41 protein-coding genes and 7 pseudogenes (2 of these 48 running past the window's edge) are annotated in these 57,671 nt (G+C 48.5%); 32 read left to right on the top strand and 16 right to left on the bottom strand.

Annotated features, from left to right (window positions below; genetic code table 11):
* Together sstT and pulA are read left to right on the top strand one after the other, a co-directional pair.
* Positions 1 to 334: the 3' portion of a serine/threonine transporter SstT gene (sstT, locus tag EA26_RS08175; protein WP_039426576.1), read on the top strand. It extends 887 nt beyond the left edge of the window; only the last 334 of its 1,221 coding nucleotides appear in the window; its start codon lies off the left edge, out of view; the stop codon is at positions 332 to 334.
* A gap of 504 nt (positions 335 to 838) precedes the next feature.
* Positions 839 to 4,459 carry a pullulanase-type alpha-1,6-glucosidase gene (gene pulA, locus EA26_RS08170; RefSeq protein ID WP_039426574.1) on the top strand — a complete coding sequence of 1,207 codons (3,621 nt, stop codon included), beginning with the start codon at positions 839 to 841 and terminating at the stop codon, positions 4,457 to 4,459.
* Between the two features lie 107 nt (positions 4,460 to 4,566).
* Here pulA and EA26_RS08165 read toward each other — a convergent pair whose 3' ends face one another.
* From EA26_RS08165 to EA26_RS08135, 7 genes are all read right to left on the bottom strand, one after another.
* On the bottom strand, positions 4,567 to 5,493 hold the full coding sequence (locus EA26_RS08165) for a polyprenyl-phosphate transporter (protein ID WP_039426572.1): 927 nt from the start codon (positions 5,491 to 5,493) through the stop codon (positions 4,567 to 4,569).
* 469 nt (positions 5,494 to 5,962) lie between these two features.
* Positions 5,963 to 6,775 carry a TrmB family transcriptional regulator gene (locus EA26_RS08160; protein ID WP_039426569.1) on the bottom strand — a complete coding sequence of 271 codons (813 nt, stop codon included), beginning with the start codon at positions 6,773 to 6,775 and terminating at the stop codon, positions 5,963 to 5,965.
* A gap of 53 nt (positions 6,776 to 6,828) precedes the next feature.
* Positions 6,829 to 7,719: an ROK family protein gene (locus tag EA26_RS08155; RefSeq protein ID WP_039426566.1), complete on the bottom strand. Its 891-nt coding sequence runs from the start codon at positions 7,717 to 7,719 to the stop codon at positions 6,829 to 6,831.
* Positions 7,716 to 9,509: a glycoside hydrolase family 13 protein gene (locus EA26_RS08150; RefSeq protein ID WP_039426564.1), complete on the bottom strand. Its 1,794-nt coding sequence runs from the start codon at positions 9,507 to 9,509 to the stop codon at positions 7,716 to 7,718. Before EA26_RS08150 ends, EA26_RS08155 begins: the two co-directional genes overlap by 4 nt.
* A gap of 15 nt (positions 9,510 to 9,524) precedes the next feature.
* A complete protein-coding gene (locus EA26_RS08145) occupies positions 9,525 to 10,358 on the bottom strand; it encodes a sugar ABC transporter permease (protein WP_039426562.1) in 834 nt (277 codons plus the stop codon).
* A gap of 2 nt (positions 10,359 to 10,360) precedes the next feature.
* The gene (locus EA26_RS08140) at positions 10,361 to 11,644 is read right to left on the bottom strand and encodes a carbohydrate ABC transporter permease (RefSeq protein ID WP_039426560.1); all 1,284 of its coding nucleotides are present in this window, start codon (positions 11,642 to 11,644) and stop codon (positions 10,361 to 10,363) included.
* A gap of 2 nt (positions 11,645 to 11,646) precedes the next feature.
* Entirely contained in the window at positions 11,647 to 12,876 is a 1,230-nt protein-coding gene (locus EA26_RS08135) for a sugar ABC transporter substrate-binding protein (protein WP_039428888.1), read from the bottom strand.
* A gap of 400 nt (positions 12,877 to 13,276) precedes the next feature.
* Here EA26_RS08135 and EA26_RS08130 point away from each other — a divergent pair, with 400 nt between their 5' ends.
* The 5 genes from EA26_RS08130 to EA26_RS08110 all read left to right on the top strand — a co-directional run bounded on the left by EA26_RS08130 (position 13,277) and on the right by EA26_RS08110 (position 19,173).
* Entirely contained in the window at positions 13,277 to 14,311 is a 1,035-nt protein-coding gene (locus tag EA26_RS08130) for a porin (RefSeq protein ID WP_039426557.1), read from the top strand.
* 18 nt (positions 14,312 to 14,329) lie between these two features.
* Positions 14,330 to 15,340 carry a UDP-3-O-(3-hydroxymyristoyl)glucosamine N-acyltransferase gene (locus EA26_RS08125; RefSeq protein ID WP_039426554.1) on the top strand — a complete coding sequence of 337 codons (1,011 nt, stop codon included), beginning with the start codon at positions 14,330 to 14,332 and terminating at the stop codon, positions 15,338 to 15,340.
* 83 nt (positions 15,341 to 15,423) lie between these two features.
* Complete coding sequence (locus tag EA26_RS08120) at positions 15,424 to 15,909, top strand: early set domain-containing protein (protein WP_039426551.1); 486 nt, start codon at positions 15,424 to 15,426, stop codon at positions 15,907 to 15,909.
* A gap of 125 nt (positions 15,910 to 16,034) precedes the next feature.
* Complete coding sequence (locus EA26_RS08115; RefSeq protein WP_039426549.1) at positions 16,035 to 17,165, top strand: ABC transporter ATP-binding protein; 1,131 nt, start codon at positions 16,035 to 16,037, stop codon at positions 17,163 to 17,165.
* Positions 17,166 to 17,202: 37 nt separating this feature from the next.
* Positions 17,203 to 19,173 (top strand): alpha-amylase family glycosyl hydrolase, encoded by a 1,971-nt coding sequence (locus tag EA26_RS08110; protein ID WP_039426546.1) that lies wholly within the window; start codon positions 17,203 to 17,205, stop codon positions 19,171 to 19,173.
* A gap of 172 nt (positions 19,174 to 19,345) precedes the next feature.
* Here EA26_RS08110 and malT read toward each other — a convergent pair.
* A pseudogene (gene malT, locus EA26_RS08105) lies at positions 19,346 to 22,054 on the bottom strand (HTH-type transcriptional regulator MalT).
* 552 nt (positions 22,055 to 22,606) lie between these two features.
* On the opposite strand from malT, the gene EA26_RS08100 reads away from it, so the two are divergent.
* The 4 genes from EA26_RS08100 (at position 22,607) to rimO (ending at position 31,415) form a co-directional block, all read left to right on the top strand.
* Positions 22,607 to 25,060 carry a glycogen/starch/alpha-glucan phosphorylase gene (locus EA26_RS08100; protein ID WP_039426542.1) on the top strand — a complete coding sequence of 818 codons (2,454 nt, stop codon included), beginning with the start codon at positions 22,607 to 22,609 and terminating at the stop codon, positions 25,058 to 25,060.
* A gap of 139 nt (positions 25,061 to 25,199) precedes the next feature.
* Positions 25,200 to 27,380 (top strand): 4-alpha-glucanotransferase, encoded by a 2,181-nt coding sequence (malQ, locus tag EA26_RS08095; protein ID WP_039426540.1) that lies wholly within the window; start codon positions 25,200 to 25,202, stop codon positions 27,378 to 27,380.
* Positions 27,381 to 27,614: 234 nt separating this feature from the next.
* Entirely contained in the window at positions 27,615 to 29,795 is a 2,181-nt protein-coding gene (glgB, locus tag EA26_RS08090) for a 1,4-alpha-glucan branching protein GlgB (protein ID WP_052079793.1), read from the top strand.
* A 207-nt stretch (positions 29,796 to 30,002) separates the two neighbouring features.
* Positions 30,003 to 31,415 (top strand): 30S ribosomal protein S12 methylthiotransferase RimO, encoded by a 1,413-nt coding sequence (gene rimO / locus EA26_RS08085; protein WP_039426538.1) that lies wholly within the window; start codon positions 30,003 to 30,005, stop codon positions 31,413 to 31,415.
* A gap of 63 nt (positions 31,416 to 31,478) precedes the next feature.
* Here the strand turns inward: rimO and EA26_RS08080 are convergent, their stop codons facing one another.
* Entirely contained in the window at positions 31,479 to 32,066 is a 588-nt protein-coding gene (locus EA26_RS08080) for a LysE family translocator (RefSeq protein ID WP_039426536.1), read from the bottom strand.
* Positions 32,067 to 32,202: 136 nt separating this feature from the next.
* On the opposite strand from EA26_RS08080, the gene EA26_RS08075 reads away from it, so the two are divergent.
* From EA26_RS08075 to EA26_RS20395, 7 genes and pseudogenes are all read left to right on the top strand, one after another.
* The gene (locus EA26_RS08075; RefSeq protein ID WP_039428883.1) at positions 32,203 to 32,643 is read left to right on the top strand and encodes an Lrp/AsnC family transcriptional regulator; all 441 of its coding nucleotides are present in this window, start codon (positions 32,203 to 32,205) and stop codon (positions 32,641 to 32,643) included.
* A gap of 121 nt (positions 32,644 to 32,764) precedes the next feature.
* Positions 32,765 to 34,516, top strand: a complete 1,752-nt coding sequence (locus tag EA26_RS08070) for an anion permease (protein WP_039426532.1) — start codon at positions 32,765 to 32,767, stop codon at positions 34,514 to 34,516.
* Positions 34,517 to 34,518: 2 nt separating this feature from the next.
* Positions 34,519 to 35,226, top strand: coding sequence for an OmpA family protein (locus tag EA26_RS08065; RefSeq protein ID WP_039426529.1), 708 nt, complete (start codon positions 34,519 to 34,521; stop codon positions 35,224 to 35,226).
* Positions 35,223 to 36,359 (top strand): HNH endonuclease, encoded by a 1,137-nt coding sequence (locus EA26_RS08060; RefSeq protein WP_039426526.1) that lies wholly within the window; start codon positions 35,223 to 35,225, stop codon positions 36,357 to 36,359. Before EA26_RS08065 ends, EA26_RS08060 begins: the two co-directional genes overlap by 4 nt.
* 181 nt (positions 36,360 to 36,540) lie before the next feature.
* Positions 36,541 to 36,899 (top strand): annotated as a pseudogene (locus EA26_RS08055) (transposase); the annotation flags it as partial.
* Between the two features lie 63 nt (positions 36,900 to 36,962).
* Positions 36,963 to 38,497 (top strand): IS3 family transposase gene (locus tag EA26_RS08045; RefSeq protein WP_404975831.1). Its coding sequence is split into 2 segments (ribosomal slippage): positions 36,963 to 37,416 and positions 37,416 to 38,497, totalling 1,536 coding nucleotides; the frame shifts between segments, so codons are not numbered across the junction.
* Positions 38,498 to 38,535: 38 nt separating this feature from the next.
* Positions 38,536 to 38,694: pseudogene (locus tag EA26_RS20395) on the top strand (IS3-like element ISVpa4 family transposase); the annotation flags it as partial.
* A gap of 36 nt (positions 38,695 to 38,730) precedes the next feature.
* On the opposite strand, the gene tnpC (EA26_RS08035) reads toward EA26_RS20395, so the two are convergent.
* Genes tnpC (EA26_RS08035) through tnpA (EA26_RS08025) form a run of 3 tightly spaced genes read right to left on the bottom strand, consistent with a single transcriptional unit; the run spans position 38,731 to position 40,993 of the window.
* Positions 38,731 to 40,263, bottom strand: coding sequence for an IS66 family transposase (gene tnpC / locus EA26_RS08035; protein ID WP_039426521.1), 1,533 nt, complete (start codon positions 40,261 to 40,263; stop codon positions 38,731 to 38,733).
* Positions 40,264 to 40,322: 59 nt separating this feature from the next.
* Entirely contained in the window at positions 40,323 to 40,676 is a 354-nt protein-coding gene (tnpB, locus tag EA26_RS08030; RefSeq protein ID WP_039423669.1) for an IS66 family insertion sequence element accessory protein TnpB, read from the bottom strand.
* Entirely contained in the window at positions 40,673 to 40,993 is a 321-nt protein-coding gene (gene tnpA / locus EA26_RS08025; RefSeq protein WP_039423672.1) for an IS66 family insertion sequence element accessory protein TnpA, read from the bottom strand. The genes tnpB (EA26_RS08030) and tnpA (EA26_RS08025) overlap by 4 nt, the downstream gene beginning before the upstream one ends.
* A gap of 476 nt (positions 40,994 to 41,469) precedes the next feature.
* On the opposite strand from tnpA (EA26_RS08025), the gene ltrA (EA26_RS08020) reads away from it, so the two are divergent.
* The 7 genes and pseudogenes from ltrA (EA26_RS08020) to EA26_RS07990 all read left to right on the top strand — a co-directional run bounded on the left by ltrA (EA26_RS08020) (position 41,470) and on the right by EA26_RS07990 (position 46,476).
* Entirely contained in the window at positions 41,470 to 42,957 is a 1,488-nt protein-coding gene (gene ltrA / locus EA26_RS08020) for a group II intron reverse transcriptase/maturase (protein WP_052079615.1), read from the top strand.
* 28 nt (positions 42,958 to 42,985) lie between these two features.
* Positions 42,986 to 43,228: pseudogene (locus EA26_RS08015) on the top strand (type II toxin-antitoxin system RelE/ParE family toxin); the annotation flags it as partial.
* Positions 43,215 to 43,529: a helix-turn-helix domain-containing protein gene (locus tag EA26_RS08010; RefSeq protein WP_000071011.1), complete on the top strand. Its 315-nt coding sequence runs from the start codon at positions 43,215 to 43,217 to the stop codon at positions 43,527 to 43,529. The pseudogene EA26_RS08015 and the gene EA26_RS08010, both read left to right, overlap by 14 nt.
* Before the next feature lie 664 nt (positions 43,530 to 44,193).
* Positions 44,194 to 44,475, top strand: a complete 282-nt coding sequence (locus EA26_RS08005; RefSeq protein WP_039426518.1) for a type II toxin-antitoxin system Phd/YefM family antitoxin — start codon at positions 44,194 to 44,196, stop codon at positions 44,473 to 44,475.
* Positions 44,472 to 44,759 carry a type II toxin-antitoxin system RelE/ParE family toxin gene (locus EA26_RS08000; protein WP_039426515.1) on the top strand — a complete coding sequence of 96 codons (288 nt, stop codon included), beginning with the start codon at positions 44,472 to 44,474 and terminating at the stop codon, positions 44,757 to 44,759. The genes EA26_RS08005 and EA26_RS08000 overlap by 4 nt, the downstream gene beginning before the upstream one ends.
* A gap of 109 nt (positions 44,760 to 44,868) precedes the next feature.
* On the top strand, positions 44,869 to 45,996 hold the full coding sequence (locus tag EA26_RS07995) for an ISAs1 family transposase (RefSeq protein ID WP_039426512.1): 1,128 nt from the start codon (positions 44,869 to 44,871) through the stop codon (positions 45,994 to 45,996).
* A gap of 165 nt (positions 45,997 to 46,161) precedes the next feature.
* Complete coding sequence (locus EA26_RS07990) at positions 46,162 to 46,476, top strand: DUF4144 domain-containing protein (protein WP_039426510.1); 315 nt, start codon at positions 46,162 to 46,164, stop codon at positions 46,474 to 46,476.
* Between the two features lie 276 nt (positions 46,477 to 46,752).
* On the opposite strand, the gene EA26_RS07985 is transcribed toward EA26_RS07990, so the two are convergent.
* A complete protein-coding gene (locus tag EA26_RS07985; protein ID WP_052079656.1) occupies positions 46,753 to 47,379 on the bottom strand; it encodes a transposase in 627 nt (208 codons plus the stop codon).
* A gap of 3 nt (positions 47,380 to 47,382) precedes the next feature.
* The gene (ltrA, locus tag EA26_RS07980) at positions 47,383 to 48,870 is read right to left on the bottom strand and encodes a group II intron reverse transcriptase/maturase (RefSeq protein ID WP_052079615.1); all 1,488 of its coding nucleotides are present in this window, start codon (positions 48,868 to 48,870) and stop codon (positions 47,383 to 47,385) included.
* 476 nt (positions 48,871 to 49,346) lie between these two features.
* Here ltrA (EA26_RS07980) and tnpA (EA26_RS07975) point away from each other — a divergent pair, with 476 nt between their 5' ends.
* Genes tnpA (EA26_RS07975) through EA26_RS07960 form a run of 4 tightly spaced genes read left to right on the top strand, consistent with a single transcriptional unit; the run spans position 49,347 to position 52,605 of the window.
* On the top strand, positions 49,347 to 49,667 hold the full coding sequence (gene tnpA, locus EA26_RS07975) for an IS66 family insertion sequence element accessory protein TnpA (RefSeq protein ID WP_039423672.1): 321 nt from the start codon (positions 49,347 to 49,349) through the stop codon (positions 49,665 to 49,667).
* Positions 49,664 to 50,017, top strand: a complete 354-nt coding sequence (tnpB, locus tag EA26_RS07970; protein ID WP_039423669.1) for an IS66 family insertion sequence element accessory protein TnpB — start codon at positions 49,664 to 49,666, stop codon at positions 50,015 to 50,017. Before tnpA (EA26_RS07975) ends, tnpB (EA26_RS07970) begins: the two co-directional genes overlap by 4 nt.
* A gap of 59 nt (positions 50,018 to 50,076) precedes the next feature.
* A complete protein-coding gene (gene tnpC, locus EA26_RS07965; RefSeq protein ID WP_039424673.1) occupies positions 50,077 to 51,609 on the top strand; it encodes an IS66 family transposase in 1,533 nt (510 codons plus the stop codon).
* Positions 51,610 to 51,621: 12 nt separating this feature from the next.
* On the top strand, positions 51,622 to 52,605 hold the full coding sequence (locus EA26_RS07960; protein WP_052079655.1) for a reverse transcriptase domain-containing protein: 984 nt from the start codon (positions 51,622 to 51,624) through the stop codon (positions 52,603 to 52,605).
* Between the two features lie 23 nt (positions 52,606 to 52,628).
* Here the strand turns inward: EA26_RS07960 and EA26_RS20380 are convergent.
* Positions 52,629 to 53,341, bottom strand: a pseudogene (locus tag EA26_RS20380) (IS3 family transposase); the annotation flags it as partial.
* Positions 53,342 to 53,419: 78 nt separating this feature from the next.
* On the opposite strand from EA26_RS20380, the pseudogene EA26_RS07950 reads away from it, so the two are divergent.
* The 3 genes and pseudogenes from EA26_RS07950 to EA26_RS20375 form a co-directional block, all read left to right on the top strand.
* Positions 53,420 to 54,100, top strand: a pseudogene (locus EA26_RS07950) (sodium:solute symporter family transporter); the annotation flags it as partial.
* 12 nt (positions 54,101 to 54,112) lie between these two features.
* A pseudogene (locus tag EA26_RS07945) lies at positions 54,113 to 55,483 on the top strand (L-serine ammonia-lyase).
* Between the two features lie 109 nt (positions 55,484 to 55,592).
* Positions 55,593 to 55,739, top strand: a complete 147-nt coding sequence (locus tag EA26_RS20375) for a tautomerase family protein (protein WP_081947047.1) — start codon at positions 55,593 to 55,595, stop codon at positions 55,737 to 55,739.
* 89 nt (positions 55,740 to 55,828) lie between these two features.
* On the opposite strand, the gene katG is transcribed toward EA26_RS20375, so the two are convergent.
* Positions 55,829 to 57,671, bottom strand: partial view of a catalase/peroxidase HPI gene (katG, locus tag EA26_RS07935; protein ID WP_039426507.1) — the 3' portion only. 332 nt of this gene lie beyond the right edge of the window; 1,843 of the gene's 2,175 nt are visible here — the last part of the coding sequence; its start codon lies beyond the right edge, outside the window; its stop codon occupies positions 55,829 to 55,831.

The following is a 57,671-nucleotide window of genomic DNA, read 5'->3' as shown; positions in this document are numbered from 1 at the left end:
CATGGCAGGTGCTGCTATTACCATCACAACACTGACTCTGGCTGCGGTACACACTATGGGTATTGAAGTGGATCTGATGACCGCAATTCTGCTCAGCGTTGTGGCGGCGGTGTCGGCTTGTGGCGCCTCTGGCGTGGCGGGTGGTTCGCTACTTTTAATCCCGCTAGCGTGTGGCCTGTTCGGGATTTCCAACGACATCGCGATGCAAGTGGTTGCGGTTGGCTTTATTATCGGTGTTATCCAAGATTCAGCGGAAACGGCGCTTAACAGCTCAACTGACGTGGTCTTTACGGCTGCAGTATGTGAATCAGAAGCACAAAAAGCACAGCGTTAATCTGCGCAATATGCTCTGAGTGGCATTTGATGCCACTTTGCTCAAACCTTTCATCCCCGGGCAATGCTCGGGGATTTTTTATCTTCGTCTTCCATTCTCGAGCAACTCCTCTTTTGCTCTCCGCTTTTCTCTTTATCTGGTTTGCTGTGTTTGACATTGGTGCTGAATGCGCTTTTTCCGTGAGCAACAGGAAAGGTTATTTTTATTCGAAAATTAACATCAATGAAATATGTGATTTAACCCGCACTGGGTGAGAGTGGCGAAATTTCATGCAGAATGGCATCCTCCGTACCTAGCTCACAAAAGCGCCTTTTCCTCCCCCTTTCTACGCCCTAAAAATGTGCAGCAATTCACGACCTCTCCTTCTACTTTCCGTGATCTCGATACCCGCATTGCATTAATTATTAACGACAAAAATCTTTACTGAGTCTTCTCACATTTTGCTGGCAACCGAAATTCTTAGCATAACTGGGCTTTTTATAATTACGCATATGGATATAGAACGTGAACATACAATCTTTTAATTTATCAATGGTGGCGAAAGCCATTTTACCTCTGTTAGCCACATCGCTCGTGGTTGGCTGTAATTCATCTAGCAGCGACAGTAGCACTCCGCAACAACCGGAACCCAGCAAAACGGCGCGTGTTTACTATAAAGCGAATAGCGCAGTGGCAGCGGCCGACGCCTCTGTTTACGATAAAGCGTCGCTGTATGTATGGAATGATGTTGACAGAGGTGGCAGCTGTGGTGGTTACGCCGAAACCGATCCCAATGCCAACGACTGGAACACGGGCATGGCGCCAAAAGGGGTGGACGATAAGCTCGGCGTTTACTGGGATCTCGACGTCCTTGACGAGGAAACTCAGTGTCTCTACTTTATTCCGCGTATTGATGGCAACAAAATGTTGGGCGACTTCGATGCCAAGCTCGATCTGACGCAAACAGACAAAAACAACGCGGTGTTTACCCAAGAAGGCGTCAAGGCGGTGTATCCTGAGCTGATCCCGACCTCGGACATTCCTGCAAACACGGCGCGCGTTTACATGAACACGCCAGATGGCGACCAAAGTGCGTTCCGCTTGCATGTGTGGAATGACGACACGTGTAAAAACTATGGCGCAACCAATACCGAGTGGCCTGGCATTGAGCCGACGGGCGTGAGTGAGGTGTATGGACCGTATTGGGACTTGCCTGTCACCGGCACCGACAGTTGTCTCAATATCATTCCAAACAACAAATCGAATGGCGATTACCAAACCGAGAACTTGAAGTTTGAGTTTGATAAAACCACGGCGATTGGCAATGTGGCGTTTGTATTCAAAGGCACCAATAAGGTCTACTACACCGCTTTGGCGCAAAAACCCGTTGCACAAGTGGAACTGGCGGACGCGAGCGCGATTTTTGCCGATGACAGCGTGATTCTGGTCAATGCCAAAGACGCTACCAGCGTCACGCTCTACTATTCACAAAGCGGCGAACTCGCGTTTGACAGCGCGACGAAAAAAGTCACTGGCGCCACCAAACAGGTGAGCTCGAGCAAAGTGGCAAGCGACGATTGGGCTAGCACTAAACCTCATTTGAAAAGTGATTTTATCGGCTTTGAGATGGACTTTAGCGGCGAAGGTCTCGCGCTGAAAGATCTATTGAAAGGTCAATTGATCTTAGTGGCAAGTGATGCGACCGGCGTGATCAAAGCGACCGAAGTGCAGCCGGCCAGCGCACTGGACGCATTGTACGCGGATAGCGCGACCAAGCTAAGTTATGGCGCGATCATCAACCAAGACAGCAGCACCACGTTCCGTTTGTGGGCTCCGACCGCGCAAAGCGTCAAACTGATCCCTTACAGCGCAGATAAACAGGCACAAAGCGCAATTGCAATGAGCTTTGACGCCAGTAGCGGTGCTTGGGTAGCAGAAAACACAGCGTTAAAACATGGTGATTTCTACCGCTACGAAGTGAAGGTTTACCACCCTGCAACCGACAAAGTGGAAACCTATCAAGTGACCGACCCGTATTCATTGAGCTTGTCGATGAACTCGGAATACAGCCAAGTGGTGGATCTGGAAAATGCCGAGCTGAAACCGTCGGGTTGGGATGCGCTTGCCGCGCCGCACGCGCAAGATAATCCAGCCAGCTTTGTCTTGTACGAAGCTCACATTCGTGATTTCTCAGCGCTAGACAGTTCAACCATTGAAGCGAACCGTGGCAAATACAAAGCCTTTACTCAAAGTGGCAGCGCGCCTGTTGAGCATTTGAAGAATCTGGCGAAATCAGGCGTTACTCATTTGCACCTGTTGCCTACCTTTGACATCGCGACCATCAACGAAGATCCAAGCAAAGTGGCGGATATCAACGCTAAGTTCGCCAAATTGTGTGAACTCGACACTAGCGTGAAAGATGACAAAGATTTTGGCAGCTACTGCGCCGGAGATGAAACCATTGCCGCAGTGTTTGAGACTCTGTCAAAGGCCGACGGCAAAGACAATGCGGTGGTTCAGCGCCTCAACAGCCATGTTCGTAATGTTGACTCCTTCAACTGGGGGTACGATCCATACCACTACACGGTGCCAGAAGGCTCTTACTCCTCTGACGCCGAGGGCATGACGCGCATCAAAGAGTTCCGTGAGATGGTGATGGCGGTGAAACAGGATGTCGGTATGAACGTCGTGATGGATGTAGTGTACAACCACACCAACGAATCGGGCGTCTCTTCCAAGTCGGTGTTGGATCGCATTGTGCCTTGGTACTACCAGCGCTTGAACGAATTCTCTGGCGCGGTGGAGCAATCCACCTGCTGCTCAAACACCGCTCCTGAGAACAAAATGTTCGGCAAATTGATCGACGATTCGATCGCCACTTGGGTGAAAGAGTACAAGATTGATGCCTTCCGTTGGGATTTGATGGGACATCACCCACTGGCGCAAATGCAGCAAACCCTCGCGGCGGCGCAAGCGGTCGATCCACACGTTTACTTCTACGGTGAAGGTTGGAACTTTGGTGAAGTAGTCAATGATCGCATGTTCAAGCAAGCGACGCAGCCGAACTTAGGCGGCACGGGCATCGGCTCTTTCTCTGACCGTCTGCGCGACGCCGTTCGCGGTGGTAGCCCCTTCGATGAAAAAGCAATTCTGCGTTTGAACCAAGGTTTTGGTAACGGCATTTACGTGCAAGTGAATGACAAAAATAGCCAAACCGCAGAATTGAAGAAAACTGCGCTGCACTTGGCGGATCTCACTCGCCTTGGTATGGCGGGCAACCTGAAAGATTTCCCATTTACCGACAGCACAGGCAAAGCGATTACAGGTGGTGAGCTGGACTACAACGGTCAACCGGCTGGTTACGCGCAAGATGCGTGGGAAATTCAAAACTACGTCTCTAAGCATGACAACCAAACATTGTGGGACAACAACCAGTACAAGATTGCGTACGACGTGACATCTGCTGAGCGTACTCGCATGCAGGCGGTCAGCCTGTCAACGGCGATGCTGGGCCAAGGCGTGCCATTTATCCACATGGGCAGTGAACTGCTTCGTTCTAAATCGATGCAGCGCGACTCATACGATTCGGGTGACTGGTACAACCGTGTTGATTTCACCAAACAAGACAACAACTGGAATGTTGGCTTGCCACGTGAAGATAAAGATGGCAGCAACTGGGGCATCATTAGCGATGTCATCACAGATTCGAGTGATCGCGCCATGCCAACCGCAACGGACATCGGCAACATGGACAAGTTCTTCAATGAACTGGCGGCACTGCGTGCATCATCTGGCTTGTTGACCTTAGGCAAAGGCAGCGAAATCATCAAACGAGTTAAGTTCCACAACACTGGCGCGGATCAAACCCCGGGTCTGATCGTGATGAGCGTGGATAACAGCGGTGAGCTGTACGACGCGAAAGTGGATGCAGCTCGTGATGGCTTAGTGGTGGTGGTGAACGCTTCACCAAGCGCGTTGAGCAGCTTCGCTCAATTTGATGCGACAGGTTACAGCCTGCATGCCATTCAAGCTGCCGCTGGCAATGATTCTTTGGCGAAAAACCAAGATCAAGTAGCGTCAGTGGCAGAGGGTAAACTCTCTGTACCTGCGTGGTCTGTGGCGGTGTTTGAGAAGCTGCGGAACTAACGCTTCACTCATTCTATCAGCCTAAAAACAAACCCCACCAAAATTGGTGGGGTTTGTCTATTCAAACAGGGCAACATTGGCGTCAGTGCCAAAGCGTGCGCTAAGTGTTAATGCGATTTTTGATTGGCTTCGGCAAACTTCTCCAGCCCCAGTACCAAGGCAAACGCCAGCAAGGCCATGACGATGGCCAAGCCTAACTGCGAAGGCTGCGAGGTCAGGCTTTCGAACTCAAACGGTGACAGATTGTGTTGCACCAGAGGCACTTGCTCACCTTTGGAGTTGAGGCGCCAACTGATGGTCTCTTTCCATGGCCAAATTTTCGGTAGTGTGCCGATCATCAATCCGGTGAGAAACATCAAGGTGAAATCGCGAAAGCGGCGTAACAGCCAAGAGAGCACATGAGAAAATGTCAGCAAACCCGCGACACATCCGGCGAGAAACAGGCCGAGAATATCAAGCTGGACGTTTTTGACCGCGCCGAGCACGGGCGCGTACATGCCGATCAGCAGTAAAATAAAGCTGCCAGAAATGCCCGGTAAGATCATCGCGCAGATGGCAATCGCGCCTGCTAACAGGACATTGAGCGACGTCGGTTCGAGATGCAGTGGTTTGAGCACTGTGATGCTGTAGGCGAAAACGATACCGAGTAGCAGCAGAGCAAACCGCGGTACATCTTTGCGCTCAACTTGTCTGAGAATGTGGTACACCGACACGAGGATCAGGCCAAAAAAGAATGACCAAATCGGGATCGGATGATTGGCCAGCATCCAAGTAATCAGCTTCGCCAGCGTGGCGATACTGGTAAGTACGCCGCCAAACAGCGCAATGAGGAAAAACCCGTTGATGTGCTTAAAAGCGGCTTTAAAGCCTTGGGCTTTCCATAAACGAAAAATGCTCGGGTTAATGCGGCGAATACTTTCAAGTAGGGTGTCGTAAATACCAGTGATAAAAGCGATGGTACCCCCAGAAACGCCCGGGACCACATCGGCGGCGCCCATGGCCAGCCCTTTGAGAAACGTGGATAAATAATTCATGGCTCATAAACCGTCAGAAAACAGAGTGGAGGAGTATAACCAGATTCAAGGTAAAAAAGTATGCAATCACTTTGAATCGCGCCGCCGTGATCTTCCTGTGCAGCGAAGCGGATGGATATTGGGTAATAAGTCATCACCTTGATAGGAATATGGCTATTTGCGTGTACTATTGCATTTTGCAATTGCAAAATGCAATAGAGATCCAATCAATGAGAAGAATATGAGATATTTAGCCAAAAAATAGAGCTTTTAATCTTGGCATGAATCATGCATAATCTCTTTCGACCCTTATTAAGCCGAGGGTCACCTAGCCAACTGACGTTGTTAGTGAATATCTATTGTTCACACCATACATAAGCCAATCGCACCTTTTTGCGCTTGGCTCTTTTTTTATCTGCGTTTTGGTTTGGACGCTTTTTGCGTGAACCGCCATTGACGGAACATCCGTTTCCCGCCGCACTTTTCTTGCCTAGGCTTTGCTTTGTGCTTGTAAGGTTAAGCGATCATCCACCACCATATTGTTTTCGAGCTCGTGCACGGTGGCAATACGACAACGCTTTTCCGGCGCTAGCTTTTCATACTCAGTGAGATAGATATCACTGTGGATATGTTCGGCCATCATTTTGACCATCAAACGGTTGTTGGAAAATAGCCCTTGCGTCTCCTCGCGATGTGAAAACATCATCGCTTGTTTCATGTCCACCACCAGCATAAAGCGGTGTGAAGGATAACGTTGTTCTAAGCTATCGGAGCGTGAATAGTGCTCGACTTTCGGATGCGGCAAGGTTAAGCGATTGAAAGAGAAAACAATGACGCGCACTCCGCGTTCAATCGCGTGGCAGATCTCATCGGCGAGTAAGTCGAGATGAAAATCGGTATTGAGATAGACTTCGATCTGCGCCAAGTTCAGCATTTCGCGCGCTTTTTGCAGCAGGTTTTCAAAACCAGAGACGTTATAGATAAACTCTTTCTCTTCCTGAAGCATCATGCGTGAGAGCTCTTTTTTCAGGATCTGAATGTTTTCTATGGTTTTTTTCTCAATCTGGCTAAAAATCAAATCGGGCGATTTGGCCTCGTACTCTTTGGTCTCGCCATCGGACATAAAGATGCAGCCATTTTTGTACAAGTTATCAATCGATGAATAGACAGATGAGCGAGAGAGCGAAATCTCTTTGGCAATTTTATAACCGCTGGCGCGGCCATTTTTGAGTAAATTGATATAAACCAAGGCATCGGTCTTAGTAAAGCCAAAGTCCATCAGTTTTGTTACCAGCTCGGTCACGGGGGTTCCTCGGTAATGATTCACGCGAATTTTCCTGTCAAGGTTACCACTCCTCATGCAGTGAATGTAGATGGTTGTGCACAATTTACGGTGCACATCGAGACGGCGCCCTCGGCAAAACGATACTCATCGTTGTGCAAACATAAAATTTCCGGCAGGGCGTCAAATTGGCAGTAGCGGCTTAAAGTGCTTTTAAGCGTTAAGGCGAGATCAGGGTGCAAGATCAAGCTGCCACTTAAGACCAGCAGCTTAGGTTGGAAGCGACACACCGCATCGGAGAGCGCTCTGGCGAGCTGATCGACCCAGATGCGATAAATGCGCGTTGACCAAGCGTGGTTGTCATCAACACCAAAGACGATGTCGCGCGCGGTGCGATGTTGCAAAGAGAGTTGATGATATTGGCGCTCAATCCCCTTACGTGACAAATATTGACGAATGCACTCATCACTGCCGCAGTTGCACAGCGGTGTCAGCCCGTCAATTAAGCTTTGATACCCTTTGAGCGGTTTGTGCGCCCAGCCTAAATCGAGCACGTTACGATACGGTTCGCGTCGGCAAAGTTGATCGGTAACGTACAGCTCGCAGCCGTCATCCAATACCGCGCTTAAAACGTTGCCTTGCGGCAGGTTTGGAATTTGCGCTAAGGCGATCACCGCTGGATTAAACAACTGGCAGGGCACCGAGAGGTGCGTTGTCAGCCAATCGGTCAAGACCTCTTTGGCATTGGAGAGTGCGCCTTGCCAGCAATCGGGCATGAGATTGATACCAACCAGTGTCAGTGGGCCAAACATGCGCTGCATGCTCAGCGCCACGCTGGTGATGACCTCAGCGGTTTGTTGCGCGCTGAGTGGCGTTTTGAGCTGATTGCGATAACGGGGTTGCCCATCGTTATCGATGAGCACCCCCCAGATCCATTCTGAATCGACAGAAAGACCCAGCTTCATAACACTTCCGCAGTGCTGAGATCACGCAGCTCAAAGCCAAACGCGGTTAAAGCAAGCTCAGCGCCGTTGATAAGACAGCGCGCTTCACTGTCGCTGTTGTTGAGCACCACTTGCAGTGCGCCTTTGCGAAAAGCCACCACGTGTGGATGCTCGACCTCGATCCACTCTAAGTAAGGCTGGTTGCACTCTGGGTAGGCTTGGCGAAGTCGAATCAGCTTTTGCATAAAGGCCTTGAATTCGAGATCTTGCTGCTGCTCATCCCAAATCATGCATTTTCGGTTTAGCTCAAGGCCCATGCCTTTTTGCCCGTCCATGCCCACTTCGCCGCCGTAGTAGATACACGGAGAGCCCACTTGGGTGAACATAAACAGATACGCCAGTTTCGCTTTGCGCTTGTCGTTGCCACACAGGCTCAAAAGGCGCGTGGTGTCGTGGCTTTCCAGCAGATTAAACATCGCCTCATTGACGTTACGCGGGTAAGCAAGGTAAGAGCGTGTAACCGCATTGATGAAGCTGGTTTTGTCGTCGTTGCCAAGGGCAAAGAAGTCGGTGATCGCCTGTGTCAGCGGATAGTTCATCAGCGAGTCGTATTGATCGCCGCGCAGCCACGGCATGCCTTCGTGCCAGATCTCGCCCAAAATGTAGCAATCGGGCTTGATGCCTTTGACCAAACGGCGGAAATCACGCCAGAACTCGTGATCGACCTCGTTGGCTACGTCCAAACGCCAGCCGTCGATATCAAACTCTTGTACCCAATGGCGCGCTACATCCAACAGGTAGGCGCGGCACTCTGGGTTTTCAGTGTTGAGTTTGGGCATCTCCGCCACATTACCGAACGTTTCGTAATTGAGGTTGCTAAAGTCCCACTCCGATTTGGGCTTGTCTGGATAAACCGGAAATTGCTTGATCCAGAACCAATCGGCGTAGCGAGACTCGGCACCTTTTTCCACCACATCCAACCACAGCGGGGATTGATGGCCGATGTGGTTGAATACCGCGTCTAACATTACCTTCATGCCACGGCGGTGCGCTTCTTGAACCAAAGCACGGAAGGCCTCGTTGCCGCCAAAATGCGGGTCGACGTTGTAGTAATCGACCGTGTCGTATTTGTGGTTGGCATTGGCGGTGAAAATCGGGCAGAAATAGAGACCATTGACCCCGAGCTCTTGCAAGTAATCGAGTTTTTCAATCACGCCCCACAGATCGCCGCCCATGAAGTTGTCGCTGGTGGGCGTGCTGCCCCACGGCTGCACATTGGCAGGCGAGATCTCCGCACGGCCGTTGTAAAAGCGCTCCGGGAAAATCTGATACCAGATGGTGCTGCGTACCCATTGTGGGGTTTTCAACACATCTTTGGGGTTGATGTAGGGAAAGCAGAAGAAATTGCTTAAGTTGCTCAGTTCAATTTCGGCTGTGCGCTCGTCTTGAATGTCCACACAACGTTTTTCGCCAAACAGCAGTTTCTCGCCCGCTTTGCCATGCAAAATAAAGCCGTAGCGGGTGCGTTTTTTCGGTGGTACGAATGGGGCGAACCAGTGATCATGATGTTCGCTTTGTCCTTCCAACTGCATCGGCACTTCAGTCCCGCCGGTCCAGCCGTGCGCGTCGCTGCCGCCTAAATTTCCACCGTCTAGGCCGCCTTCGGCCCAGGTGTAGGGGTCGCCGATCCACAGGGTCACGCGGTCAACTTCGCCTTTGGCACTGCGAAAGCGAATGTGCAAAGTGTCGTTGTCGTAGGCGTAACTGTCCGCACTTTTCGCCAAGTGAGTTAATGAGCTTCTAGTAATCATAAAGGTTCCTGATATTTATTCTTTTACTGCGCCACTGACTAAGCCAGTTGTGATGTGTTTTTGTGTGGCGACAAACAGCAAGGTGATCGGTACGGCGACCAGTAGCGAGCCTGCGGCAAACAGAGTGAAGTTTTCCGCTGAGTTGGAGGTGATCCAACTGAAGATGCCGATGGCTAACGTCATCTTCTCTTCGCTGCGTAAAATCAGCGTCGGCAGGATGAAATCCATCCAAGGGCCGGTAAAAGAGACCAAGGCAACAAACACTAAGATCGGTTTGGCGAGTGGCAAAATGATCTCAAGGAAGATGGTCATGTGTCCGGCGCCGTCGATTTTCGCTGCTTCATCCAGCGAGGTGGGAATGGCGTCAAAGTAGCCTTTCACCAGCCAAGTCATAAAGGGTAGAGAGCCCGTCACGTAGACAAACAGCAAGCCGATGTAGGTGTCAATCAAGCCCATCTTTGACAGCAGAATGTATATCGCCGTCATCGAGAGAAAGGCCGGAAACATCTGCAACACCAAAATGCTCATCAACACGTTACGTTTGCCCTGAAAGCGGTAACGCGAGAAAACAAACGCCGTCATGGTGACCACCACCAGTGAGATCAGCATGTTAGCCGTGGCGAGCAAAAAGGTGTTTTTGTACCACTCCAAATACGGGGTATCGGTAAACAGCGCTTTGTAATGGTCGAGGGTAAAAGCGAACTCGCCGAACGAGGAACTGAACAGGTTGTTGCCCGGTTTAAACGAAGCCAGCACTGTCCACAGTACCGGGCCAAGCACCAAGATGGCGTTGACGGCGAGGAACAAATAGACGATGGCGGTCGCCAGTTTAGTCAGTAGTTTATCCATGATTACATTCCTACATCGTCTTTAAAGGATTTCATGCGGCGGAATTGCCAGATAGCAATCACCGACAGGAACAAGAAGATCACAATCGAAATCACCGAAGCGATTTGGTACTGCTGGAAGTCGAGCGTCAGTTTGTAAATCCAAGTGATCAAAATGTCGGTATGGCCTGCAAAACGGTATTCCGGATTAATTGGCCCGCCTTCGGTGAGCAAGAAAATCGCACCGAAGTTGTTGAAATTATGGGCAAAGGTCATCACTAACGACGGTGCGACTTGATGCAACACCATCGGCAGGGTGATTTCGCGAAATTGCTGGAACTTGCTGGCACCGTCGACTTCACTCGCTTCATACAGATCGCGTGGAATATTGGTCAACGCGCCGGAAATCAGCAGCATAAAGTAGGGCGCGCCGACCCAAACACTCACCGCAATCACGGTCAGCTTGGCTAAATGTGGATCTGAGAGAAAAGCGACCGACTCAAAGCCCCAAGCATTGAGTGTGGCGTTGACCGGGCCAATACCGTTGAGTAGCAGGCGGAACATCAGCAGCGTCACGAACGCGGGAATGGCATAGGGCAAAATAAACACAAAACGCCATAGCTTTTTCGCTTTGATGTTGCGATTTTCCAGCGCCAGCGCGAGGATAAAACCAAAACCACAAGTGCAAATGGTCGCAGCAATTGCCCAGATGACCGTCCAAGTTGCGACACCGACGAAGGTGCTCGACCAAATTCTTAGCTCAAACAGAGTCAGAAAGTTTTTAAAACCGACCCAATCGACCAGATTTTTCGGCGGAATATGGTGCGGCGCTGAGTAGTTGGTGAACGAGACCAACACGGTGATCGCAATCGGCATGATGATGAAAGCGATGCTGGCGATAAACGCTGGTGACAACACGATAAAGGCGAATTTATCGTCGTAGATGGCTTTAAGTTGCTGGCGCACGCTCAAACGGCATGGCTGACACTCCTGCGCCTGACGAACGTTAACCACGTAGGCGGCAATCGCTAAGAAAAGAAACAGCAGGGCAATCACCCCTTCCACCAGCATAAAGATGGAGTTGTCCCCTTGAATCACTTTAAACCCTTGGCGAGTTTGCGCCACGTCGCCCAGAGATACTAAGCCTTTGAGTGCGGCCGCTAAATCCGGCAAGTAGAGCAGAAACAGGCATTGGATGGCGAGGAAAACCCCGCCAGTAACCCAATGTTTGTGCGCCAGTTGTGTTGAGCCCATGAGAATCCACGAGGCCGACACTTTCGGTGCTTTGATGGTTTGCGACAACAACATAACTACTCCTGAAACGCGATCTGCTCTTCAATGATCGCTTTGGCGTGATCAAGCACCTGTTTGGGCGTTTGATCGTTGACCCACATTGCGGTGATGGCACTGGCCATCGGTGACCACAGGTAGCCCATCTCCGGAATCGATGGCATTGCGTCAGAGTAGAAGCCTTGCGCGATGATTGCGTAGGTCGCTTCATCCGCATCGACAATGATTTTCTCCATCAGGCTCTGTACCGGCGGGATGGATTTGGTCATCTGATAGCGTTTCATCAGCATCTTCTCTGAAGAGAGGTAGTCGGCAAACAGCTGCGCTGCTTTCGGGTACTCACTGTACGAGGATACGACCGCCAGGCGTACGGTTGAAAAGGTACGCGGCTGTTTGCCTTCAAAGGTTGGGATGGGCACGACGCCATAGTTGACCCCACTGTTGTCATAGCCTTGAATTGCCCACGGTCCATCGATGATCGCGGCGACTTTGCCCTCACCAAACAGGCCACGACGCACCTGCGGGTTGCGCATGTCGACCGGGTTGGAGTTGTTCGCGGCTTTGAGCGTTTTCATCGCGCTCATGCCCTGCTGCGCCAGTGGCGAGTTGATGCCGAGATCTTTGGCATCGGTGCCGCCTTTGCCAAACTCATAGGCACCGTACAGCGTTAAGAACATGCGCGATTCGTAGTAGTTCTGAATATCCCACAGCAGCGCATATTTGTTCTCTTTAGCGTTGTTAAACCCTTTGCCAAAATCGATGATCTCTTCAAAGGTTTTTGGCGCAGTTGGCAGCAGATCTTTGTTGTAAAACAGCGCTAACGTGGCGTAGCTCACTGGGAAGCCATAGCTGGTGCCCGCGTATTTGGCCGCAGAGGTAGCGTTGGGTAAGAAGGTCGATTGAATGCGATCGGCAGAGACGAGGTTTTCCATCGCACCACCTGCGACCACTAAACGGCCGAGCAGATCGTGTTCGATTTCGGCGATGTCGGCTACGCGAGCGGAACCACCATCTTGAATCATGCGTGACGCAGCATCAATCGGGGCTAAACCACGAAATGAAAACTTCACCTTGTAACCAAAATCTTGGTTAAACGACTCTGCCGCGTACTTCATGTAGTCCAGCGTGGTGGTATCGGTCCAGATCAACAGATCTGAGCCGGGTTCCGGCTGAATTTCTTGAGCGTAAGTAACTGCGGGCAGACTAACGAACGTCGCGAGTAGCGCTGCTTTTATCCATGTCTTTTTCATCGTGATAGCTCTGTAGTAGTTCATAATATACTACTAGGTTAAATCCGCCTTCTTTTAAGTCAACTACTATCCATCGAACTTTGAGTTCAAGTGTGATGTTCATCAATAAATATTGGTGAAACCTAAGTCTGGCTTAGCTTCGTACCTCGCGTAGGCGATGAGTTTTTTCATGAGCAAAAAGTGCACACAAATTGGCTGCATTCTAGGCTGTCAAATTTAAAATTGTGACCAATGTCATTCAAATGAGGCGGTGAGAGTGATGAGAGTCTCATTTGAAGAAAAGGGGAGAGGAAAAACAAATCAACATGCAGAAGAATAGATAGGCGTTCACAGTGAACTACTAAATATTCAACTTAACTCTACCGACGATTTACAACCAAGTGGTTGATAAGGACCTATCGTGAAAAGAACGTTAATTTCCGTCTCCGTAGCGGCGGCGCTTGCTCTCTCTTTCCCTACTCTTGCTGCCAGTGAGCGTGGCATGGATTCTGATGCGGGTTTCCTTGACGAAGCGATGCAGTTTGGCGGCCATGTGGGCACCTCTATTGAATACGAAGATAAGGTGACCGATGGCTTCGATGGCAACAAGAAAAAGGAAAAAACCACCACCCATGAAGTGTTTGGCGTCTACTACAACAATGCCCGCTGGAACCTTAGCGCACTCTATGGCTTAAAACTGGAAAACCGTGAGCAGAGAAATCCCGGCTACCACGAAAATGAAGACGGCATTAAACATCTTTTCTCCCTCAATAAGGGCTTTGATCTCGGTAATGGCTGGGCTACTGGGGCCATCTATGAGCTGGAGTACACTCGTAGCAAAGTATTCTCTCCTTATGTGAGTGGCCTGCGTAAAGAGTTGGCCGAGCACAGCTTCCGCCCTTATTTGACCTATTTTAACAACGAGCACAACTGGGGCTTCTACTCAAACTTGGAGTATCTATACAGTTCAGAAGATAAGAGTGCTTGGGGCGAGCGCACCGAAGAAGGGTACAGCTTGCTGTTTAAACCTTATAAGCGCTTTGGTAACTGGGAGTTAGGCGTCGAGCTTTACTACCAAATCAAAGACAATGAAGATCGTTCATCAACTGGTTCTATCAATGAAATCAGTGATTTCAATGAAAAATACATCGAACCGATTGTGCAATATAGCTTCGACGATGCAGGGGTACTTTACGCACGTGTCCGAGTGGGTGAAAACGAAACTAACAATGCAGCCAACAGCGGTGGCGGCAACGCAAATGTGGATTACTTCAAAGACATTCGTAAAGCGACCTTAGGCTATGAACAGGCGGTGGGCGATAACTGGTTGCTAAAAGGCGAATATGAGTACGCGAATGAAGTAGAAGAAAAAAGTAAACTGGCTGGATGGGAAGCGAAGAACGAGAGTGAGCTCAAACAGCACACCGTTTATCTTCAAGCTTTATACCGTTTCTAACCGAGTTAAGGGGTCAACATGCTGAGTGTTTCAGAAATTGCGCAAAGTTTATCGGGTCGAGTTGAGGGGGATACCTCGCTGGTGGTGGACACCATACGTCCTGTCGTCAGTGACATCCGTGGCGGCCTCGCCGTGGTCTTTGCCCGCTCGGATCTTAAACAGCTTTCTGAAACCTCAGCCGATGTGCTGGTCGGCCCGGCGGTGATTTTACAAAGCCCAGCCAAAGCACACATAGTGATTGACCACTTGGATGTGGAGAAAATCAATTCGCTGCTGCGCTTTTATAAAGTGCATAAATATCAGCTGTTTGATCAAGGCAACACATCGACCATTGATGGGGTATATATCGGCAAACATTGCCAGATAGGGCAGGGATGCCATTTTATGCCCGGCGTACGCATTATGAATGGCGTGACCATTGGTAACAACGTGGCGATTCACGCCAATACGGTGATCAAAGAAGGCACGGTGATCGGCAATAACGTCACTATCGATTCCAACAACTCGATTGGTAACTACAGCTTTGAGTACATGTCTGGCAAAGATGGCAGTTATCAGCGCGTGGAAAGTATTGGCCGCGTCATCATTGAAGACGACGTGGAGATCGGCTGTAACAACACCATCGATCGCGGCACACTGGGCGACACTGTGATTGGCAAAGGCAGCAAAATCGACAATCAAGTGCAAATCGGCCACGACTGCCGCATTGGTAAGCACTGTTTGATCATCTCTCAATGCGGTTTCGCCGGGCACACCGTGCTGGGCGATCACGTGGTGGTGCATGGCCAAGTCGGCACCGCCGGACACATTCACATCGGCAGCCATTCGGTGATCAAAGCCAAATCGGGGGTAAGCCACTCTTGCCCGCCGGGCAGTGATCTGTTTGGTTATCCGGCCAAAGAGTCCAAAGCCTATTACCGCAATCTTGCGGTGCTGAACAAACTGACTCTGCACTATGAGCAGTTGAAGAAATCGCCACCTGAGCAAAAGCGCTGGTTTGCCCGTCTGTTTGACAAGAAATCGGCCTAACAAGCGAACACAACCGACAACGCGGAGCAGGCAGTTCGGGCTCCGCTGGATAGAAACGAGAACGAAATAATCAAGGATTTGTTATGAAACATACACTTCTGATTGCGGCGACCGCTACCGCGTTACTGGCAGGCTGTGCCAGCACCACTGAGCAGGCCCAGCCTGCCGCGACCAATGTCGACGCGCGCTTTTCTAACTGTACCTTGCCGACGTTAGAAGATGATCGCGGGCCAATTCGCCCATCGCTGTTTGTAGTGGGTACTTTCCCGGAAGGTCAGTGGATTCATTTGGACAACCACAAAATGGGCTACAAAGGCGATGGTATCTATCAAGTGGTGGTGGACGAAAAAGCGGGCAACGTGAGCTTGCAATTTGCCACCATGAGCTGGACACCGCAGTTCACCGCCGCAGGAATGGAGATGACGGTTGGCCAAGTGAAAGAGCTGAAACGCGGCGGCTTTGCCAAGAACACCGTAGTGAACTTGCCCAAAGATGGCAAATACGTCTGGACCATTCAGATCGCAGCGGACAAAAAACCGCTGCTGGCGATGGTCACTGAGTGTCAGTAACAAAGTAATCGAGTTGGCAGCCGAAGATACGTTCGGCTGCCCGATTTACCCAGACAGATTGCCTGCCAGTCTGCCTCGGTAAATTGAGGACCAATTTTATACCCTTTTGGTAAGTGGAGAGATTCATGGCGACGGTTAGCTTACGTAAAGTAGAAAAAAAATATGAGAACGGTTTTAAAGCTGTCCATGGCATAGATCTGGATATTCGCGAAGGCGAGTTTATGGTGTTTGTTGGGCCATCGGGCTGCGCAAAATCGACCACCTTGCGCATGATAGCGGGGCTGGAAAGCATCTCGGGCGGTGAGATCCGCATTGGCAACAAAGTGGTGAACGACTTGCCACCCAAAGATCGTGGCATCGCGATGGTGTTTCAAAACTACGCGCTCTACCCACACAAAACCGTGTTTGACAACATGGCCTTTGGTTTGAAAATGCAAAAGCGACCGAAAGATGAGATCAAGCGCCGCGTGGAAGAGGCTGCCGAAAAATTGGAGATTACCGATCTTTTGTATCGCAAACCGAAGGAGATGTCTGGTGGTCAGCGCCAGCGCGTAGCGGTTGGGCGTGCGATTGTGCGTAAGCCAGATGTCTTCCTGTTTGACGAGCCACTGTCCAACCTAGATGCCAAACTGCGCGTTTCGATGCGGGTGAAAATCGCCCAATTGCATCAATCACTCAAAGAAGAGGGTAATCCGGCGACCATGATCTACGTGACGCACGATCAGACCGAAGCGCTCACGCTTGGCGATCGCATCTGCGTGCTCAACCAAGGCAAGATCATGCAGGTGGATACCCCCGCCAACCTCTACAACTATCCGGCCAACAAATTTGTCGCAAGCTTTATCGGCTCACCCGCGATGAACCTGATTGATACAGTGATCCGCGAGGAAAATGGCCAGCTCTATGTTGAAATTGGTAATGGCCTTCGCATGTTCATTCCGGTGGAAAAGCAGAAAGCGCTCAGCGAATACGTGGATAAACCGGTTTGCTTTGGCATTCGCCCAGAACACATTCGTGTTGCCGCGCCAGGTGACACGATTAACGCCGTCGAGGGCATTTTGACGGTGGTCGAAAACATGGGCAACGAGAAGTATCTCTACTTTAAAGTGGGAGGCAAGGAGCTGATCGCGCGCGTGAACGATCAAACCATCACTACCGCTGACATCGGCAAACCGATGCGCTTCAACCTCAATACCGCCTTCTGCCACATCTTCGATTTCTACAGTGAAAAGAATCTAACCAACAACCGGGAATAGTTCCCGGTTCATTTTCACAAACCACGGGGGATCTCCAATGAAAAAACGCACTATGCTTTGCAGTGCGCTGCTGGCGGCTATTGCCGCAAATGGACTGATGTTTAGCCCAACACTTTATGCTGCGACCAGCGCGCAGACGGAAAGTGGCACTTTTCTCGATTTTCGCAAAGAGACGATTTACTTTGTTTTTCTTGATCGTTTCAGCGATGGCGATGCAACTAACAACACGGGCCGCAACCCAGCAACTTACGATCCGAACAACTTGAAAAAGTATGTCGGCGGAGACCTTCGTGGCTTAATCAATAAACTGCCGTACTTGAAATCATTGGGCGTGACGGCCATTTGGATCACGCCGCCAGTGGACAACGCCGATAACCTCGATGCCAATGGTGGCGCGGGCTATCACGGTTACTGGGGACGAGATTTCTTCCGCGTCGATGAGCACTTTGGGACGCTAGACGATTTCAAAGAGCTGACCGCTAAAATGCACAGCGCAGAGTACAACATGAAGCTGGTGCTGGACTACGCGCCGAACCATTCCAACGGCAACGATGAAAACGAATACGGCGCGTTGTATCGTGATGGTCAGTTCATCACCGATTACAACAGCGATGTCGCGGCGGGCACCAATTGGTATCACCACAACGGCGGTGTGACCAACTGGAACGATTGGTATCAAGTCCGTAACTTCAACTTATTTAACCTTTCTGACTTCAATCAATCCGATGCCAATGTGTATCAATACCTGCTGGATGGCTCAAAATTCTGGATTGATGCCGGGGTGGATGCGATTCGTATCGATGCAATCAAACACATGGATAAATCCTTTATCCAACAGTGGACCACTGACATCTACAACTACAGCAAAACACTGGGGCGCGATGGTTTCTACTTCTTCGGCGAATGGTTTGGTGCCAGCGCCAATACCACGACAGGCATTGATGGCTACGCGATTGATTACGCCAACACCTCAGGCTCCGCGCTGCTCGACTTCGGTTTCCGCGATACGTTAGAGCGCGTGTTGGCCGGCCGTGCAGGCAACAGCATGAAAACGCTGAACGACTATTTGGAAACGCGCAAATCCGTCTTCAGCAGCGATGATTGGCAAGTGGTGTTTATGGACAACCACGACATGGCGCGTATCTCGACCGCGTTGCGCTCCAGCGCCTCGACGTTTGGCCCGGGCAACAACGAAGCCGGCGGCAATCAGAGCGAAGCGTTTGCCCAGCAGCGCGTTAATTTAGGTTTGGTGGCGACCATGACGGTGCGCGGTATTCCCGCGATCTACTACGGAACGGAGCACTACTCGGCGAACTTTACCCAAAACGCGTTTGGTCAAGTGGGCAGTGACCCATACAACCGTGAAAAGATGCCAAGCTTTAGCCAAGATACGCAAGCGTTTAAGATCATCCAAGCGCTGACTGAACTCCGCCAGAACAGCTTAGCGATTCAACGCGGCAGCTATACTCAGCGCTGGGTGAATGACGATGTGCTGGTCTATGAACGCCAAGAGGGTGATGATGTGGTGACCGTAGCGCTCAACCGTGGCCCTGCAACGTCGGTGACGGTGAGCAATTTGGCCATGAAAGACGGTAGTCACACCAGTTTGATTGGCGATGACAGCGTTAGCGTTTCTGGCGGACAGGCGACGTTCCACTTGGCACAAAACCAAGCGGTGGTACTGCATGCCACAGGCAGTAGCAGTGTGGATCCGACGTTGAAAAGTGTCACCTTCACTTGCTACAACGGCTACACCAATCTTGGTCAAAGCGTTTACGCGGTGGGCAGTGTTGCGCAGCTCGGCAACTGGGCAGCCTCAGGCGCGGTCAAACTTGATCCAGCTCAGTACCCAACGTGGAGTGCAACAATTAGCGTACCAGCGGCGCAAAACATTGAGTGGAAGTGCCTAAAACGAGATGAAACCAATCCATCGCTAAACGTGGTTTGGCAATCTGGTGCAAACAATCAACTGAGCAGCAGTAGCAGTGCCACCCAAGGTGCTTTCTAACCTTAAGCTACGTCGTTAATGCTTGAGTAAAACTCTGCTTAAATAAAAATCCGATAGCGATGGCTATCGGATTTTTTTCATTTATCTGATTGGTAAGAATCATCAATGCGTGTTTAGTGTTGGCTTAGTTTCAGGCCGAACCCCAGTTCGGCCTTGGTTGTTCGAGTCGTTCCTAATACCCCATCAATTGCAACAGGCTTTCGGCGGTGGTTATCGCCTCGCGGCGGTTAGCGATATTGAGCTTTTGATACAAGTTGCGAATGTGGGTTTTGATGGTCGTGCCTGCCACATCCAGCTCTTGTGCTATCTGCTCGTTGCTAAAGCCAGAATAGATCAGCCCCAACACTTGCCATTCACGCTGGGTGAGCGGGCTGGTGCGCACTAACTCCGGCACATTCGGGTGAGTAACCAGTTTTTCGACAAACTCTTCATCAAAATGAATCGAACGGCTGCGCTGGCTCGATGAGATGTCTTTCATCAGTTGCTGCGCGCGGTGACGTTCCAGATCGCCGAGCTCGTGACGGTTGGTCAGTTTCTCTAGTAAGTTGCCAATGGTCGCCCCGTCAATTAAGAAATTCCCCACCATACCCGTCTGGTTGGTGAGCACTAACGCCTCTTTAAGCAGCGATTTGGCTTGTTCTTCGTCTTTCTGCTGGACTGCGTAAATCGCTTCAACAATTAGGTTGCGATTTTTGTCGGTGATTAAACGTGAGCGGTTCGCTTCACTTTGCAGAAAATCGAGTGCCTGACGCGCTTCTGGGTATTGACCAAGATTGATATGCGCGCGGGCGATGTTGCGCCACTGCAATTGACAGAAGTGGTTGCTGGCGGTTTCCGGACGAACCGCACTGTTGAGCCACTCTTGCGTTGCTGCCATGTTGCCCTTGGCTTGCCAATACAAGATCAGCGAAAGCGAGGCGTTGGCGGTCCAGTCGACGTGATAAGTAGACTGTTTCATCAAATGTTGGATGTGCTCGATAAACTTACCGGCGCGATCCAGCTCACCGCGGCCAATGGCAATACGCGCCAACATCGAGTAGCTGTGTAAGTGCTTACTTGGTGCGTGATTTTCAAGGATCTGTAGCCCTTTGTAGGCGCACTCTTCGGCTTCGTCTAGGCGGTTCCAACACTACAGCACTTGCGCCCGGATGCGTAGCAAAAACTCGTGCAGCGGTACGTGTTGCAACTGCTGATCTTCTATTAATTTGAACGCCGAATCTTGCAGTTCGAATGCCGCTTGCACATAACCCTGCGCGATGAGAATTTCACTTTGCTGCAAAATTGCCCACAGCGCCTGATGGTACACTTGGTACTGACGCGCCAGCTTCTCGGTTTGTTGCATCATCGGCAGCGCACGGTCCAAGCAGCCAATCACGTGGTTGACTTCGCCGACCACGGAAGTGGCGACAATACGGCTGCGATAGATAGTGGTATCGAGCTGACTCAGTGCCAGCTCGGCCAGCTCCAGTGCTTTTTGCGGTTCATTGTTATTGATCGCCACTTGCGCCAGCAGCGCATTGGCTTGGCCTTGGTAGTGAATGTCGAGGTCAATATTGCGCTTTTTGTGCTCATTTTCCGCTTCCGCGAGCAGGGTACCAACTTGATTGTAGCGGTGCTGACTTTGTGCCAGCCAAGCGCGCAGCATGGTCAGTTTGGGGTCGCTAAACAGCAAATCTTTATCGAGCAAGTTGATAGCTGCTTCTAAGGTTGAGAACTCACCTTGGTGGAACATTTTCCAGCCGTACTCGTTGAGGATCTCCGCCACCAGCTCGCCGTCGTAGGCGCGCTGTGCATGACGCAGCGCTTGATGGGGCATCTTCTGCTTGAGCCAAGCGATCGCCGCGTTGCGGTTGAGATCTTGCTCTTGCTGCGGGATGCGTGCCTGACGTTCGTGCGACAAAAACTCGCCAAACAGATTGTGGAAGCGGAACCAGTTTTGTTCCCCCTCCAGCGGATAGATAAACAAGCCATAACGGTTGAGCGATTCAATCATGCCTAGCGCGTCTTCGCGCTGGGTGAGTGCATAGACCAGTTCATCGTTGAAATGATCGAGCACCGACACCTGCATCAGAAACTGACGCGTCTCTTTATCGAGCAGATCAAAAACCTCTTCCACCAGATAATCCCACAAGTGAGCGTGGTTAAAATGCGAGACCGATTCGGCTGATTGTGCCAAGGTGCGCTTTTGGTGCTGCGCTTGCAGCGCGATCAATTGCAGCGCTGATGGCCAACCTTCAACGTAAATACGGAGGTTATTGGCGGTGTCTTCGTCTATTCCGTCGCTAACGCGCTGATTAAAAAAGCGCGTGGTCTCTTCGGTGTCAAAAGCGAGCATCTCATTGCCAATCTCAATCATCAGATCGCGCACGCGCAAGTTGGCGGTACCGAGTGGCGGATTGGCGCGGCTCGTCACCACTAGGGTGACGTTATCCGGCATATGTTTGAGGAAAAAGCGCATCGCCTCGTGGATCTCGTCATTGGTAATGACGTGATAGTCATCCAACACCACGTAGCACTCTTGATGAAAATCGCTCATCTCCGAGAATACGTCGCTAAACAGCGAGCGAAGAGAGGAAAATTGGCGTTTTTCGGCCTGTTTGAGCGCGTTGGCGCAGTGGCCATTGGTGGCTTTATTCAGCGCTTGCAGCAGATAGTTTACAAAGCGGAAGCCATCGTTATCACTGTCGTCGACACTGTACCAACCGACATGAGTTTTATCGGCTAACCACTGCGCGGCCATGGTGGTTTTTCCGTAACCCGCAGGCGAGCGAAACAGCACCAACTTGTAGTGTGGCGCTTGCTGTAGCAGATCCAGCACTCTGGGACGCACAATGGCGTTATGCAGTCGTCCTGGGCGTGTGAGTTTAGAAGGAATCCACATCGTTAACTATCCTTATTTTGGCGGTGCCCGCAGTGAGGGCACCGTAAAAACGGGTGAACAAAAATTAGTCAATTTGCTCGATTTGTCCGGCATGTTACGTTAAACAAAAGACGAAAGACTTTGATCCACTTCCTAATTCTCAAGAGTTGACGCTTTTCACGTCAACTACGCCCCATTTTTGTGAACTCTATCAATATTAGTCTCTATTTTCAGTCTAGATTTAAATACGGCTGCGCAACATTTTGTAATATTTTCCATTGTTGGAAAATTTATTGTGATCGGTTTTACATAAATGGATTTTAGAAAATTGCCTGTCAATCACAGCGTCATGTTTCTCTTTTACGCTGATTGAGTAATGGCTGTGATCTTGGTCACTGCAATCTGGTTGCTGAGGTTGATTGGTGAGAGACAGATCACTAACTCATCGCTGGTCCCCCCTCTACGCCCTGACCCCTCCTCCCGTAAAGGCCCAAAAATGGGAGGATGTTTATTCATTGCCATCCATGCACGATGTACCGCAGATGGATTAGAACCAAAGGTGAGATTTCTCTAATGAAACCTATTCAACAAAAACAGTTCGACAAAGTGTCGTTCCAAGAAAGTGTCAAAAAACACCTCTCAGCAACTTACGCCCACACTCTAGAAAACGCCGATAGCCGCGCTTGGTATCTGGCGATGGGTCGTGCGCTCGCGGAGCTGACGACTTTCGACTTACTTGCTACCGAAACCGACAAGAAAATTCTTCAAGCTAAGAGCGTTAACTATCTTTCTCTAGAATTCCTGATTGGCCGTTTAACCGGTAACAACCTCATCAGCTTAGGTTTGTATGAGCAGATCACAGAGGCGATGGCAGAACTTGGTCAAAACCTGACGGATCTGCTGGAAGAAGAGCGTGACCCTTCTCTGGGTAACGGTGGTCTTGGTCGTCTGGCGGCGTGTTTTATGGACTCGCTGGCTGCGCAAGAATTCCCAACCGTGGGTTACGGTCTGCACTACGAGTACGGACTGTTCAAACAATCTTTTGAAAATGGCCGTCAAAAAGAAGCTCCTGATGCTTGGTGTGGTGTTGAAGGTTACCCATGGGAAGTGGCGCGTCCTGATCTGGCGCAACAGATCGGTTTCTACGGCCATGTGGAAGCGTACCAAGAAAATGGCAAAGAGAAACGCCGTTGGGTACCGGGCATGCATGTGAAAGCGATGCCGTGGGATCTGCCTATCGTTGGTTACGAGAGTGACACCGTTTATCCGCTGCGTTTGTGGGAATGTCAGGCGATCGCCCCATTCTCGCTAGAGAGCTTTAACAACGGCAACTACTTTGAAGCGCAGCACGCATTGATCGACGCGGGCAACATCACCAAAGTGTTGTACCCGAACGACAACCACGAAAAAGGCAAGACACTGCGTCTGATGCAGCAATATTTCCACAGCGCTGCATCGGTACGTGACATTCTGCGTCGCCACGAAGCGGCGGGTCACGCGCTGGCGGATCTGGCAAAATTTGAAACCATTCAGCTTAACGATACGCACCCAACCATCGCTATCCCTGAGCTAATGCGCATTCTGATCGATGAAAAAGGTCTGACTTGGGATGAAGCGTGGGCAATCAGCTCAAAAACGTTCGCTTACACCAACCACACACTACTGCCTGAAGCACTGGAAACGTGGAGCGAGTCGTTGATTCAGCACCTGCTGCCGCGTCACATGGAGATCATTTACGAGATCAACCACCGCTTCTTGCAAGAAGTTCGTGCCAAATGGCCGGGTGATGTGGCGAAACAGCAAAAACTGTCGATCATTCAAGAAGGCTTCCACCGCATGGTGCGTATGGCGAACTTGTGTGTGATTGGCTCTTATGCGGTCAACGGCGTTGCAGCGCTGCACTCAGAGCTGGTTAAACGTGACCTGTTCCCAGAGTTCAACGAACTGTACCCAACCCGTCTGCAAAACGTGACCAACGGTGTGACGCCACGTCGCTGGTTGAAGTTCTGTAACCCAGGTTTGTCTGCGCTGATCTCTGAGAAAATTGGCACGGAGTGGCCAGCTCATCTTGAGCAGCTAGAAGGCATTGCCAAGTTTGCCGATGACGCTAAGTTCCAAAAGCAATACATGGCGGTTAAGAAAGCCAACAAAGAGCGTTTGGCCAAGTGGGTGAAAGAGAACATGGGTATCGAGCTAGATACCAATGCGATCTTCGACGTACAGATCAAACGTCTGCATGAGTACAAGCGTCAGCATCTCAACATGCTGCACATCCTGTCTCTGTACCACCGTCTACTGAACGATGCGAACTTCGACATGGCGCCTCGCGTGGTGTTCTTTGCTGCCAAAGCGGCGCCGGGTTACCACCTAGCGAAAGAGATCATCTTTGCTATCAACAAGATTGCAGAGAAGGTTAACAACGATCCACGCATTGGCAACAAGCTGAAAGTGGTCTTCATCCCTGACTACCGTGTCAGCATGGCGGAAATCATCATTCCAGCGGCAGACGTTTCTGAGCAAATCTCAACAGCAGGTAAAGAGGCATCTGGTACCGGCAACATGAAGATGGCGCTTAACGGTGCACTGACCATCGGTACCATGGACGGCGCGAACGTGGAGATCCGCGAAGAAGTGGGCGATGACAACATCTACATCTTCGGTTTGGAAGTGGATGGTGTTGAAGCGCTGAAAGCGAAAGGGTACAACCCGTTTGATTACTACCACGCCGATCCGCTACTCAAAGCATCGATGGATCTGCTGCTGGGTGAGGAGTTCACTCAGGGTCAACCTGGTCTGCTGCGCGCCACTTACGACAGCCTGCTCGATGGCGGCGACCCATACCTCTGCTTGGCTGACTTCGCCTCTTACGTGCAAGCGCATGAAGCGATGGACAAACAGTACCGTGACCCAGCGGGTTGGGCGAAGAAAGCGATTTTGAACACAGCCTTGGTTGGCAAGTTCAGCTCAGACCGCTCAATTCGTGATTACGTGAACAACATCTGGAAACTCGAAGCGGTTCACCGTTAAGCAAAATAACCAAGGTAGCCAACGGCTGCCTTGGTTGTTTATCCACGACTTGGTTGTTTATCTACGAATTAAATAACAACACTAATTGCAGCAATAAAACCCTACATTGAAGGCTTGAGAAGTACCTTCGGAGAAAGCGATGAAAGAACAAACAGCATTAAAGAAAGTCGCAGAGATGGCAAGATTAGCCGATAGCTACGTCAGCGCTTGGGGAGATGAAGCGTACGTTTCCGATGAAACGCTTCGCCGCCTGTTGACTTCGCTTGGCTACGACACCAGCAGCGACGAAAAACTACTGGCATCTGCTGAAAGAATGCACAAGAAAGACGTATTGGCCCCTGTGTTGGTTCTACGTGACGGTGATGCGGTTGAGGTTGAGCTTAACCTTGGCGTGAGCGCGCGTGAAAGCGAGTTCAACTGGCGCTTAGAAACCGAGCAAGGAGAGGTACTGGAAGGCTATCTTCAATCACAAATTGTGCGTGACGAGCGTGCCGAGGGTGGCCCTCTAGTGTTTGCACTGCCAAAAGATTTGGCGTGGGGTTATCACAAATTGTATGTCAGCCGTAAGCGTCGCAAAGCGCCTTATGAAATGACGCTGATCAAAACGCCACGTGCGTGTTTCAAACAAGACTCACTGGAGCACGGCAAAAAACTTTGGGGCCCAAGCATTCAGCTTTACACCCTGCGCACTCAGCACAACTGGGGTATCGGTGATTTTGGCGATCTGAAACAACTGGTCAGCGACATCGCTTCGCGTGGCGGTGATTTCATTGGTCTAAACCCAATTCACTCACTTTTCCCAGCCAACCCAGAAGGGGCTAGCCCATACAGCCCATCTTCTCGCCGCTGGCTGAACATTCTGTACATTGATGTGAGTTCCGTACCTGAGTTTGCCTTAAGTGCGCAAGCGCAGCAAAAAGTCGGCAGCGCAGAGTTCCAGCAGCGCCTGCAAAAAGTGCGTGAATCGCACTGGGTGAACTACTCGGAAGTCGCAGCTCTGAAGATGAGCGTACTGCCGCTTCTGTTTGACGAGTTCAAAGCGCGTCATCTGGACAAAAACAGCGACCGTGCTCGCGCGTTTCTCGCTTTTGTGGAAGATGGCGGCGACAGCTTAGTACACCAAGCGGCGTTTGACGCTTTGCATGCCGATCTGCACGCCAAAGACAGCAACATGTGGGGCTGGCCTGTTTTCCCTGAGCAGTATCGCCGTTTTGATTCTGCCGCGACGCAGAAGTACATCAAAGAGAACCAAGATCGCGTTCATCTCTACATGTATCTGCAATGGATTGCGGACGGCCAAATCAACGAAGCGCAAGCACTCGCAGAAGAGAAAGGCATGTCGGTTGGTCTGTACCGTGATCTCGCGGTGGGCGTGGCCGATTCCGGCAGCGAAACGTGGGCAGATAACGGCAACTTAGTGCTAGACGCCAGCATCGGCGCGCCGCCAGATGTGCTGGGCCCACTTGGTCAAAACTGGGGCTTGCCGCCGCTTAACCCACAAGTGCTGCAAAACACCGCTTACGACGCGTACATCAAACTGCTGCGCGCCAATATGAAACATTGTGGCGCACTGCGTATCGACCACGTACTTGGCTTGCTGCGTTTGTGGTGGATCCCAAGAGGTGAGAAGGCGACTGAAGGGGCGTATCTCTACTACCCAGTGGAAGACATGCTGGCGATTTTGGCGCTGGAATCTCACCGTCACCAGTGCAGCGTGATCGGCGAAGATTTGGGTACCGTACCTGACGAGATCGTTGACATTTTGCGTGACGCTGGCGTGCACTCCTACAAGGTGTTCTTCTTCGAAACATCGAAAGAAGATGGGGGTTTCATTTCACCTAAGCATTACGCCGAGCAATCCATGGCGGCTCTGTGTACCCACGACATGCCAACGCTACGCGGTTTCTGGCACTGTGATGACCTGAAAATGGGTCGTGAGATTGGCCTTTACCCGAATGAAGAGCAACTGCTCGGCTTGTTTGATGATCGCTTGAAGTGCAAACAAGGCATTCTGGACAGCGTGCGTTGGCACGGTTATCTGCCAGAAGGCATCGGTCACGACGCGCAATTTGTGCCAATGGATGCTTACCTAAGCGAAGCGCTGCAACTGCACGTCGCGGCGGGTTCGTCGGCACTGCTTAGTGTTCAGCTTGAAGACTGGCTGCAAATGGACAATCCAGTCAACATCCCGGGCACGGTCGATGAGTACCCGAACTGGCGTCGTAAACTGTCGATGAATCTTGATGAGATCTTCAGCCGTGACGATGTCAACCGCATCGCTAAACGTTTGAGCGAAGTGCGTGCCCAAGCGAGCAAATAAGCCGGCTTGACAAGAACCCGATATAATGACTTGATTTTACGCACAGAAACTACAGCATGGGTCACTCTATCTTTACCAGTAAATTGGTAGAATGAGTTACCGTTATTATGCCCGCCCCATAAAGCGGGCATTTTTGTTATTTATTGCCGTTTGCGCTTTACTGTGTAACGCAATAAGTTTGTGGTGAACGCGGAATTTAGTTCACAACGTTGGCTGTTTGGTGAGGGAAAAGGTTTGAAAAAAAGTGTAAAAAGTAAGCGAGATCAGGTGGTAGAGAAGTTGTCTCAAGCCGCTTACGCTGACCCGTTCTCATTTTTGGGTCCATTTATTGATGATGCAGCAGGCTCACTGCGGGTTTGGATGCCCGGAGCAACTGGAGTGGAACTGCTGCTGGATGGGCAACCACGTATCGCCTTAAAGCGCGAAAAAGAGAGCGCGTTTATTCTAGAACAAAAGCGCGATCTGCATCTAACGCATTACCAACTGGCAATCGATTGGAATGGCGTGGAGCAGCTTATCGATGACCCGTATCAGTACCATACCATTTACGCTGAGTATGACGATCTGCACACTCCAAAGCAGATGTATCACCATATGGGCGCGCAATTTGTCACCCAGGAGCGCGGCGGAAAGTCGATCTCCGGGGTTCGTTTCTTGGTCTATGCGCCACACGCTTCTGCGGTGAGCTTGGTCGGCGCGTTTAACTATTGGGATGGCCGCCGCCACCCGATGCAGCGTCTGGATTACGGCATTTGGGGCCTATTTGTCCCCGGCCTAGCAGAGGGCGTTAGCTACAAGTTTGAGATGAAAGGGCCTGATGGCAAAGGGCTACCGCACAAAGCAGACCCTTGGGGTTTCTACGCTGAGCAATATCCTTCTTTTGCATCGGTCACTTACGATCACAATCGCTACCAATGGCAAGACGACGCTTGGCAATCTCGCCCGGTGACGGCGAAGCGCAAAGAAGCGCTGTCATTTTATGAGCTGCATGCGGGTTCTTGGAAACGCAATGCTGATGGCGAGTTTCTTAACTATCGCGAATTGGCCGATGAACTGGTGCCATACCTTACCGAAATGGGCTACACCCATGTCGAGCTGATGCCAGTCTCTGAGCACCCATTCTACGGTTCTTGGGGTTACCAGCCGGTTGGTCTGTTTGCCCCCACCAGCCGTTATGGCTCACCGGATGATTTCAAATATTTTGTCGATGCGTGTCACCAAGCTGGCCTTGGCGTTGTGCTCGACTGGGTACCGGCGCATTTCCCGTCAGATGATCACGGCTTGGCCAATTTTGACGGTACGCCGCTGTTCCACGATCCTGATCCGCGTCGTGGCTGGCACCAAGACTGGAACTCGTTTATTTATGATGTGGGCCGCGAGCAAGTGCGCCGCTTCTTGGTCTCCAACGCGCTCTACTGGTTCGAGCAGTTCCACATTGACGGTATTCGCGTTGATGCGGTGGCGTCGATGCTTTACCTCGACTATTCCCGCAGCCACGGCCAGTGGATCCCGAACCAAGACGGCGGCAATGAGAACTACGATGCGATTGCGATGTTCAAATGGATGAACGAGGAAGTGTACAAATACTTCCCGAATGCCATGACCATTGCTGAAGAGTCGACTGCTTTTCCGGGCGTGTCTGCCCCGACTTTCCTCGGCGGTTTAGGTTTTGGCTTTAAGTGGAACATGGGCTGGATGCACGATAGCCTTGCGTACATCAAAGAAGATCCTGTGCACCGCAAATACCATCACAACACGCTCACATTCCCGCTGGTGTATGCACACAGTGAAAACTACGTGCTGTCGTTGTCGCACGATGAAGTGGTGTACGGCAAAGGCTCGATCCACAACAAGATGCCGGGGGATGAGTGGCAGCAAACCGCTAACCTGCGTGCGTACTACGGTTACATGTATGGTCAGCCGGGTAAAAAACTCAACTTTATGGGCGCTGAGTTTGGTCAAACGGCGGAGTGGAACCACGACGATCAACTGCAATGGTTCTTGCTCGATTTTGAACGTCATCAAGGGGTGAAAGCGCTGATGCGTGATCTCAACTTCTTGTACCGCAACGAAGCGGCGCTGCACGATCAAGATTGTGTGCCAGCAGGTTTCGAATGGCGTTTGCAAGACGCGGCAGAGCTGAGCATCATCGCTCACGAGCGTATTAGTGAAGCGGGTGAGCGTATTTTGGTGATCTCCAACTTTACTCCGGTTCCGCGCGACGAATTCCGTCTTGGTGTGCCAAGTCAGGGTACCTATTCGTTGTTGCTCAACACCGATGACGGCAAATATGCTGGCGCCGATTATGCCGTGGTGCCACAAGCGAAAACCGAAGCTATTGAGAGCGAAGGTCTGGCGCAATCCATTGTGCTTAACCTGCCACCACTGTCGACGCTGTTCTATAAACTGGGCTAAAAATCCGTCTCAAGATCAGTAAAAATGGGAACCGTGCGTTCCCATTTTTTATTGGCTAAATTTTGCACTAAAATCTTTATCTTGCTCTTTGCAATTTTTTGCCGTCAGTTATAATTCGCGCGCTCTTTAGAGATATCGCCAGCAGCGAAAAGTGGCAATTCGATCACGACCGGCTGGAAGTAATCAACACTGGAAGCAGACCAAGTAATGACAGTTCAAACGTTTACGCCTAACCAAACAACCACGTTGGAGACGGCAAAGAAAACCATCGAGCAGCAAAGCCAAGAAATGACGCCAACGGGCGGCAATAAAGTCGGTTTTGTCTCTTTGGGTTGTCCAAAAAACCTGGTGGATTCAGAGCGAATCCTGACTCAGTTACGTACCGAAGGCTACGAAATCGTCAACAGTTACCATGATTCTGACGTTGTGATCGTCAACACCTGCGGTTTTATCGACAGTGCGGTGCAGGAATCGCTGGATACCATCGGCGAAGCGTTGAAAGAGAACGGCAAAGTGATTGTGACCGGTTGCTTGGGCGCGCGTGAAGATGAGATCCGCGAAGTGCACCCGAATGTGCTGGGTATTACTGGCCCGCATGCCTACGAAAACGTCCTTGAACATGTGCACCAGTTTGCGCCAAAACCCGCGCACAATCCGTTTACCAGCTTAGTGCCGGATCATGGCGTTAAGCTGACGCCAAAGCACTACGCTTATTTGAAGATATCGGAAGGGTGTAACCACCGCTGCACCTTCTGCATCATCCCATCGATGCGTGGCGATCTGGTCAGCCGTCCGGTGGGTGAAATCATCAGCGAAGCGGAGCGTTTGAAAAACGCTGGCGTGAAAGAGCTACTGGTGATCAGCCAAGACACCAGTGCTTACGGGGTCGACAGCAAACACAGCTTAGGTTTTGCCAACGGCACGCCTGTGCGTCAAAACATCAAAGCGCTGAGTGAAGAACTTGGCAAACTGGGCATTTGGGTGCGCTTGCACTATGTCTATCCGTATCCACACGTGGACGATCTGATCCCGCTGATGGCGGAAGGAAAGATCCTGCCGTATTTGGATATTCCGTTCCAACACGCCAGCCCGAATGTTTTGAAAGCGATGAAACGTCCGGGTCGTGCCGAGCGTACGCTGGATCAAATCAAAAAATGGCGCGAAATCTGCCCTGAGTTGGTGATCCGTTCGACTTTCATCGTCGGTTTCCCTGGTGAGACAGAAGAAGATTTCGAGATGCTGCTGGAGTGGCTAAAAGAAGCGCAACTGGATCGCGTTGGCTGCTTTAAATACTCTCCGGTTGAAGGGGCGGCGGCAAATGAGATCGCGGAGCAGATCGCCGAAGAGGTCAAGCAAGAGCGTTTCGAACGCTTTATGCTGGTTCAGCAAGAGATCAGTGCCGCCAAGCTACAAAAGCGTATTGGCAGCACCATGAAAGTGATCATCGATGAAGTGGACGAAGAGGGCGCGATTGGTCGTACCTACGCCGATGCGCCGGAAATCGATGGTCTGGTTTACCTTAATGGCGAAACCAGCCTCAAGCCGGGTGAGCTGGTTGAAGTGGTGATCGAGCACGCCGATGAGTACGATCTGTGGGGTTCGCTGGCTAGCGCGCAGTAAAGCCGCCGATTGTTACCAGCAAATCATCGCAATCAAAAAGAGCCGGCTTGTCCGGCTCTTTGCTTATCCCAGCATAGGGAGGGTGGAGACCAGTAGCAAAAGCGCCATGCTGATGTTGAACCCTTTGACTCGCGTGCTAGTGGTAAGCCAACGCTGCAATTGTGTGCCTGCGGCGGCCCAAAAGCTGACCGAAGGAATGTTGGCAGCGATAAAAATCCCGGCGATCAACGTCATCTCCCACCAATGGCTGCCGCTGCTGTAAACGCTGACCGCGGTCAGTGCCATCGACCAGCCTTTCGGGTTAACCCATTGAAAACTGGCGGCTTGAAAAAAATTGAGCGGCGTGAAGTTCTCTTTCTCGGCCGCTTTGCCGCTGGTGGCGATTTTCACCGCCAAATAGAGCAAATAGCTCAGGCTGAGGTATTTCAAAATATCATGGCTAAGCGGGTAGTGGTTAAACAGCCCCATCAGCCCCACGCCGACTAAGATCACCATCAGGGCAAAACCGAATGTGACGCCAAGCATGTGCGGAATGGTGCGCACAAATCCGACATTGGCCCCTGAGGTCATCAACATAATGTTGTTCGGACCGGGGGTAAAGGTAGAAACAAACGCAAACAAGGCCAAAGCCCCCAATTGTTGCAACTCCATCATTTTCTCCTCAATTTCTCTTATTGTTGGTTCATGAGATAACGCTTGACTGGTCACGACAATCATAAGTAGTTTCAATGGCAATTTTGTGTTTATATTTGATGACAAAACACATTATCAGCAAGAAAATTTCACTATGGATAAGTTTGACGAAAAAATATTGCACGCACTGAAAAGCAATGGCCGTCTCCCCAATGTTGAGCTGGCAGAGCGTGTCGGTTTGTCGGCCTCGGCCACCTTAAGACGAGTGCAAGATCTGGAGCGTAAAGGGGTGATTCAGGGCTACCGAGCGGTTCTCGACAGCAACCAACTTGGTATCGGTTTTGTCGCCTATGTGTCGATTGGGCTGGCGTCACACAGTAAAAAAGCGCAGCAACAATTTGAAGATCATGTGCGCTTTGTCGATGAAGTGGTCGAGTGTCATAACATCACGGGGGCGAATGAGTACTTACTTCGAGTCGAAACGCGCGATCTGGTCAGCTACAAGAAATTTCACGCCGATGTGTTAGGAGAGTGCGAGCAGGTCAAATCCATCACCACTATGGTCGTGATGGATTCGCCGAAAGATGAGCGTTAGAGGTATTTCTCTATTTTATATGACCTTCTAGGCTGCATATAAAAACACATACTTATGGTATGGCATGCATAATTATTTTGTACTAGAATCACCGACTTTATAGACAACTAATTTGCTAAAAATGACCGACTTTCTTGCTTCCATCATAGCTTCTTATAGCGCAGCATCAATCTCAGATGCATTCATCTATACCATCGTATTACTACTTATAATTTCTAGTGTTTTAGCTTTTTTAGGAAAACATCCGAGGTTTACTGCAAGTACGACTAACATTCTAACTTCTTTAGGTATTCTTGGTACTTTTGCGGGCATCGTAGTGGGTTTGATGGAATTTGACCCATCTAATATCGACGGTAGCATAGAGTCATTGCTGGCTGGTTTAAAAACGGCTTTTCTAACTAGTTTGGTTGGTATGGCAGCCTCGATTCTTTACAAGGCAATTCTAGGAGTGATCCCGCATAAAGATGAATTAACCATCCAGGCTGTTGGTCCAGAAGAAATTTATTCTGTAATGTCAGCTCAATTGAACGCATCAAACGATCTTTTATCAGCAATTAAAGGTGACGAAGACTCATCATTAACTTCTCAGATAAAGAATCTACGTACAGATATTAATGATGGGAACAAATCACTTGGCCGTCATTTAGAAAAAGCAGCTAATAGTAGCGAGCAGTTCCAGTTTAAGCTGTGGAATAAGATGGATGAATTTGGTGAGCTTTTATCTAAATCCGCTACAGAGCAAGTAATTAATGCTCTTAAAGAGGTAATTGTTGAATTTAATGACAAACTCACTGAGCAGTTTGGAGAAAATTTTAAACGCTTAGATGAGTCGGTGAAAAAACTTGTTGATTGGCAAGAAAACTATAAAAACCAACTAGAAGATATGGCTACGAAATATCAGCTAGGCGTGGATGCCATTTCTTCAACTGAGAAGTCAGTAGCTAGTATCAATGAGCGAGCAGAATCAATCCCAGCAACGATGGAAAAGCTCCATCATGTTATGGAGCTAGGTCATGGGCAAGTTACTGAACTAGAGCATAGACTTGAGGCATTTAAAGACTTGAGGGACAAAGCGATAGAAGCAATGCCTCAAATTAAAGAGCAGATGGATTCCACTATGTCGGTGATTGGAGAGTCTGTAAAGGCGGCTTCTAGTCACTATGAGTCGATGCTCGCCGAGTCACAAAATATTATTGATAACTTTAGCTATACTGCTACTCAAGGTGTAGAACTTATGCGTACAAATCTGGAAAGTGGTGCGGAGAGCGTATCTAAGCAGTTAATTGAAAGTTCACATACTATAGGCGGTAAGCTTGCAGAAGCATCGTCTGATATTCAAGAGCAAGTAGGAACTGCAACTGGTGGTTTGAGCAATATGACCAACCATTTGACGAACACGACTGAGCAGATTCGCCAACATCTAGAAGATTCAATCACTGAGTTAAATAGTCAACTTCGTGTATTGGTTGCTGATATTAAAGATGACGCACGCGAAACAGGTAATGTTTTAAAAGAAGCCAACCAAGAGTTACTTAATAGTACTAAAGAAATCCAGTCACAAACTACATCAGCGATAACTAAACTTCATGATCGATTGGAAACCACTTTGGAAGAAGTGTTCCAAGTTCAAGCTCAAGCGGTTCGCAGAACATTTGATAGTTTGGAAGATCAAATTACCCAGTCCGTAGCGCAAACAGGTAGTGCAGTTGAAAAACAGGTGGAAATTCTTGATCTACAAATGCAGCAAGAAATTAATCGTACGATGAATGAAATGGGTGAAGCTCTTGCAACTATCACTCAGCAATTTACTCGCGATTACCAGAAGCTAACGCGTGAAATGTCAAATGTAATCAATACTAGGGTTGCTGTTTAATCATGGAAAAGCTGTTTGGTAGTCCTCCATCGAGAGGTGAAGGTGGTGAGCACTGGATGTCTGTATCAGATCTGATGGCTGGCTTGATGATGGTGTTCCTTTTTATCTCTGTAGCACTAATGCGTGATGCAATAGTTGAACGTGACAAAATCAAAGATGTTGCTGAAACTTATCAGCAAACACAGCAAGCGATCTATATCTCTTTGCTGGAAGAGTTTGCAAAGGATCTTGATAAATGGGGAGCTGAGATAGATAGAGACACATTGAGTGTCAACTTTACAGCACCCGAAGTTCTGTTTGCTAATGGCAAAGCTAGTTTAACAGATCAGTTTCAACGTATTTTGAATGATTTTTTTCCTCGTTACCTTGAAGTTCTAGAACAGTACAAACCGATCATCCAAGAAATTAAAATCGAAGGGCATACATCTAGTCGTTGGAACCACGATTCTAGCGATTACGAGGCATATTTTAATAATATGAGTTTGTCCCAATCGAGAACTCGTACAGTCCTTGGATATGTGATGAGGCTTAGTGATGTTCGCGCGAAACACTATGGCTGGGTAAAGAATAATGTAGCGGCAGTTGGGTATTCGTCATCAAAAGCGGTAGTGATTGAAGGTGTTGAAGATGAAAAACGCTCTCGTAGAGTATCTTTTCGTGTGATTACCAATGCCGAAGAGCAAATACTGAAGATTTTGGGGGCGGAATGAAATTAACACTAAACCTCCACTCTTTGATGTATGCGGTAGAAATTATGGAGCCAGAGAAGAGGGGAGTTTTTCAGTGGGAGCATCAGATAACAGAAAAAAGCAAGATTGATGTTGAACTAGCTTACGGTAAAGATGTTGAACTTAAAGATGTTGATATTGACTCAGGTTTACTGAGTTATAAAGGAAGACAAGTACTGCTCTATATAAAAGATCATGGTAACGCAGTTCAATCAGTAATAAATAATCCATCAATGGGAAACAAATATCATGTTGCGGATTGTTCTAAATTGAAATCCATGCGTTCTGAAGGACGCTTTGAGAGATACGTAGTAATCAATGATACGTCAGGTGAGTTTCCTATATCTGGTAGTCACTCTTATGGACAAGGTCGAGAAGATGGCTATGCAAGACTGAATGTTTGTAAACTATGCCTCGGCCAATTGAACTATAAGGGCTACGGTAGTGGTGGGAGTCGCTCGAATATTTTCGACAAGTTCAATATGGCAGAGTTTTTCTCTACGTATAGCTCTTTTTTTCCGTATATGCCATCTCGACGAGGTGAAACCGCAGAGAGTGGCTATACAGCCGATTGGTCAAAAATATCATCTCATTATAGAGTTGAGAAGAACTTTGAGTGTGAGGAATGTCAAGTCGACATGCGTTCAAACAGATCTCTTTTGCATGTTCATCACGTAAATGGAGTAAAGTCAGATAATCGTTCGTCAAATCTGCGAGCTCTTTGTGTCGATTGCCACAGTAAGCAGCCAATGCATCAACATATGGCTTTAAGTCATAGAGAACGTCAGACCATAAACTGTTTGCGTAAAGAACAAGGATTATTGGATGATTTAGTTGATTGGGAGAAGTTGTTTAACCTTTCAGATCCTGGAGTGCATGGAGTATTACATGCTTGTCGTCAGGCGTATCTAAGACTTCCAGAGATTAACTATGTGATAGAGAATGGCACTGACGATTTAGCTGCACATCTTGAGCTTGCTTGGCCTAAACATAAGTTTGGCATTGCAATATCGGAGAACGATCTAGATATAGCGAATCGACATGGTTGGCACGCAGTGGGAGTTAATGAGTTTTTAGAAAACTATAAAACACAGGCGTACAATTTAAGATACTAGAGACTAAAAGCAACTAGAAATTTTAGTCCAAAACCTATCAAGATAGTTACAAATTGGTGAATGGCTAGGTGTGATCTGGAAATTCTACATGACCAAATAGAAAGAAGTGGCCCCCAATTTTCGGACATGACTTTAAGTGGTCGATCTGTTTTGATAGTACCCAACAATACAGGGACAGATTATGACTAGAAAACGTAGAAACCACTCTCCTGAGTTTAAAGCTAAGGTGGCTCTCGATGCCGCTAAAGGCGATAAAACCGTCGCTGAGCTAGCTCAGAAATATAACCTGCACGCTAACCAGATCTCAACATGGAAAAAGGAGCTGCTTGAAAACGCAGCCATGATTTTTGCCACCGAAAATCACTCAGGAAAAGAGAGTTCCGAAGATGTGGACAAACTTCACGCCAAGATCGGTCAATTGACCATGGAAAATGATTTTTTGGCCAAAGTGCTCGGTCGTTAGACCGAGCCCAGCGAAAGAGTTCGCTGGTTAAATCCACCCCATTGCCGATAAAGCGCCAATGTGAGCTGCTCAATATCCCCCTCTGGCAGGATAGTTGTCACTGTTAAAATTTAACCAGTCTAGGGCGGTAAGAGTGAATTGTGTCTCGTATTCCAACAGAAAGAAAAGAAGCCATATTGAAGAAGCTGCTGCCTCCATACTCAATGTCAGTGAGCGAACTTTCAAAAGAGGAAGGCATTAGCACTGCAACCCTGTATCATTGGCGACAGCAACTCAGACGTTCAGGAGCCGCAGTGCCAAACAGCAACACTTCATCAGAGCAGTGGTCTGCTCAAACTAAACTCGCCATCGTCGCCGAGACTTACTCGATGACCGAGAATGAACTCAGCCAATATTGTCGTGAAAAAGGTCTGTTTCCAGAGCAAGTCCAACGCTGGCGCAGCGAATGTATGCAAGGCTTCATGTCGAGTAAAGAGCGGGAAGCACAAGCAAAGAAGCAGGCCAAAGCGGATAAGCTTGAAATCAAAGAGCTTAGGAAGGAGTTACGCCACAAAGAAAAGGCGCTCGCTGAAACGGCTGCCCTGTTGGTTCTACGAAAAAAGCTCATAGCCTTTTACGGGGAAGAGCCAGAGGACGACTAACCTCAACCGATGAAAGGCAGCACCTGATTGCTCTTATCCACGATGCCAAGCAAAGTGGTTGCCGCTTAGAGCGAGCTTGTTATGAGGTTCAAATTGACCTGAGAACGTATCGTCGATGGTATCGGCAAGGAGAGGTTCAAGCGGATAAAAGACCGACCTGTGCCAGACCTGAGCCAGCTAACAAGCTCTCTCAGCAAGAGCGTGATGCCATTATCGAGGTGTGTAACCGCCCAGAGTTCGCGAGCTTACCTCCAACTCAAATCGTACCGACACTGCTTGATAAAGGTGAGTATATCGCCTCAGAGTCGAGCTATTATCGGGTACTGAGTGCACAAGGGCAACTTCATCATCGAGGCCGTCAGAGGAGTAGACAAACACAAGCGAAGCCAACGAGTTATACGGCGACAGGCTCGAATCAAGTCTACACATGGGATATCACTTACTTGCCTTCAAAGGTTCGAGGCCAGCACTATTATCTGTACGTCATTGAGGACATCTACAGCCGAAAAATCGTGGGTTATGAGGTGTATGAACGTGAGTGCGGCGAGTTAGCCTCACAACTCCTGCAGCGGACGTTGATGCGAGAGCAGTGCTTCAGTCAACCGCTGGTTCTTCACTCAGATAACGGTGCGCCTATGAAGTCGCTGACGTTCAAAGCGAAGATGGATGAGTTAGGCATTACCTCATCGTATAGCCGTCCAAGAGTCAGTGATGATAATCCGTATGTAGAATCGTTGTTCCGCACGGTAAAGTACATGCCAAACTGGCCGACAAAGGGCTTTGAAAGTCTCGACAGCAGTCGACGTTGGGTTGAAGCCTTCGTGCGCTGGTACAACACCGAGCACAAACACAGTAAGCTAAATTATGTCACGCCTTCAGAGCGTCATAATGGAAAAGATGAAGAGATCTTGAAGCGCCGAGCTGAGGTATTGCTCGCAGCAAAACAGCGAAAACCTGAGCGCTGGCCTGGTGATATCAGGAACTGTGAACCAGTTGGTGAAGTCCACCTAAATCCAGAAAGAGAAGCTGCTTAATAAGCAAGCAAATGATGGCAACTATCTTGAAAAACACCGATATTGCTCGCTCTACCGCTTACTATCAGCCCATCGGACTCTCTGCTGAGGAGATCACGTTACGACGTATGATTGACGAAATTCATCTGCAGTATCCGTTTATGGGCAGTCGGCGCATTCGAACTGAGCTGGCTAAAAAGGGCCATAGCGTTAATCGCAACGTATCCGCCCCATGATCCCACGGGGCGATATTGTTAGTGTTTGAAGTTCCAAGGCAGGAGTGCATCGATATCAGGTTCCGCTTTCGCTAACTCCTGCATGCACTTGACCATGTAGTCGTAAAGGATAAGGCCGCTGGCTTTCGCTGTCTCGACGATACTGTAAAGCATCGCGCTCGCTTCCGCTCCATTGGGATTGGTCGAGAAGAGCCAGTTCTTTCTCCCAATAACCAGCGGTTTTATTGCGCGTTCAGCACGGTTATTGTCTATCGATAAGTGACCGTCATCGATATAGCGAATGAGCTTCGGCCACTGACCGAGCGTGTATTTTATCGCTTTACCCAGCGGGCTAGACTCAAGCACTTTCTGAGTTGTCATCCATTCATAAAGCTCATCCAGTATCGGCTTAGCATGCTCTTGGCGCTCTGCTTTCCGTTTTTCGGCACTGGCACCTTTTAAGCGGGATTCTATCCCATAGAGTTTCTGGATTTTGGCCAGCGCTTTATCCGCTTTGCCTGACTTACCTTTGCCTTGAAGCTTTTTCGCGTCCATGAACTTGCGCCGAGCATGCGCAAAGCAACCGACATTGGTGACTCGATGAAGCCCATCATAAACACCATAGCCATCGGTTTGCAGATACCCATCATAGTCGCCCAAGAAGGCAACAGGGCACGACCTCGCGCGACTGTTTTGATAGTCATACAAGACGATATTTTTTACATTGGGCAGTGCGGCATCTGGCGAGTCCGCGCCCGAGCAGTAGAGCCACATGTAACACTGTTTATCTTCTTTGAGGACATTGAGCGGCGTTTCATCCGCCTGAATCACCATTTGCTCAAGTAGGTGCGCTTTCAAGGCCGCATAAAGTGGAGCGAACTTCTCACTGACTTGGATAATCCACCTTGCCATGGTGGTGCGCGAGAGTTCGATACCCGACTGGGTAAACAACGACTCTTGTCGATAAAGTGGCATCGCGTATTGGTATTTGCCGAGGATGATATTGGCCAACAAGCTTTCTGTAGCGAAGCTTTTAGGGATAATACTTTGCGGCGCTGGCTTTTGAACGATGCGGCTGTTGTCCTGAGTTTGCTCGCATTGGCGGCAAGCATATTTAGGACGAACATATTCCAACACTTTGAGTACCGCTGGCGTGAACTCAAGTTTCTCGCTACGGTCTTCACCGATTTTATGCAGGTGATGTTGGCAGCAAGTGCACTGCTTTTCATCGTCGTCTAAATCAAGTTCGATAACCTCACGAGGCAAGCTCTTTGGCAGGGGCTGACGTTTGCCGCGTTTCTTCATTGTGGTGGTCGTTGTGACAACATCAACCTCTTCTTCCTTAGCAGCTTCACACTCCGCTTCGTTGAAGAGGTCACCTTGGGATTCATTGTAAGGCTTTAACGCCTCTGAGCGTTTAGCGAACTGACGGTCGAAGGCAAGCTTGAGCTGTTCAAGTAGGGATTGACGCTCTTGTTGCCACTCATTTTTCTCCGACATCAGCACTTTCACCATCGCTTGTAGCTCGGCAACATCTTGGCTTTCTGGGTTGATATTTAGCGTCTTTTTCATGGCGTTGATTATACTAAAATCATGACGTTAACGCTTGGTGGATAAGACTTTATTATCGCTTAAGTCATTGTAAAATCGTTTATTTCAATGGGTTTATGGCCGATAATCGTGAAGCCAGAAAGCAGTCTATCAAGCTCGAATTGAGTTAGGGTAAACACCTCATTTTGCTCTTTGGAAGGCCACTTGTACTTGGCTTTTTCGAGGCGCTTGTACCAAAGAGCGAAGCCTGTTTTATCCCAGTACAACACTTTGACTTTATCGCGCTGTTTGTTGGTGAATAGGAACAGCGCACCACTGCCCAAGGGTAAGTCGGTGTCACTTTCGATAATCGCCGCGAGGCCGTTGATGGACTTTCTAAAATCGACGCTTTCGCGATAGAGATAGATTTCGGGAGCACTGAGCATACGTTTCATGACAGCGCACCGATAAGCTCTGCGAGATAGGTCGCTGGCGTGCCTTGTGGGATGCTCAGTTCAACATCATTGACGAGCAGGGTCATATTGGCAACGGCAACGTGAGTGGCTTGATACTTTGTGGTCTTTTCAACGACTTCTGTTTTAACAAAGCCAACCGTGTTCGGTTTTTCGCAGTGCTTTAACTGTTGGCGCTTAGCGTAAAAAGTGGAGAGACTCAGTCCGTTACGTTCACAGAATAATCGTTGTGATAACTGGCTGGATTCATAGTGTTCGAACAGGGTTCGCCATTCTTGGTTAGTGCGTCGTTTGGCCATTTCAAATCTCCTTTGGGTTGGAGGTTTGATCTTATTATTCGGGCTAGACGATTAGAATGCGGGGTTTATGATGCGCTTAGAACGCTAGGCAAAGCTGGCGAATAAATAATGGGTGGAAGTCCCATCTCAGTAAGGACTAACCATCCGCTGGGTTCTCGAGCTATGCGCTGAGTGTGGGTAACTGCATTAGTGAAGTGTTAGTAGAGGCATCTGTAGGCTAAGTATTGAGCCACGAAATTCAGTTTGGAAGTGGAGATGTTGTTAAGCGAAGCAGAATCCAATAGTGACAAGAGCGTAATTTGGTGAGTTCTTGGGCACACTTCCCGGGGTCGGAGACCTTATGCATACAGAGAAATTTATACGCCGGAACCTAGGAGATCCTATACAGTCCCGGTAAGTATCAACCGGGCATAATTATTGAACCCTCTCAGGCAAGATAAATATGGTATAGGAAGTCGGACAGGATAATAGTACTGATGAAACAGACGAACAAAACTCGTAAAACAGACGCGGAGTCTGCGGAGGGAAGTATCCTGACCAAGGGGAATGGTCAACAGTCTAACCACGGCCAGACACAGAGCTGGATCCCCGTGATGTCAAAGTTGGTGGCCATACGCAAACTCGCAGCTCAAAATAAGACACTGAAGTTTAACAACCTTCTTCATCTTATAACGGAAGAATTGCTCATGGAGTGCTTTTACACTCTCAAGCGTGATTCTGCCGCAGGGATCGATGGGGTAACATGGGATAAATATCAATTATTCTCAAAACAGCTCATCAAGCAGCTATGTGAAGATATTCAATCAGGACGATATAAGCCAAAACCTGCCAGAAGAATTTATATCCCTAAACAAGACGGTAGTCAGCGACCGCTGAATATCCTATGCATTAGGGACAAAATTGTTCAACAAGCAGTCAGTAAAGTTCTAGAATCGATCTATGAGAGCGACTTTATGGGCTTTTCATATGGTTTTCGACCAGAGCGGAATCAGCATCAAGCTCTTGATGCACTGTATGTTGCTCTCAACCGGAGAAAGATAAACTGGGTGCTTGATTTAGATATAACCAAGTTCTTTGATACTGTAGAACATGATTGGTTGATCCAGTTCTTAGAGCACAGAGTCGCAGATAAACCATTGCTCAAAATTATTACCAAATGGTTAAAAGTAGGGTACGTTGATGAACATAACCAGCGAGTTAAATCGCTCCTCGGGACTCCTCAAGGATCGGTGATCTCACCATTGTTGGCAAATGTTTATCTTCATTATACTTTTGATCTTTGGCTGAACCGAGAACGGCATCGAAGTGCAACTGGCGATGTCATCATGGTTAGGTACGCTGACGATGCTGTTATCGGTTTTCAGCATAAAAATGATGCAAATGCGTGTTTAGAGGGGTTGAAAAGACGCCTCTCTCAATTTGGCTTATCCGTTCATCCGGACAAAACCAAGTTGATACATTTTGGACGATTCGCTTTTGAAGACTTTAAAAGAGGGAAAGTTCAAAGACCAGGAACCTTTGATTTCCTTGGATTCACACATTACTGTGACCTGACTAAGAGCCAAAAGGCCATAATGATCAAGCGGAAGACAATCAAAAAGCGACTTATCAGTAAGATAAAATGGGTCAGACAGGAGCTAAAGAAAAGGCTTCACTTACCGCCGTGGAAGGTTGGAAAGTGGCTGAATCAGATTATTCGAGGGCACATCAACTATTATGGTGTCCCAATGAATGGTAGCTCCCTAAATCTGTTTATTACAGAGATCACTAATGCATGGCTAAAGCAACTGCGAAGGCGTAGCCAGCGTCATAAAATGACATGGTCACGTTTTAGGAAATTAGTTGATTACTGGATCCCCAAAGCAAGAATTGTCCACCCTTATCCTGAGCAGCGATTTGACGTTAGACCCAAGGTAGGAGCCGTATGCGTTAGTAGCGCACGTACGGATCTGTGCGGGGGGTAGCGGGTGACCGCTATTCCTACCGCGACCGCTAATGCTAAACCCCAAGCTGGGTGATGTGATTCAAGGTACTGGCGGTTTGCGAAAAATTCGAGTTGCGAGTAAAGGCAAGGGAAAGCGTGGTGGTTCACGGATTATCTATTACTTTCTCGATGAAAAGAGGCGTTTTTATTTGCTAACCATTTACGGCAAAAATGAAATGTCTGACTTGAATGCAAATCAAAGGAAACAACTAATGGCTTTTATGGAGGCGTGGCGCAATGAGCAATCGTGATTTATTTACAGAGTTAAGCTCAGCTCTTGTTGAGGCTAAGCAGCATTCAGAAGGTAAGCTTACTCTGAAAACACATCATGTGAATGATGTGGGTGAGTTGAACATCTCACCGGATGAAATCGTGAGTATTCGCGAGCAGTTCAATATGTCCCGCGGAGTCTTCGCGCGGTTACTTCATACGTCTTCGCGCACATTGGAAAACTGGGAACAAGGTCGTAGTGTGCCAAATGGTCAAGCGGTCACTCTTTTAAAGTTAGTACAGCGTCATCCAGAAACGTTGTCACACATAGCCGAGCTATAACAAACGCTTCAAGAGGGACAGCCAACGCATGGCATTTTTACTATGCGTTGGTTTTCGTGGTTACTGTGTTATGCGGAGAATCAGTAGTGGCGTTGGCTGCCCCTTAAGCGGGCGTTAGCTTAAAACAATGAAAATCAATTGATTGCAGCCTATTTTTTCTTCCCTTGGCAGCTCGTTCCGGTTTCTCGGCAAATCAGCATTGTTTGCCAACGCGAGTTTTGAGCCGGTGCCTCAATTGAGTTTTGGGATCGCGTGAGGTTAGCCAGTTTGGCGTAAAGTCGCTTTGGTAGTTTTGCTTTCGCTTTGAGTTTTCCGAAAATGATTTATCAATATTTCGAGTTTTCAAATCGTATGAAAGGCCACAAAGTTTGAGTCAATTCGGGTTTTAAATCTCAGGTGGTTTGTTGGTTTTCCAAATCAGGTTAATCTCAGTTTTGGCAAATCTAAGGTGCTGAAATTTAAGCTAACAAACTGCTTAAGCGGGATTCGCAATGCGTGGCATTTTCAGCATGCGGTGGGTTTTGTGATTCAGACGGCGTGCGGTAGCTTTTGCAGTGCATTGCTCACCCCTTAGCAGGGCGTTATAACACAGAATCAACTTCTTGCTAGAAACGGTTAGTTGAACTATTATTTGTACATTATTTTGTACTATTTGGAGTTCAATATGAGTCGTATTCATTTCGATCAAGATATTCAGCCGTTATCTGAATTTCGTGCAGGTGTAGCTTCTTACATCAAACAAATCAATGAGACTCGCCGTCCATTGGTTATCACACAACGTGGTAAAGGTGTAGCTGTTGTTCTCGATGTTGCAGAGTATGAAGCAATGCAAGAGAAAATCGAATTACTAGAAGAAATACGCACAGCTGAAGCTCAATTAGCTTCAGGGCTTGGTGTTTCCAATGATGATGCTCGTGCTCAAGTTCTGGGGCGCATTAAGAAATGAAAGTAGTTTGGTCTCCATTAGCGCTTCAGAAGCTAGGCGATGCAGCGGAATTTATTTCTTTGGATAATCCACCTGCGGCAGAAAAGTGGGTAAACGAAGTTTTTGATAAAACTGAACTACTTGGAAGTATGCCGGAAATGGGGCGCTTTGTTCCTGAAATGCCCCATACGAATTATCGCGAAATCATATTTGGTCACTATCGTATTATCTATAGCTTAAGTCATGAGATACGCGTATTAACAGTTCGTAATTGTCGTCAAATGTTGTCGGAAGATGACGTGTAAAACTGTGTTATAACCAGGGCAAGATCATGAACATTTCTTGTACAACGCAAGGTTAAATTTGACCTGAAGCACGGTCTGTGATCTTATGCTCTTCTTTTGGGGAGCGACCATGAATATTAATACCATCAAAGCGCATTTCAGTATCATCCGTGACAAACGGCAAAGTGCAAAAGTTGATTATCCTCTGTTTGATATTTTGTTTGGGTCTATCTGTGCCGTGATAGCCGGAGGTCAAGGCTGGACTGACATTCGTGAATATGTTCTTGGCCACCATGAGTGGTTTCTTAAACAGGGACTGTTTGAAAACGGTGTGCCTGTCGACGATACCTTTGCTCGTTTGATTGCAAATATTGATCCTGCCGAGTTTCGCGACTGCTTCCTGGGTTGGATGAATGCGGTACATACCATGACGTTTGGTGAGGTGGTTGCCATTGATGGCAAGACTTTGCGCGGCTCCTACGATAGAGACGACAGGAAAAGCACCATCCATATGGTGAGCGCCTATGCAAGTGCCAACCAACTGGTATTGGGCCAACTCAAAACTGACGATAAGAGCAATGAAATTACCGCGATTCCAGAGCTTATTAAGATGCTCGACTTGCGAGGAGCTATCGTGACGATTGATGCGATGGCCTGCCAGACCAAGATTGCCAAGGCGATCACTAGCAAGGGCGGTGATTACTTGTTGGCAGTAAAGGGGAATCAAGGCAAGTTGTCGGCAGCCATACAGACAGCCTTCGCCCCACACCGCCGTGCCCCGATTGACAAAACCACTTATCAAATCGAGAAACAAAAAGGCCGCGTTGAAGCACGTACTTGCCATGTACTCAAGGCTAGTGAGTTAGAGGGTGACTTCTCAACGTGGAGCGGACTCGCCAGTATTGTCATGGTTGAAAATTACCGAGTTGCCAAAGGTAAAGCGCCAAAGCTGGAGTACCGCTACTACATAAGTTCAGCAGACCTGACCGCGGAGCAGGCAGGAAATGCCATTCGAGCCCACTGGGGCATAGAGTCAATGCACTGGATTTTAGATGTGAGCATGCGAGAAGATGCTTGTCAGATTTACCGACAAAACGCGGCTGAAAATTTGGCAGGTTTAAGACACATGGCGCTTAACATGCTAAGAGCTGAGCCAAGCAAAATTAGTGTGCCAATGAAGCAGAAACGTTGCATGATGAACCCCGGCTTCTTGGAGCAAGTCTTAGTCGCTGGATTTAAGTCAATGACTAAATTCTAACCACTCATGCGGACGCCCTGGTGTTATAACAAAGCGTTTAAGACGGATTCACAACGCTTGGCATTTTTAGTTTAAATCAGCTTTAGTGTTTACGGCACAATGGTTTAGGTTAGGTGGTCGCGTTGTTCACCACTTAACGCGGCGTTATGTTTATCGGAGAAGTTCATGGTCAATTGGCCTTGTATTCTGAAATTAGATGGTGACGATGAGCTTGTTTATTTGGGTTCTGAAGCTGATTTGAATTGCGAGTGTGTGGATTTGATTGTTGGTCCAAGCGATCGAGTCATTGACTCTGAAGGTTTTGTCTATTCAATTGTTTCAGATGGCTCAGCAGTTAACCTGATTGGAAACTCAATCCAGGTTTCAGCAGAGGAAGCGTCTAGATTGATTCAACGTCATGAGTTCTGTTTAGCGGAGGTCTGTTTGACAAAAATTCAGTTTGAAACAGTCGCTGATGGATTTAACTGTTTTAAATCTTAGGCTAAATAAACATAACAAAGCGTTCAAGAGGGACTTGGCACGCGTGGCATTTTCAATTTGCGTTGGGTTTAGTGGTTAAGTTGTCATGCGGTAACTTTTGTATTGCGTGCCTGCGCCCCTTAACGCGGCGTTAGCCGTCATGGAGCTTGCTATGCTCAAAGTGATAGAATAGTATCACTTTAGTAATCCATAGGAGCAGCTCTCATGAAAGTAGAACTAGTTACATCACTCAAACGGCAAGCAACCAAGATCCTAGAGCACCATATAGTTTAAATTTTAAGCAGCCAAACTCATCGCTATATGCAGGTTGGTAATAGCTGCCGTTCTGTTTAAATCATATTCATTTAGCCGCAAGCCTCGGTACCTTGCTCTAGGACCTTTGCGGTTGCAGATTGATGCTAGAGAGTGCTCTACTTTGACCCGCTCTCTAGCATCAGCCCGACCTTGAGACGTACTTACGTGCTTCTGAAGCTTTTGCAGCATCGCTTCCTGCTCGTGTATTTTAATTTTTCGACCTTTATCTGATGTCGTACAATCTGCTTTTTTCGGACAAGCGTTGCATTCCGTTGATTTAAAACGGGCTTGCGTTACTTTTCCAGACTTTATCATGGCAACTTTCCCTGCTGGGCACATGACACTGCCTTCAACCAAGTCAATTTGGAAGGCGTTTTTACTCAGTGCGCTCTTGGATGGCGGTGTCCATGGTTTTGCAACAACCTCTTTTCCTGCTTCGTACAGCTCCGTTGTCCAGTGAGCAGCTAAATAACCCCTATCTATTTGAATTTGTTTAACTTCACCGTAAGCATTGACTTTGGGTTTTAAGTACTCCGACGCCTTGTGCTCCGGTTCATTGGCAGGACGGACACAGGTCGCTAATATGGTCGCGGTAGGAATAGCGGTCACCCGCTACCCCCCGCACAGATCCGTACGTGCGCTACTAACGCATACGGCTCCTACCTTGGGTCTAACGTCAAATCGCTGCTCAGGATAAGGGTGGACAATTCTTGCTTTGGGGATCCAGTAATCAACTAATTTCCTAAAACGTGACCATGTCATTTTATGACGCTGGCTACGCCTTCGCAGTTGCTTTAGCCATGCATTAGTGATCTCTGTAATAAACAGATTTAGGGAGCTACCATTCATTGGGACACCATAATAGTTGATGTGCCCTCGAATAATCTGATTCAGCCACTTTCCAACCTTCCACGGCGGTAAGTGAAGCCTTTTCTTTAGCTCCTGTCTGACCCATTTTATCTTACTGATAAGTCGCTTTTTGATTGTCTTCCGCTTGATCATTATGGCCTTTTGGCTCTTAGTCAGGTCACAGTAATGTGTGAATCCAAGGAAATCAAAGGTTCCTGGTCTTTGAACTTTCCCTCTTTTAAAGTCTTCAAAAGCGAATCGTCCAAAATGTATCAACTTGGTTTTGTCCGGATGAACGGATAAGCCAAATTGAGAGAGGCGTCTTTTCAACCCCTCTAAACACGCATTTGCATCATTTTTATGCTGAAAACCGATAACAGCATCGTCAGCGTACCTAACCATGATGACATCGCCAGTTGCACTTCGATGCCGTTCTCGGTTCAGCCAAAGATCAAAAGTATAATGAAGATAAACATTTGCCAACAATGGTGAGATCACCGATCCTTGAGGAGTCCCGAGGAGCGATTTAACTCGCTGGTTATGTTCATCAACGTACCCTACTTTTAACCATTTGGTAATAATTTTGAGCAATGGTTTATCTGCGACTCTGTGCTCTAAGAACTGGATCAACCAATCATGTTCTACAGTATCAAAGAACTTGGTTATATCTAAATCAAGCACCCAGTTTATCTTTCTCCGGTTGAGAGCAACATACAGTGCATCAAGAGCTTGATGCTGATTCCGCTCTGGTCGAAAACCATATGAAAAGCCCATAAAGTCGCTCTCATAGATCGATTCTAGAACTTTACTGACTGCTTGTTGAACAATTTTGTCCCTAATGCATAGGATATTCAGCGGTCGCTGACTACCGTCTTGTTTAGGGATATAAATTCTTCTGGCAGGTTTTGGCTTATATCGTCCTGATTGAATATCTTCACATAGCTGCTTGATGAGCTGTTTTGAGAATAATTGATATTTATCCCATGTTACCCCATCGATCCCTGCGGCAGAATCACGCTTGAGAGTGTAAAAGCACTCCATGAGCAATTCTTCCGTTATAAGATGAAGAAGGTTGTTAAACTTCAGTGTCTTATTTTGAGCTGCGAGTTTGCGTATGGCCACCAACTTTGACATCACGGGGATCCAGCTCTGTGTCTGGCCGTGGTTAGACTGTTGACCATTCCCCTTGGTCAGGATACTTCCCTCCGCAGACTCCGCGTCTGTTTTACGAGTTTTGTTCGTCTGTTTCATCAGTACTATTATCCTGTCCGACTTCCTATACCATATTTATCTTGCCTGAGAGGGTTCAATAATTATGCCCGGTTGATACTTACCGGGACTGTATAGGATCTCCTAGGTTCCGGCGTATAAATTTCTCTGTATGCATAAGGTCTCCGACCCCGGGAAGTGTGCCCAAGAACTCACCAAATTACGCTCTTGTCACTATTGGATTCTGCTTCGCTTAACAACATCTCCACTTCCAAACTGAATTTCGTGGCTCAATACTTAGCCTACAGATGCCTCTACTAACACTTCACTAATGCAGTTACCCACACTCAGCGCATAGCTCGAGAACCCAGCGGATGGTTAGTCCTTACTGAGATGGGACTTCCACCCATTATTTATTCGCCAGCTTTGCCTAGCGTTCTAAGCGCATCATAAACCCCGCATTCTAATCGTCTAGCCCGAATAATAAGATCAAACCTCCAACCCAAAGGAGATTTGAAATGGCCAAACGACGCACTAACCAAGAATGGCGAACCCTGTTCGAACACTATGAATCCAGCCAGTTATCACAACGATTATTCTGTGAACGTAACGGACTGAGTCTCTCCACTTTTTACGCTAAGCGCCAACAGTTAAAGCACTGCGAAAAACCGAACACGGTTGGCTTTGTTAAAACAGAAGTCGTTGAAAAGACCACAAAGTATCAAGCCACTCACGTTGCCGTTGCCAATATGACCCTGCTCGTCAATGATGTTGAACTGAGCATCCCACAAGGCACGCCAGCGACCTATCTCGCAGAGCTTATCGGTGCGCTGTCATGAAACGTATGCTCAGTGCTCCCGAAATCTATCTCTATCGCGAAAGCGTCGATTTTAGAAAGTCCATCAACGGCCTCGCGGCGATTATCGAAAGTGACACCGACTTACCCTTGGGCAGTGGTGCGCTGTTCCTATTCACCAACAAACAGCGCGATAAAGTCAAAGTGTTGTACTGGGATAAAACAGGCTTCGCTCTTTGGTACAAGCGCCTCGAAAAAGCCAAGTACAAGTGGCCTTCCAAAGAGCAAAATGAGGTGTTTACCCTAACTCAATTCGAGCTTGATAGACTGCTTTCTGGCTTCACGATTATCGGCCATAAACCCATTGAAATAAACGATTTTACAATGACTTAAGCGATAATAAACTCTTATCCACCAAGCGTTAACGTCATGATTTTAGTATAATCAACGCCATGAAAAAGACGCTAAATATCAACCCAGAAAGCCAAGATGTTGCCGAGCTACAAGCGATGGTGAAAGTGCTGATGTCGGAGAAAAATGAGTGGCAACAAGAGCGTCAATCCCTACTTGAACAGCTCAAGCTTGCCTTCGACCGTCAGTTCGCTAAACGCTCAGAGGCGTTAAAGCCTTACAATGAATCCCAAGGTGACCTCTTCAACGAAGCGGAGTGTGAAGCTGCTAAGGAAGAAGAGGTTGATGTTGTCACAACGACCACCACAATGAAGAAACGCGGTAAACGTCAGCCCCTGCCAAAGAGCTTGCCTCGTGAGGTTATCGAACTTGATTTAGACGACGATGAAAAGCAGTGCACTTGCTGCCAACATCACCTGCATAAAATCGGTGAAGACCGTAGCGAGAAACTTGAGTTCACGCCAGCGGTACTCAAAGTGTTGGAATATGTTCGTCCTAAATATGCTTGCCGCCAATGCGAGCAAACTCAGGACAACAGCCGCATCGTTCAAAAGCCAGCGCCGCAAAGTATTATCCCTAAAAGCTTCGCTACAGAAAGCTTGTTGGCCAATATCATCCTCGGCAAATACCAATACGCGATGCCACTTTATCGACAAGAGTCGTTGTTTACCCAGTCGGGTATCGAACTCTCGCGCACCACCATGGCAAGGTGGATTATCCAAGTCAGTGAGAAGTTCGCTCCACTTTATGCGGCCTTGAAAGCGCACCTACTTGAGCAAATGGTGATTCAGGCGGATGAAACGCCGCTCAATGTCCTCAAAGAAGATAAACAGTGTTACATGTGGCTCTACTGCTCGGGCGCGGACTCGCCAGATGCCGCACTGCCCAATGTAAAAAATATCGTCTTGTATGACTATCAAAACAGTCGCGCGAGGTCGTGCCCTGTTGCCTTCTTGGGCGACTATGATGGGTATCTGCAAACCGATGGCTATGGTGTTTATGATGGGCTTCATCGAGTCACCAATGTCGGTTGCTTTGCGCATGCTCGGCGCAAGTTCATGGACGCGAAAAAGCTTCAAGGCAAAGGTAAGTCAGGCAAAGCGGATAAAGCGCTGGCCAAAATCCAGAAACTCTATGGGATAGAATCCCGCTTAAAAGGTGCCAGTGCCGAAAAACGGAAAGCAGAGCGCCAAGAGCATGCTAAGCCGATACTGGATGAGCTTTATGAATGGATGACAACTCAGAAAGTGCTTGAGTCTAGCCCGCTGGGTAAAGCGATAAAATACACGCTCGGTCAGTGGCCGAAGCTCATTCGCTATATCGATGACGGTCACTTATCGATAGACAATAACCGTGCTGAACGCGCAATAAAACCGCTGGTTATTGGGAGAAAGAACTGGCTCTTCTCGACCAATCCCAATGGAGCGGAAGCGAGCGCGATGCTTTACAGTATCGTCGAGACAGCGAAAGCCAACGGCCTTATCCTTTACGACTACATAGTCAAGTGCATGCAGGAGTTAGCGAAAGCAGAACCAGATATCGATGCACTCCTGCCTTGGAACTTCAAACACTAACAATATCGCCCCGTGGGTTCATGGGGCGGATACCTTGATGCACTGTATGTTGCTCTCAACCGGAGAAAGATAAACTGGGTGCTTGATTTAGATATAACCAAGTTCTTTGATACTGTAGAACATGATTGGTTGATCCAGTTCTTAGAGCACAGAGTCGCAGATAAACCATTGCTCAAAATTATTACCAAATGGTTAAAAGTAGGGTACGTTGATGAACATAACCAGCGAGTTAAATCGCTCCTCGGGACTCCTCAAGGATCGGTGATCTCACCATTGTTGGCAAATGTTTATCTTCATTATACTTTTGATCTTTGGCTGAACCGAGAACGGCATCGAAGTGCAACTGGCGATGTCATCATGGTTAGGTACGCTGACGATGCTGTTATCGGTTTTCAGCATAAAAATGATGCAAATGCGTGTTTAGAGGGGTTGAAAAGACGCCTCTCTCAATTTGGCTTATCCGTTCATCCGGACAAAACCAAGTTGATACATTTTGGACGATTCGCTTTTGAAGACTTTAAAAGAGGGAAAGTTCAAAGACCAGGAACCTTTGATTTCCTTGGATTCACACATTACTGTGACCTGACTAAGAGCCAAAAGGCCATAATGATCAAGCGGAAGACAATCAAAAAGCGACTTATCAGTAAGATAAAATGGGTCAGACAGGAGCTAAAGAAAAGGCTTCACTTACCGCCGTGGAAGGTTGGAAAGTGGCTGAATCAGATTATTCGAGGGCACATCAACTATTATGGTGTCCCAATGAATGGTAGCTCCCTAAATCTGTTTATTACAGAGATCACTAATGCATGGCTAAAGCAACTGCGAAGGCGTAGCCAGCGTCATAAAATGACATGGTCACGTTTTAGGAAATTAGTTGATTACTGGATCCCCAAAGCAAGAATTGTCCACCCTTATCCTGAGCAGCGATTTGACGTTAGACCCAAGGTAGGAGCCGTATGCGTTAGTAGCGCACGTACGGATCTGTGCGGGGGGTAGCGGGTGACCGCTATTCCTACCGCGACCATCGCAACGAGGTACAGGAACCCCTTCGCCATCGGGATGTACGTGATATCAATCGCCCAAGCTTGGTTTGGGTAAGTGACTTCGATATCACGCAACAGGTAGGGATACACCTTGTGTGCTTTGTTAGCCAGCGTCGTTTTGGGCTTGGGATAAATCGCCCCAATCCCCATATCGCGCATGAGTCGAACAACACGCTTACGATTAACGCTATGGCCCTTTTTAGCCAGCTCAGTTCGAATGCGCCGACTGCCCATAAACGGATACTGCAGATGAATTTCGTCAATCATACGTCGTAACGTGATCTCCTCAGCAGAGAGTCCGATGGGCTGATAGTAAGCGGTAGAGCGAGCAATATTGAGCAGCTCACATTGGCGCTTTATCGGCAATGGGGTGGATTTAACCAGCGAACTCTTTCGCTGGGCTCGGTCTAACGACCGAGCACTTTGGCCAAAAAATCATTTTCCATGGTCAATTGACCGATCTTGGCGTGAAGTTTGTCCACATCTTCGGAACTCTCTTTTCCTGAGTGATTTTCGGTGGCAAAAATCATGGCTGCGTTTTCAAGCAGCTCCTTTTTCCATGTTGAGATCTGGTTAGCGTGCAGGTTATATTTCTGAGCTAGCTCAGCGACGGTTTTATCGCCTTTAGCGGCATCGAGAGCCACCTTAGCTTTAAACTCAGGAGAGTGGTTTCTACGTTTTCTAGTCATAATCTGTCCCTGTATTGTTGGGTACTATCAAAACAGATCGACCACTTAAAGTCATGTCCGAAAATTGGGGGCCACTTCTTTTATCGAGATCAGCCATTTGAAAACAGCAATGAAGTGATTTTGGATTTCGTATTCAACCACACTAATCCTGTTGTTGTGGGTCTAGTCATTTCCGCACTTGCAGCGGCGGCAATGTCGACCTTAGATTCGACCTATAACTCAATGGCGACAGTAGCAACGTTTGATATCTACAAACGCTTTGTTCGCAAGAATGCTGGTGATGAACATTACCAAAAAGTAGCAAGAAAAATGAGTTTGCTTGCCGCAGCAATGGTAATCGTGCCTGCACTTCTGGCGGTATCGAATGAATCGGTGCTCAAAACCATCGCAAGTTTGACTTCAATATTCGTTGGTATCCGCTTAGGTTCATTTGTGCTTGGCTTATTCTGGGCAAAAGCAAATGAAAAAGGTGTTATCGTTGGTAGTATCATCAGTGTAATTGCGGTGTTCGTTGCCAGATCTCTCGACGTGGCTTGGCCGTGGTTCGCGCCAATCGGTACATTTGTCTTCCTTTTGTTTGGAGTGTTAGTGAGCTGTCGTTGGGGCTCTGTGACTGCTAAGCAACAAACCTTTATCCATAAGCAAAAACATCTTTTTGCCAAGCCAACCGCAAGCCATTATGGGATGTTGGTGTTCGCCGTTGCGACCATTGTAGTTTGTATGGTTCTCCCTGATTGGCTCTATGCTGTATTGTCTTAGCGAGGAAATTTTATGCTGTTTATCTTTGATATTTACAAGATTGGTGTGGGGCCCTCGAGCTCTCATACCAATGGTCCTATGATTGCGGGTTACCACTTTACACGTTTGATTGAATCGAACTTGGCAAAAGTGGTTCGTATCCAGGTTGATTTATACGGCTCACTTTCGTTAACAGGGGTAGGTCACCACACTGATCGGGCAACGATTTTGGGGCTATTGGGAAACAAGCCGGACACTATTAAAATCGCATCTGCCAACAGTGCGATGCGTAAGGCGATTGACGAAGGTCTATTATCTGTCGATGGCCGCCATGACATCAAATTCAACTACAAAACAGACATGCTGTTCCATGAGGAGAACCTTCCTCTCCACGAGAATGGCATGACGATTACCGCGCTGGATGCGTTTGGCAATCAAGTTGGCTTTGAGACGTAGTATTCAATCGGCGGTGGCTTCATCGCAACGGCCGCCGAACTGCAAAGTGGCAGTAAGGCCATACAGGTGGAAGTTGAGTACCCATTCTCAACGGCGGATGAAATGCTGGCGCAAGCTGACAAAAATGGCTTGAGCCTAGGTGGCATGATTCTGGCCAATGAACAAGCGTTTCAGGATATGGAGACTATAAATCAACGAGCAGAACAGATCTGGCGTGTGATGACTCGTTGTATGGAACGCGGCTTCAAAACCGAAGGTGTTTTAGAGGGCGGCCTGAACGTCACTCGTCGAGCGCCAAACTTACTGAAAAAGCTGGAAGCGAACTCAGCAATAGAAAATGATCCGATGGTAATCATGGACTGGATTAATCTGTTTGCGTTTGCCGTGAGTGAAGAAAATGCGGCTGGTGGTCAGGTTGTGACCTCACCAACTAACGGTGCGGCTGGGGTAATCCCTGCGGTTTTGATGTATTACCATCGTTTTATTAAAGAGTTAGACACCAAACAGCTCAAAGACTTCCTTGCGGTATCCGGTGCGATTGGCATTTTGTACAAAACCAATGCGTCGATTTCTGGGGCTGAAGTGGGTTGTCAGGGGGAGGTCGGCGTCTCTTCTTCGATGGCGGCGGCGGGGCTAACAGCATTGCGTGGCGGAAGTAACGAGCAAATTTGCATCGCGGCAGAGATCGCTATGGAGCATTCACTCGGGATGACGTGCGATCCAATTGGCGGTTTGGTGCAAGTTCCGTGTATTGAACGCAACGCGATGGGGGCAATGAAAGCGATAAATGCCTCACGTATGGCGCTCAAGCGAAGCAGTGAATCTTTGATCTCTCTGGATAAGGTTATCGAAACCATGTACCAAACAGGTAAAGACATGAATAAGAAATATCGAGAAACGTCACTTGGTGGATTGGCTCTTATTCACCTCGCACCGCCTTGCGAATAATCTATAGCGTATTGATATGTGAGTACAATATTCTTAATAGAGGCGTGAAAGCTCTCTGACTTATCAAAGCCAGCGCTAAACAATCAAACCATACTGAAAGAGGCCGTATATCAATGTTAAAGCCACCAGTGCCGGTGTGACAAAAGAACAGAAGCACGGGAATACTAAGGGCTGTACGCAATTGATGATCGACGTTTTTAATAAAGAAACCGTCAAAACTTTTGTGGTTATGGATGAGGTACACAAGGACTTTTGAGCTGATGACGGGGCAGAGACGCTAAATCGTCATTTCAGCGTAAATACAATCCCCCTCGCTCGAGGGGGATTGCTTAACAAGGCTCTGCTTTAGCACAAATCAAATCGATCCGCGTTCATTACTTTGGTCCATGCGGCAACAAAGTCTTTGACGAATTTTTCTTTGTTGTCGTCCTGTGCGTACACTTCCGCATAAGCACGTAGGATGGAGTTAGAACCAAACACCAGATCCACTCGAGTTGCTGTCCACTTCACTTTGCCGCTGTTACGCTCAACAATCTCGTAAGAATTACGACCGGTTGGTTTCCAGGTGTAACTCATGTCGGTGAGGTTAACGAAGAAGTCGTTGGTCAACGCACCCACGCGGTCGGTAAACACGCCGTGTTGGCTGCCAGCGTAGTTAGTGCCAAGCACACGCATGCCACCAATTAACACTGTCATTTCTGGAGCGGTGAGGCGCAGCAGTTGCGCTTTGTCGAGCAACATTTCTTCCGGTGTGACTACATAATGCTTTTTCTGCCAGTTACGGAAGCCATCCGCGAGAGGCTCAAGCACTTCAAAGGACTCAACATCGGTTTGTTCGATTGTCGCATCGCCGCGTCCCGGTGCGAACGGTACGGTCACATTCACGCCCGCGGCTTTGGCCGCTTGTTCGATACCTACGTTACCGGCTAGAACAATCGTATCGGCGATACTGATGCCAGATTCAGCGGCAATTTTCTCTAATACCGCCAGCACTTTACCAAGGCGCGCAGGTTCGTTGCCTTGCCAATCTTTTTGTGGAGCGAGGCGAATACGCGCCCCGTTGGCACCACCACGTTTATCGGAACCACGGAAAGTACGAGCACTATCCCAAGCGGTGCTGACCATTTCACTGATGGTTAGGCCGCTTGCCGCAATTTTTGCTTTCACCGCATTGACATCATAGTCTTTACGACCTGCTGGAACAGGGTCTTGCCAGATCAAATCTTCTGCCGGAACATCTGGGCCAAAGTAGCGCGCTTTTGGTCCCATATCGCGGTGAGTGAGCTTAAACCAAGCTCGCGCAAACACTTCTGAGAAGTAAGCTGGGTCTTTGTAGAAGCGCTCTGAAATCTTGCGATATTCAGGATCCATTTTCAGAGCCATGTCGGCATCAGTCATCATTGGGTTATAGCGAATACTTGGATCTTCCACATCAACAGGTTTGTCTTCCTCTTTAATGTTTACAGGTTCCCATTGCCATGCGCCCGCAGGGCTCTTAGTGAGTTGCCATTCATAAGTGAAGAGTAGGTAGAAGAAACCGTTATCCCACTTAGTTGGGTGAGTGGTCCACGCACCTTCGATACCGCTGGTGACCGTATTTCGGCCAACACCTCGGCTGGTATGATTATTCCAGCCCAAGCCTTGCTCATGCAGATCCGCACCTTCAGGATCAGGGCCAAGGTTGGCTGCGTTACCATTACCGTGCGCTTTACCTACGGTATGACCGCCAGCCGTCAGAGCAACGGTCTCTTCATCATTCATTGCCATGCGAGCAAAAGTGACACGCATGTCTTGCGCAGTTTTGAGTGGATCTGGGTTTCCATCCACACCTTCTGGGTTGACGTAGATAAGCCCCATCATGACGGCAGCAAGTGGGTTTTCGAGATCGCGCTGACCAGAGTAACGGCTATTTTCACCTCCGGATTTGGCAAGCCACTCTTTTTCAGAACCCCAGTAAATGTCTTTTTCTGGATGCCAGATGTCTTCGCGGCCAAAGGCAAAACCAAAGGTTTTGAGGCCCATCGATTCATAAGCCATGTTCCCCGCGAGGATCATCAAATCCGCCCAGCTGATTTTGTTACCGTACTTTTGTTTGATAGGCCACAGCAAACGGCGCGCTTTATCCAAATTGGCGTTATCGGGCCATGAGTTCAGTGGGGCAAAACGTTGGTTGCCAGTACCGCCGCCG

This window comes from Vibrio navarrensis (assembly GCF_000764325.1).
Lineage (GTDB): Bacteria > Pseudomonadota > Gammaproteobacteria > Enterobacterales > Vibrionaceae > Vibrio > Vibrio navarrensis.
The sequence above is the reverse complement of the archived record's forward strand: the minus strand, read 5'-3'. Positions and strand labels throughout refer to the sequence as shown.

What these genes read in the sequence shown, in the direction of transcription:
- EA26_RS08165 (WP_039426572.1), bottom strand. Translation starts at nt 5,493, where the DNA reads ATGAATTATTTATCCACGTTTCTCAAAGGGCTGGCCATGGGCGCCGCC.
- EA26_RS08155 (WP_039426566.1), bottom strand. Translation starts at nt 7,719, where the DNA reads ATGAAGCTGGGTCTTTCTGTCGATTCAGAATGGATCTGGGGGGTGCTC.
- EA26_RS08150 (WP_039426564.1), bottom strand. Translation starts at nt 9,509, where the DNA reads ATGATTACTAGAAGCTCATTAACTCACTTGGCGAAAAGTGCGGACAGT.
- EA26_RS08145 (WP_039426562.1), bottom strand. Translation starts at nt 10,358, where the DNA reads ATGGATAAACTACTGACTAAACTGGCGACCGCCATCGTCTATTTGTTC.
- EA26_RS08140 (WP_039426560.1), bottom strand. Translation starts at nt 11,644, where the DNA reads ATGTTGTTGTCGCAAACCATCAAAGCACCGAAAGTGTCGGCCTCGTGG.
- EA26_RS08135 (WP_039428888.1), bottom strand. Translation starts at nt 12,876, where the DNA reads ATGAAAAAGACATGGATAAAAGCAGCGCTACTCGCGACGTTCGTTAGT.
- EA26_RS08125 (WP_039426554.1), top strand. Translation starts at nt 14,330, where the DNA reads ATGCTGAGTGTTTCAGAAATTGCGCAAAGTTTATCGGGTCGAGTTGAG.
- EA26_RS08120 (WP_039426551.1), top strand. Translation starts at nt 15,424, where the DNA reads ATGAAACATACACTTCTGATTGCGGCGACCGCTACCGCGTTACTGGCA.
- EA26_RS08115 (WP_039426549.1), top strand. Translation starts at nt 16,035, where the DNA reads ATGGCGACGGTTAGCTTACGTAAAGTAGAAAAAAAATATGAGAACGGT.
- EA26_RS08110 (WP_039426546.1), top strand. Translation starts at nt 17,203, where the DNA reads ATGAAAAAACGCACTATGCTTTGCAGTGCGCTGCTGGCGGCTATTGCC.
- EA26_RS08100 (WP_039426542.1), top strand. Translation starts at nt 22,607, where the DNA reads ATGAAACCTATTCAACAAAAACAGTTCGACAAAGTGTCGTTCCAAGAA.
- malQ (WP_039426540.1), top strand. Translation starts at nt 25,200, where the DNA reads ATGAAAGAACAAACAGCATTAAAGAAAGTCGCAGAGATGGCAAGATTA.
- rimO (WP_039426538.1), top strand. Translation starts at nt 30,003, where the DNA reads ATGACAGTTCAAACGTTTACGCCTAACCAAACAACCACGTTGGAGACG.
- EA26_RS08080 (WP_039426536.1), bottom strand. Translation starts at nt 32,066, where the DNA reads ATGGAGTTGCAACAATTGGGGGCTTTGGCCTTGTTTGCGTTTGTTTCT.
- EA26_RS08075 (WP_039428883.1), top strand. Translation starts at nt 32,203, where the DNA reads ATGGATAAGTTTGACGAAAAAATATTGCACGCACTGAAAAGCAATGGC.
- EA26_RS08070 (WP_039426532.1), top strand. Translation starts at nt 32,765, where the DNA reads ATGACCGACTTTCTTGCTTCCATCATAGCTTCTTATAGCGCAGCATCA.
- EA26_RS08065 (WP_039426529.1), top strand. Translation starts at nt 34,519, where the DNA reads ATGGAAAAGCTGTTTGGTAGTCCTCCATCGAGAGGTGAAGGTGGTGAG.
- EA26_RS08060 (WP_039426526.1), top strand. Translation starts at nt 35,223, where the DNA reads ATGAAATTAACACTAAACCTCCACTCTTTGATGTATGCGGTAGAAATT.
- tnpC (WP_039426521.1), bottom strand. Translation starts at nt 40,263, where the DNA reads ATGAAAAAGACGCTAAATATCAACCCAGAAAGCCAAGATGTTGCCGAG.
- tnpB (WP_039423669.1), bottom strand. Translation starts at nt 40,676, where the DNA reads ATGAAACGTATGCTCAGTGCTCCCGAAATCTATCTCTATCGCGAAAGC.
- tnpA (WP_039423672.1), bottom strand. Translation starts at nt 40,993, where the DNA reads ATGGCCAAACGACGCACTAACCAAGAATGGCGAACCCTGTTCGAACAC.
- ltrA (WP_052079615.1), top strand. Translation starts at nt 41,470, where the DNA reads ATGAAACAGACGAACAAAACTCGTAAAACAGACGCGGAGTCTGCGGAG.
- EA26_RS08010 (WP_000071011.1), top strand. Translation starts at nt 43,215, where the DNA reads ATGAGCAATCGTGATTTATTTACAGAGTTAAGCTCAGCTCTTGTTGAG.
- EA26_RS08005 (WP_039426518.1), top strand. Translation starts at nt 44,194, where the DNA reads ATGAGTCGTATTCATTTCGATCAAGATATTCAGCCGTTATCTGAATTT.
- EA26_RS08000 (WP_039426515.1), top strand. Translation starts at nt 44,472, where the DNA reads ATGAAAGTAGTTTGGTCTCCATTAGCGCTTCAGAAGCTAGGCGATGCA.
- EA26_RS07995 (WP_039426512.1), top strand. Translation starts at nt 44,869, where the DNA reads ATGAATATTAATACCATCAAAGCGCATTTCAGTATCATCCGTGACAAA.
- EA26_RS07990 (WP_039426510.1), top strand. Translation starts at nt 46,162, where the DNA reads ATGGTCAATTGGCCTTGTATTCTGAAATTAGATGGTGACGATGAGCTT.
- ltrA (WP_052079615.1), bottom strand. Translation starts at nt 48,870, where the DNA reads ATGAAACAGACGAACAAAACTCGTAAAACAGACGCGGAGTCTGCGGAG.
- tnpA (WP_039423672.1), top strand. Translation starts at nt 49,347, where the DNA reads ATGGCCAAACGACGCACTAACCAAGAATGGCGAACCCTGTTCGAACAC.
- tnpB (WP_039423669.1), top strand. Translation starts at nt 49,664, where the DNA reads ATGAAACGTATGCTCAGTGCTCCCGAAATCTATCTCTATCGCGAAAGC.
- tnpC (WP_039424673.1), top strand. Translation starts at nt 50,077, where the DNA reads ATGAAAAAGACGCTAAATATCAACCCAGAAAGCCAAGATGTTGCCGAG.